This is a genomic window from Streptomyces sp. NPDC101132, assembly GCF_044759225.1.
Taxonomy (GTDB): domain Bacteria; phylum Actinomycetota; class Actinomycetes; order Streptomycetales; family Streptomycetaceae; genus Streptomyces.
Genome location: NZ_JBIVYX010000004.1, coordinates 371,345 through 419,952 on the forward strand (window position 1 = coordinate 371,345; position 48,608 = coordinate 419,952).

Annotated in this window: 39 protein-coding genes and 1 pseudogene (1 of these 40 cut by a window edge); 18 read left to right on the forward strand and 22 right to left on the reverse strand. The window is 74.6% G+C overall.

The genetic code is table 11. The annotated features are described in order from the left end of the window. The 8 genes from ACIQUR_RS12110 to ACIQUR_RS12145 all read right to left on the reverse strand — a co-directional run. Window positions 1-76: the 5' end (the start) of a thioesterase II family protein gene (locus tag ACIQUR_RS12110; RefSeq protein ID WP_403662267.1), read on the reverse strand. The gene continues 662 nt to the left of window position 1, outside the view; 76 of the gene's 738 nt are visible here — the first part of the coding sequence; it begins with the start codon at window positions 74-76; the stop codon falls past the left edge of the window. Window position 77: 1 nt separating this feature from the next. Then, the gene (locus ACIQUR_RS12115; RefSeq protein ID WP_403662270.1) at window positions 78-1,400 is read right to left on the reverse strand and encodes a cytochrome P450; all 1,323 of its coding nucleotides are present in this window, start codon (window positions 1,398-1,400) and stop codon (window positions 78-80) included. Next, window positions 1,397-2,893 (reverse strand): MFS transporter, encoded by a 1,497-nt coding sequence (locus tag ACIQUR_RS12120; protein ID WP_403662273.1) that lies wholly within the window; start codon window positions 2,891-2,893, stop codon window positions 1,397-1,399. Before ACIQUR_RS12120 ends, ACIQUR_RS12115 begins: the two co-directional genes overlap by 4 nt. Further along, entirely contained in the window at window positions 2,890-6,921 is a 4,032-nt protein-coding gene (locus ACIQUR_RS12125) for a type I polyketide synthase (protein WP_403662276.1), read from the reverse strand. The genes ACIQUR_RS12120 and ACIQUR_RS12125 overlap by 4 nt, the downstream gene beginning before the upstream one ends. Before the next feature lies 1 nt (window position 6,922). Continuing rightward, window positions 6,923-8,113, reverse strand: coding sequence for a cytochrome P450 (locus ACIQUR_RS12130; protein ID WP_403662279.1), 1,191 nt, complete (start codon window positions 8,111-8,113; stop codon window positions 6,923-6,925). Beyond that, on the reverse strand, window positions 8,113-11,601 hold the full coding sequence (locus ACIQUR_RS12135) for an amino acid adenylation domain-containing protein (protein ID WP_403662282.1): 3,489 nt from the start codon (window positions 11,599-11,601) through the stop codon (window positions 8,113-8,115). The genes ACIQUR_RS12130 and ACIQUR_RS12135 overlap by 1 nt, the downstream gene beginning before the upstream one ends. Then, entirely contained in the window at window positions 11,598-13,289 is a 1,692-nt protein-coding gene (locus ACIQUR_RS12140) for a condensation domain-containing protein (RefSeq protein ID WP_403662285.1), read from the reverse strand. Before ACIQUR_RS12140 ends, ACIQUR_RS12135 begins: the two co-directional genes overlap by 4 nt. 179 nt (window positions 13,290-13,468) lie before the next feature. After that, window positions 13,469-13,705: a hypothetical protein gene (locus tag ACIQUR_RS12145; RefSeq protein WP_403662288.1), complete on the reverse strand. Its 237-nt coding sequence runs from the start codon at window positions 13,703-13,705 to the stop codon at window positions 13,469-13,471. A gap of 169 nt (window positions 13,706-13,874) precedes the next feature. Here ACIQUR_RS12145 and ACIQUR_RS12150 point away from each other — a divergent pair, with 169 nt between their 5' ends. The 4 genes from ACIQUR_RS12150 to ACIQUR_RS12165 all read left to right on the forward strand — a co-directional run bounded on the left by ACIQUR_RS12150 (window position 13,875) and on the right by ACIQUR_RS12165 (window position 18,449). Continuing rightward, window positions 13,875-14,855 carry a LuxR C-terminal-related transcriptional regulator gene (locus ACIQUR_RS12150; protein WP_403662291.1) on the forward strand — a complete coding sequence of 327 codons (981 nt, stop codon included), beginning with the start codon at window positions 13,875-13,877 and terminating at the stop codon, window positions 14,853-14,855. A 386-nt stretch (window positions 14,856-15,241) separates the two neighbouring features. Next, a complete protein-coding gene (locus tag ACIQUR_RS12155) occupies window positions 15,242-16,558 on the forward strand; it encodes a cytochrome P450 (protein ID WP_403662294.1) in 1,317 nt (438 codons plus the stop codon). Further along, window positions 16,555-17,445 carry a thioesterase II family protein gene (locus ACIQUR_RS12160; protein WP_403662297.1) on the forward strand — a complete coding sequence of 297 codons (891 nt, stop codon included), beginning with the start codon at window positions 16,555-16,557 and terminating at the stop codon, window positions 17,443-17,445. The genes ACIQUR_RS12155 and ACIQUR_RS12160 overlap by 4 nt, the downstream gene beginning before the upstream one ends. Before the next feature lie 17 nt (window positions 17,446-17,462). Then, window positions 17,463-18,449 (forward strand): aldo/keto reductase, encoded by a 987-nt coding sequence (locus ACIQUR_RS12165; protein WP_403662300.1) that lies wholly within the window; start codon window positions 17,463-17,465, stop codon window positions 18,447-18,449. A gap of 70 nt (window positions 18,450-18,519) precedes the next feature. Here ACIQUR_RS12165 and ACIQUR_RS12170 read toward each other — a convergent pair whose 3' ends face one another. Continuing rightward, entirely contained in the window at window positions 18,520-18,594 is a 75-nt protein-coding gene (locus ACIQUR_RS12170) for a 50S ribosomal protein bL37 (protein WP_373297613.1), read from the reverse strand. A gap of 121 nt (window positions 18,595-18,715) precedes the next feature. Between ACIQUR_RS12170 and ACIQUR_RS12175 the strand changes: the two genes are divergently transcribed. Further along, on the forward strand, window positions 18,716-19,063 hold the full coding sequence (locus ACIQUR_RS12175; RefSeq protein WP_403662303.1) for a DUF6479 family protein: 348 nt from the start codon (window positions 18,716-18,718) through the stop codon (window positions 19,061-19,063). Window positions 19,064-19,105: 42 nt separating this feature from the next. Here the strand turns inward: ACIQUR_RS12175 and ACIQUR_RS12180 are convergent, their stop codons facing one another. Continuing rightward, entirely contained in the window at window positions 19,106-20,227 is a 1,122-nt protein-coding gene (locus ACIQUR_RS12180) for a Ku protein (RefSeq protein WP_403662306.1), read from the reverse strand. A gap of 50 nt (window positions 20,228-20,277) precedes the next feature. Between ACIQUR_RS12180 and ligD the strand changes: the two genes are divergently transcribed. Then, entirely contained in the window at window positions 20,278-21,183 is a 906-nt protein-coding gene (gene ligD, locus ACIQUR_RS12185; protein WP_403662309.1) for a non-homologous end-joining DNA ligase, read from the forward strand. After that, on the forward strand, window positions 21,183-22,064 hold the full coding sequence (locus ACIQUR_RS12190; RefSeq protein WP_403662700.1) for an ATP-dependent DNA ligase: 882 nt from the start codon (window positions 21,183-21,185) through the stop codon (window positions 22,062-22,064). The genes ligD and ACIQUR_RS12190 overlap by 1 nt, the downstream gene beginning before the upstream one ends. A 30-nt stretch (window positions 22,065-22,094) precedes the next feature. On the opposite strand, the gene ACIQUR_RS12195 is transcribed toward ACIQUR_RS12190, so the two are convergent. Next, window positions 22,095-22,895 (reverse strand): nuclease-related domain-containing protein, encoded by an 801-nt coding sequence (locus ACIQUR_RS12195; protein WP_403662312.1) that lies wholly within the window; start codon window positions 22,893-22,895, stop codon window positions 22,095-22,097. A 260-nt stretch (window positions 22,896-23,155) separates the two neighbouring features. On the opposite strand from ACIQUR_RS12195, the gene ACIQUR_RS12200 reads away from it, so the two are divergent. The 3 genes from ACIQUR_RS12200 to ACIQUR_RS12210 all read left to right on the forward strand — a co-directional run bounded on the left by ACIQUR_RS12200 (window position 23,156) and on the right by ACIQUR_RS12210 (window position 26,485). Next, window positions 23,156-23,506, forward strand: a complete 351-nt coding sequence (locus ACIQUR_RS12200) for a hypothetical protein (protein WP_403662315.1) — start codon at window positions 23,156-23,158, stop codon at window positions 23,504-23,506. Between the two features lie 718 nt (window positions 23,507-24,224). Next, window positions 24,225-25,097, forward strand: a complete 873-nt coding sequence (locus ACIQUR_RS12205) for a hypothetical protein (RefSeq protein ID WP_403662318.1) — start codon at window positions 24,225-24,227, stop codon at window positions 25,095-25,097. Between the two features lie 188 nt (window positions 25,098-25,285). After that, the gene (locus ACIQUR_RS12210; RefSeq protein ID WP_403662321.1) at window positions 25,286-26,485 is read left to right on the forward strand and encodes an ATP-binding protein; all 1,200 of its coding nucleotides are present in this window, start codon (window positions 25,286-25,288) and stop codon (window positions 26,483-26,485) included. Window positions 26,486-26,521: 36 nt separating this feature from the next. Here the strand turns inward: ACIQUR_RS12210 and ACIQUR_RS12215 are convergent, their stop codons facing one another. Then, complete coding sequence (locus ACIQUR_RS12215) at window positions 26,522-26,665, reverse strand: hypothetical protein (protein WP_403662324.1); 144 nt, start codon at window positions 26,663-26,665, stop codon at window positions 26,522-26,524. Window positions 26,666-26,930: 265 nt separating this feature from the next. After that, window positions 26,931-27,368 carry a DUF6325 family protein gene (locus tag ACIQUR_RS12220; RefSeq protein WP_403662327.1) on the reverse strand — a complete coding sequence of 146 codons (438 nt, stop codon included), beginning with the start codon at window positions 27,366-27,368 and terminating at the stop codon, window positions 26,931-26,933. A 96-nt stretch (window positions 27,369-27,464) separates the two neighbouring features. Between ACIQUR_RS12220 and ACIQUR_RS12225 the strand changes: the two genes are divergently transcribed. Genes ACIQUR_RS12225 through ACIQUR_RS12235 form a run of 3 tightly spaced genes read left to right on the forward strand, consistent with a single transcriptional unit; the run spans window position 27,465 to window position 30,831 of the window. Beyond that, entirely contained in the window at window positions 27,465-28,853 is a 1,389-nt protein-coding gene (locus ACIQUR_RS12225; RefSeq protein ID WP_403662330.1) for an FtsW/RodA/SpoVE family cell cycle protein, read from the forward strand. Further along, window positions 28,850-30,328, forward strand: coding sequence for a penicillin-binding transpeptidase domain-containing protein (locus ACIQUR_RS12230; RefSeq protein WP_403662333.1), 1,479 nt, complete (start codon window positions 28,850-28,852; stop codon window positions 30,326-30,328). Before ACIQUR_RS12225 ends, ACIQUR_RS12230 begins: the two co-directional genes overlap by 4 nt. 44 nt (window positions 30,329-30,372) lie before the next feature. Further along, entirely contained in the window at window positions 30,373-30,831 is a 459-nt protein-coding gene (locus ACIQUR_RS12235; protein WP_403662335.1) for a DUF3291 domain-containing protein, read from the forward strand. Window positions 30,832-30,905: 74 nt separating this feature from the next. Here the strand turns inward: ACIQUR_RS12235 and ACIQUR_RS12240 are convergent, their stop codons facing one another. After that, window positions 30,906-32,012: a ferritin-like domain-containing protein gene (locus ACIQUR_RS12240; protein WP_403662338.1), complete on the reverse strand. Its 1,107-nt coding sequence runs from the start codon at window positions 32,010-32,012 to the stop codon at window positions 30,906-30,908. Between the two features lie 180 nt (window positions 32,013-32,192). On the opposite strand from ACIQUR_RS12240, the gene ACIQUR_RS12245 reads away from it, so the two are divergent. From ACIQUR_RS12245 to ACIQUR_RS12260, 4 genes and pseudogenes are all read left to right on the forward strand, one after another. Beyond that, the gene (locus tag ACIQUR_RS12245) at window positions 32,193-33,122 is read left to right on the forward strand and encodes a diiron oxygenase (protein WP_403662341.1); all 930 of its coding nucleotides are present in this window, start codon (window positions 32,193-32,195) and stop codon (window positions 33,120-33,122) included. 49 nt (window positions 33,123-33,171) lie between these two features. Beyond that, window positions 33,172-33,888 carry a TetR/AcrR family transcriptional regulator gene (locus ACIQUR_RS12250; RefSeq protein ID WP_403662344.1) on the forward strand — a complete coding sequence of 239 codons (717 nt, stop codon included), beginning with the start codon at window positions 33,172-33,174 and terminating at the stop codon, window positions 33,886-33,888. A 184-nt stretch (window positions 33,889-34,072) separates the two neighbouring features. Continuing rightward, the gene (locus ACIQUR_RS12255) at window positions 34,073-34,354 is read left to right on the forward strand and encodes a hypothetical protein (RefSeq protein WP_403662347.1); all 282 of its coding nucleotides are present in this window, start codon (window positions 34,073-34,075) and stop codon (window positions 34,352-34,354) included. A gap of 85 nt (window positions 34,355-34,439) precedes the next feature. Then, window positions 34,440-35,825, forward strand: a pseudogene (locus ACIQUR_RS12260) (NlpC/P60 family protein); the annotation flags it as partial. Here ACIQUR_RS12260 and ACIQUR_RS12265 read toward each other — a convergent pair. The 5 genes from ACIQUR_RS12265 to ACIQUR_RS12285 form a co-directional block, all read right to left on the reverse strand. Next, window positions 35,804-37,141: a styrene monooxygenase/indole monooxygenase family protein gene (locus ACIQUR_RS12265; protein ID WP_403662350.1), complete on the reverse strand. Its 1,338-nt coding sequence runs from the start codon at window positions 37,139-37,141 to the stop codon at window positions 35,804-35,806. The pseudogene ACIQUR_RS12260 and the gene ACIQUR_RS12265 sit on opposite strands and share 22 nt — an antisense overlap. A gap of 95 nt (window positions 37,142-37,236) precedes the next feature. Next, window positions 37,237-37,869 carry a GTP-binding protein gene (locus tag ACIQUR_RS12270; RefSeq protein ID WP_403662353.1) on the reverse strand — a complete coding sequence of 211 codons (633 nt, stop codon included), beginning with the start codon at window positions 37,867-37,869 and terminating at the stop codon, window positions 37,237-37,239. Beyond that, window positions 37,850-38,221, reverse strand: coding sequence for a DUF742 domain-containing protein (locus tag ACIQUR_RS12275; protein WP_403662356.1), 372 nt, complete (start codon window positions 38,219-38,221; stop codon window positions 37,850-37,852). Before ACIQUR_RS12275 ends, ACIQUR_RS12270 begins: the two co-directional genes overlap by 20 nt. After that, the gene (locus tag ACIQUR_RS12280; protein ID WP_403662359.1) at window positions 38,218-38,694 is read right to left on the reverse strand and encodes a roadblock/LC7 domain-containing protein; all 477 of its coding nucleotides are present in this window, start codon (window positions 38,692-38,694) and stop codon (window positions 38,218-38,220) included. The genes ACIQUR_RS12275 and ACIQUR_RS12280 overlap by 4 nt, the downstream gene beginning before the upstream one ends. Continuing rightward, window positions 38,691-42,596: a nitrate- and nitrite sensing domain-containing protein gene (locus ACIQUR_RS12285; protein WP_403662362.1), complete on the reverse strand. Its 3,906-nt coding sequence runs from the start codon at window positions 42,594-42,596 to the stop codon at window positions 38,691-38,693. The genes ACIQUR_RS12280 and ACIQUR_RS12285 overlap by 4 nt, the downstream gene beginning before the upstream one ends. Before the next feature lie 416 nt (window positions 42,597-43,012). Here ACIQUR_RS12285 and ACIQUR_RS12290 point away from each other — a divergent pair, with 416 nt between their 5' ends. Beyond that, window positions 43,013-43,786: a hypothetical protein gene (locus ACIQUR_RS12290; RefSeq protein ID WP_403662365.1), complete on the forward strand. Its 774-nt coding sequence runs from the start codon at window positions 43,013-43,015 to the stop codon at window positions 43,784-43,786. Between the two features lie 69 nt (window positions 43,787-43,855). Here the strand turns inward: ACIQUR_RS12290 and ACIQUR_RS12295 are convergent, their stop codons facing one another. From ACIQUR_RS12295 to ACIQUR_RS12305, 3 genes are all read right to left on the reverse strand, one after another. Continuing rightward, the gene (locus ACIQUR_RS12295) at window positions 43,856-44,299 is read right to left on the reverse strand and encodes a MarR family winged helix-turn-helix transcriptional regulator (RefSeq protein WP_403662367.1); all 444 of its coding nucleotides are present in this window, start codon (window positions 44,297-44,299) and stop codon (window positions 43,856-43,858) included. Window positions 44,300-44,426: 127 nt separating this feature from the next. Then, window positions 44,427-46,823, reverse strand: coding sequence for an endopeptidase La (gene lon / locus ACIQUR_RS12300; protein ID WP_403662370.1), 2,397 nt, complete (start codon window positions 46,821-46,823; stop codon window positions 44,427-44,429). Between the two features lie 118 nt (window positions 46,824-46,941). Next, complete coding sequence (locus ACIQUR_RS12305; RefSeq protein WP_403662373.1) at window positions 46,942-48,396, reverse strand: hypothetical protein; 1,455 nt, start codon at window positions 48,394-48,396, stop codon at window positions 46,942-46,944. Between the last annotated feature and the right edge of the window lie 212 nt (window positions 48,397-48,608).

Genomic DNA, 48,608 nt, shown 5'->3' on the forward strand with positions numbered 1-48,608 from the left:
GGCGCTGCCAGGGGCGGTAGAAGGAGGCGCCCGCGCCGGCGAAGGGCAGGCAGACCAGGGTGGTGCGGTCGGTCACGTCAGTGCTCCTCGGAGGTGCCGGGAAGGGTGGCGGAGGTGCCGGGAAGCGGGGCGGAGGTGCCGGCCGGGGCCCCCGGGCCGCCCGGCAGTGCGGCGTCGGCCGGCAGCCGGCGGTCGTAGCGGACCGGCAGCGAGACCAGCCCGCGGCTGGTGGAGTTGTCGAAGAGCCACTCCAGCTCCTCGGCCGGCACGGCCAGGCGCAGGCCGGGCAGGCGGCGCAGCAGGGTGGTGAAGGCGATCTGGCCCTCCACCCGGGAGAGCGGGGCGCCCACGCAGAAGTGCGGGCCCTGGCCGAAGGCGAGGTGGCGGTTGTGGGTGCGGGTGATGTCCAGCTCGTCCGGGTTCTCGAAGGCCTCGGGGTCGCGGTTGGCGGAGCCCATGAGGAGGTGGACGAAGGCCTCCTTGGGGATGGGGCAGCCGGCCAGCTCCATGTCCTCGGCGGCGACGCGCAGGGTGCCGCGGTAGACCGGGGACTCGAAGCGGAGGAACTCCTCTACGGCCGACTCGGCCAGCTCGGGCCGGTTCAGCAGGAGTGCGAACTGGTCGGGGTGGGTGAGCAGGGCCTGGGTGCCGTTGCCGATCAGGTTGGCGGTGGTCTTGTGCCCGGCGATGATCAGCAGGACGAGGGTGGAGACCAGCTCGTCGTTGGTGAAGCGGCCCTCCTCGTCGGCGGCCCGGAGCAGGATGCTGACCAGGTCGTCGCCGAGGTTGGCGCGGCGGTCGGCGAGCAGGTCGAGGAGGTAGGCCTCGATGTTCTCGCTGGCCTCCTTGAGCTTCTGGTTGGACTCGGCGTCCGGGTAGGGGGCGCCGCTGAGCCAGTTGCCCCAGGAGTGCAGCTGCGGCCGGTCCTCGACCCGTACGCCGAGGAACTCGCAGATGACCCGCATCGGCAGCGAGAAGGCGAACTCCATCAGGTTGACCTCGCCCTCCTCCGGGAAGGCGTCGATCAGCTCGTCGGTGATCTCCTGGACGCGCGGCCGCAGCAGTTCCATCCGGCGCGGTACGAAGGCGCGGCTGACGAGCTTGCGCAGCCGCGTGTGCTCCGGCGGGTCGGCGGTGAGCATGTTGCGCACCAGGACCGGGCTGGCGTCCTTGACCAGGTCGCGGAACCAGGCGGGGGCGTTGTCGACCTGCTTGGAGAGCCGGGGGTCGCTGAAGGCCTTGAGGGTGGTCTCGTAGTCGGCGACCACGTAACCCTCGCCGCCCACCGGGTAGTTGATGGCGTGTACGGGGCATCCGGTGGCCCGCAGCTTCTCGTTGCCGGCGTGCAGGTCGTTGCCCTCGGGGGCGGTGAAGAACTCGGGCGGCAGCTGGGTCGTCATCGGGGGTCTCCTTGCTGGGGCTGGTCGTCGGAGGCGGGCGCGGCCGCGGCGGACCCGGGGGTCGCGGGCGCGGGGGCGGCGGTGTCCGCGACGGTCGCGGTGTCCGCGTACGCCTCCGGGGGTGCGAGCTTGCGGATGCGGGGGCTGAGCGTCGGCAGGGCGGCGAGGCCGGAGACGACGGCCATCACGGTGAACACCCAGACCGGGCCGGCCTGGTCGAAGACGGTGCCGATGGCGAAGACGCCGACCGGGGCGGCGATCATCGACATGAACATCACGGCACCGAGGACGCGGCCCTGCGCCTTGTCGGGCACCATCGCCGCGAGGTAGGCGAGGAAGAGCGCGCTGGTGATCGGGCCGCGCAGGAACACGCAGGCGACGATGATGCCGAGCGGGATCAGGCCGGAGACGTTGGCGAGCAGGACCGCCGCGACCGGGCCGATCCAGGCGGCGGCCAGGAAGAGGGTCGAGGGGGCGACCTTCTTGATCACCGGGCCGGCGATGAGGGAGCCGACCAGGCCGCCGATGCCGGCGATGGACAGCAGCATGCCGGTGAACCCCGCGGAGGCGCCCCGGCTCTCGGCGGTGGCGATGAGCGCGAGGAACACGCCGGAGTGGGTGAACGCCATGTTCGAGCCCATGATCCAGACGATCAGCAGGCGCAGGACGGGCTGGCGCCCGAGGATCCGGAAGCCCTCGGCGGTGTTCCGCTTCTCACCCGGGGCGGCCTGCTCCACCTTCATCGGCTTGCGGATGAAGAGGAGGAGCACGGTCGAGATCAGGAACCCGATCGCGGCGCTGAGGAAGGGGAAGGCGCGGGCCACGCCGAAGAGCGTGCCGCCGACCGGCGGGCCGCCCATGGTGGCCGCGAAGTAGCGGATCTGGTTCTGGGCGGTGGCCTGGGTGAGCTGCGAGGCCGGCACGAGCTGCTTGATGGCGGCGAGCCCGGTCGGGTTGGAGATGCCGAGGCAGACGGCCGAGCCGACGGCGACGGTGAAGATCAGCGCCGGGTGGGTGTGGTCCGTGAAGACCAGCAGGCTGAACAGGCCCAGCAGGACGACGCGCACCAGGTTGCAGACGATCATCAGCAGCCGGCGGTCCATCCGGTCGGCGAGGGTGCCGCCGGGGATGGACATGAGGCTGGCGGTGATCAGCTGTGCGGAGCCGACGGCGCCCGCGTAGAAGGCCGAGCCGGTGCTGGAGAGGATCAGCAGGGGGTACGCGACCTCGGCGGTCTCCTTGGCCAGCGCGGCGAACGCCTCGCTGGTCCACAGCGCCTGGAAGTCGAGGTTGCGCAGCAGCGGCTTCTCCGCCGCGTCCGCACCCCCGGCCCCGGCCCCGTCCTCGTCCTTCTTCTCCGTGGGTGCCGCTGCCGACGGGTCCGCGGCCGCCCGTGCGCCGGGCACCTCCGCCGTACCGTCCGGCAGTGCCGCGCCGTCCGCCGGTGCCGCGTCACCGGCTTCGGTGCCGGGTGACGTGTGCGAGACCGTCATGGGTCCTTCCTCTCCTTGTGGGTTGCGGCGCCGTCCGCCGGGTCGGCGGCTGCCAGCGCCTCGCGCACGCGCGCGGCCAGGTCATCGGCGTACGGGGGCCGGAGCATCGACCAGTGGTCGCCGCCCACCGGCACCACCCGCAGCCCCCCGGGGTGCAGCCCGGTCAGCCGCCGGGCCAGCCGGGCGGCCTCCGCGGGGCCCGCGCCGGCCTTGAAGAGCACCGCCGGGCAGCCCACGGGGCGCGCCCGGTGGCGCAGCACGGCCGCCTGTCCGGCGAGGAACCGGCGGCGCAGCTCCGGGCTGCGGCGGTGCGCGGCGGCGAGCGGTCCGACGCCGAGCAGGGCGTCGAGGCCGGCCCGTACCCCGCCGAGCAGGAACGCGGGGTCGGCGGCGACGGGCAGCGGACCGGTGTCCGGCACCCAGCCGTCGAGGGAGACCAGCAGGTCCACCTCCCGGCCGCGCAGCGCGAGCAGCCGGGCGGCCTCGTGGGCCACGACGGCGCCGAAGGACCAGCCGCCGAGGGTGTACGGGCCCTCGGGCTGGACCCGCAGCAGGGTGCGTACGTGGGCGGCGGCCAGCGCTCCGACCGTGCGGGCACCGGGGCCCGCGGGTGTCTCCAGGGCCAGCACCGGCCGGTCGCCCGGGAGGGCGAGCCGGGTGGCCAGGTCCCGGTAGGGCAGGGCGGTCCCGACCGCGTCGGCGACCAGGAAGAACGGCCTCCCGGTGCCCTCGGCCAGGGTGGCCACGCCCGCCGGGAGTGCCCGCGGGGTGCCCGTGCCCGCGGCGTCGGCCGGGTCCCCGTCGCCGGCCGGGAGCTGCGCCGCGGCCAGCTCCAGCAGTCCCCCGAAGGTGCCCTTCAGGGTGAAGTCGGTGACGGAGACACGGGCCCCGGCGCGCTCCCGTACGGCGGTGGTGAGGGCCAGGGCGAGCAGCGATTCGCCGCCGAGGGCGAAGAAGTCGTCCCCGTCGGAGACCGCGGCCACGCCGAGGGTCTGGCACCACACCTCCTCCAGCACGGAGCGCACGGACTGCACGGAACGCGCGGTGCGCGCCGGGGGCCCGGGCGGTGCGGCGGACCCGGCCGGCGCGGTCCCGCGCGCCGGGCCCGCCGGGCTGTCGGACCGCGCCCGCCCGCCGGCCGGGTTGTCCGGCCGGACGGGTGCGGGCGCGGCGGCGGCCGGTGCAGGGGCCGGCCGCCCCACCTGGTACGGGTCTTCGCCCAGGTAAGGGTGTGCGGGCAGGGAACAGCGCTCGGGCCGGTCCCCGGGGTCCGCGTACCGGGTCTCCAGCACGGTCTCCAGGGCCCGGTCCGCGCCGAGTTCCCACAGCGCGCCGATGGCGTCGAGCAGTCCGGCCTCCGCGCCGCCCCGGCCGCCGGGGGCGAGCCGTACGGTCCGGTGGCGGGGGTCCCAGCCGGGGGCGGCCCGCAGCGAGCCGGTCATGGACCCGCCGGGGCCCAGCTCCAGGAAGGTGGTGCAGCCGGAGGCGAGCAGTGTGGCGGTGCCGGCGTCGAGCAGGACCGGCTCGCGCAGGTGCGCGGCCCAGTGGTCCGGTGTGGCCGCGGCGTCCGGGTCGACGGGGGCGCCGGTGGTGTTGGAGACGTACGGCAGCCGTGGCGGGCGGGCGGGCATCGACGACAGATGGTCCCGCACCGCCTCGGCTGCCTGGTTCATGGCCGGCGAGTGGAAGGCGCGCCGGGTGTGGACGGGGGTGACGCGGAGTCCGTCGAACGCGTCGCCCGCGAGGAGCAGTTCCACGGCGGCCTCGTCGCCGGAGAGCACGGCCGAGCCGTTGCCGCGTACCGCGACGGTGACGCCGCAGCCCGCGGGCAGCCGGGCCTCGACCTCGTCGGCGGGCGCCTCGACCACGGCCATCCGGCCGGGGGCGGCGTCGCGCATCGCGCGGGCCCGCCGGTGGACCAGGCCGACGGCGTCGGGCAGGGTCCACACCTCGGCGAGGGCCGCGGCGGCGTACTCGCCGATGCTGTTGCCGAGCATGGCGTGCGGGGTGATGCCCCACTCGGCGAGCTGGCGGCCGAAGGCGAAGCCGAGGGCGAACAGGCCGAGTTGCTGGTGGACGGTGTCGGCGAACCAGTCGTCGGAGCCCTGGGCGGCGTCGGCGGCGGGGCCGGCGGCGGCCGGCGTCCCGTCCGCCGCGGCGGGACCGCCCTGCGCGTCGCGGCCGCCCGGTCCGCCGGGACCGGCCGGGACGACCACGGGGGTGAGGTCGACGCCGCAGTCGTCGTACGCGATCTTGCGGATCTCCTCGAAGGCCGCCCGGAAGCCGGGCAGCATCCGGTGCGCGGCCTCGCCCGCGGCGTGCTTGAGGGTGCCCTGCCCCGGGAAGAGGAAGGCGACCTTGCCGAGGCGGGCGGGGGTGCCGCGGCGCGCGGCCGCGGCGGCCGCCGCGCGGAGTGCGTCGGCCGCCTGCGCGGGGTCGCGGACGACCACGGCCTGGCGGTGCCGGTGGACGCGGCGGCCGGCCAGCGTCCAGGCGGCCGCGGCGAGGTCGGGTACGCCGTCCTGCGCGCCGGAACCGCCGGAACCACCGAAGTCACCGGAGTCGCCGGACCCGCCGCCGCCCCCCGCGCCGAAACGTTCCGCCAGCGCCAGGTCCAGCCGCTCCAGCGCCTCCGGCCCGTGTGCCGAGACCGGCAGCAGGTGCGGCCGGGCGGCGGCCGCCGGGCCGGTACGGGCCCGGGCGGGCCGGTGCGGCGGGGCCTCGGTCAGCACCGCGTGGGCGTTGGTGCCGCCCACCCCGAAGGAGCTGACCGCACCGGCCCGCAGCTCCTGGCCCTCGCGCAGCTCCCAGGGCCCCAGCTCCTCGGCCACCCGGAACGGCGAACGCTCCAGCTCCAGCAGCGGGTTGGGCCCGCCGTAGTGCGCGGTGGGCGGGATCTCTCGGTGCTCCAGCATCAGCGCCGTCTTGATCAGACCGGTCACCCCGGCCGCGGCGCCGGTGTGCCCGATGTTCCCCTTGACCGCGCCGAGCGCGCACCAGCCGGTGCCGGCGCCGGTCTCCCCGTACACCTCGGTCAGCGCCTGCACCTCGATGGGGTCGCCCAGCCTGGTGGCGGTGCCGTGCGCCTCGACGTGGCCGATGTCGGCGGGGGTGAGTCCGGCCGCGTCCAGCGCGGCGCGGATGACCTCGCTCTGTCCGGCGGCCGAGGGCGCGGTGTACGCCATCTTCTCGGCGCCGTCGTTGTTCACGGCCGTGCCGGCGATGACGGCGGCGATCCGGTCGCCGTCGCGCAGCGCGTCGGCGAGCCGCTTGAGGACGACGACGCCGACGCCCTCGCTGGGCACGGTCCCGGCGGCGTCCGCGTCGAACGGGCGGCAGTACCCGTCCGGCGCGAGGATCCCGCCGGGCTCGAACAGGTAGCCCCACTCGCCGTGCGGCATCACGGTGACCCCGCCCGCGAGGGCGGCGTCGCACTCACCGCCCAGCAGCGCGCGCACCGCGAGGTGCACGGCCGTCAGCGAGGTCGAGCAGGCGGTCTGCACGGTGATCGCCGGCCCGCGCAGGCCCAGCTTGTACGCCACGCGCGTGGCGACGAAGTCCTTCTCCCGCCCGATGTAGCGGGCCAGTTCGCCGAGGGCGGCGTCGTCCCGGCCGGGTCCCGACCGGTCGGCGCCCGCATAGACGCCGATCCGGCCGCGGAACCGGCCGGGGTCGATCCCGGCGTCGTCGACGGCCGTGGCCGCGCACTCCAGGAAGACCCGCTGCTGCGGGTCCATCGCCGCCGCCTCCGCCCGGCTGTACCGGAAGAAGGACCAGTCGAAGCGGCGGGAGTCCTCGATCACGCCCATGGCCGGCACGAAGTTCTCCCGGCCCGCGTAGGCGGGGTCCACGCCCCGGGCGAGCAGTTCCTCGCGGGCGGGGCGGCTGATGCCGTCGCGGCCCTCGCGGAGCAGCGCGTGGAAGGCGCGCAGGTCGGGCGCGCCGGGCAGCCGGCAGGCCATGCCGATGACGGCGACGCCCTGCGGTCCGGGAGGAACCGCGGTGGCGCCCACGGGAGAAGGAGACACGTCAGTTTTCTCCGCCCAGGTCGACGTACAGGTGGTCGAGTCCGACGTAGCTGAGGTTGGGACCCCACACCGCGGCCTCGTCGGTGAGCCGGGCGTGCGGGAAGCGGGCGGCCAGGCGGCGCAGCAGGAGGGCCGCCTCCAGCCGGGCCAGCGGCGCGCCCACGCAGTAGTGCGGGCCGTGGCCGAAGACCAGGTTCCGCTCGGGGCCGGCCGGTTCGGCCGCCGCGGCGGCGCCGGTGACCGGGCAGACCGCCGCGGCGGGGGCCGGAGCGTCCGCGGGGGCCGTCTCGTCGAGCGGGCCCTGGCCGGTGAGGCTGACGAGCACCAGGTCGCCCTCGCGCAGCCGCTCCCCCGCGATCTCCTGGTCGTACGCGACGACCCGCCCCAGGTGGCGCAGCGGCGGCCGGGTCACCAGCACCGACTCCACCAGGTCCGTCACCGCGCCGGGTTCGTCGGCGCGGATCCGCGCCCACAGCTCCCGGTCGCCGAGCGCGGTGAGCAGGGTGGAGCCGAGCAGCGAGGCCGTGGTCTCCAGTCCGCCGAAGAGGCACATGGCCCAGGTCGCGGTGGTCCGCGCCCGGTCCTCCGGGGTGCCGGTGGGGAAGCCCTCCAGGGCCTTCGCCCCGGTGAGCGCCTCGCCCATCTCGACCATGACCTCGTGGGCGGCCCGTGCGTGGTCGCGCCGGTACATGGCGCCGATGAACAGCGACAGGGTCCGGGACCAGCGGTGCAGGACGGGCGGGGGCACGTCGAGTCCGACCACGTGGGCCATCACCTTGCCCGAGATGCCGTCGGCGACGTGCGGCATCACGTCCTGGGGGGACGCGGCCGCGAGGTCGGTCAGGCACTCGTCGGTGATCTCCTCGATGCGGGGGGCGAGGGACCGTACGTACGAGGCGGAGAGCATCCGCTGGACGGGGCGGCGCAGCGCCGTGTGCTCGGGGGCGTCGGCCTGGACGAACCAGAGCCGCAGGAACTCGGTGAGTTCCCGGTACTCGGCGCGGGCTTCGTCCGTCATGTAGAGCTGGAAGGAGCGCTCGAAGGTTCCGGAGGCGAAGCCGGGGTGGTTCAGGACCTGCTGGGCCAGGCGCGGGTCGGCCACGACCCAGCAGTCGAGTCCGTCGTCCCACTCCGGGGCCCGCACGCCGTCCGCGAGGGACGGCGGCGGGACCGGTGCCGCGGTACGGGCCATCAGACCGCGGCCTTCTCGATGAGCGTGCGCAGCCCGGCGGGGGTGGGCGAGAGCAGGAAGTCCCGCAGCCGGACGGCGGCGCCGAGCTCCTGCTTGACCTTGCGCATCAGGCGTACGGCGCCGAGGGAGTTGCCGCCGATCATGAAGAAGTCGGTCTCCTCGGTGACGCCCCCGGCGGGCTCGGGGCCCTCGATGACGGCGGCGAACAGCCCGGCGATCCGCTCCAGCGGGAGGGATGCGGGCGCCTCGGCGGCCGGCGTCCCCGGAGCTCCCGGAGCGGCCTGCGTTGCGGCGGCCTGCGTTCCGGCGGCGGCCCCCGGTGTGCCGCCGCCGGGGGCGGACCTGCGGGCCGGGCCCGCGACGGCGGCCAGTGCGCGCCGGTCCACCTTGCCGTTGGCGGTGACCGGCAGCCGGTCCACGACGGCCCACAGGGTCGGCACCATGTACGACGGCAGCCGCTCCTTGAGGAGGTCTCGCAGCCCGACCGCGTCCACGCCCGCGCCCTCGGCCGGGACCACGGCCGCGACCAGGCGCTTCTCGGCGCTGTCGCCGTCGGTGACGAGCACCACCGCGTCCTGGACCTCGGGGTGTTCGGCCAGTACGTCGCTGATCGCGCTCAGCTCGACGCGGTAGCCGCGCAGCTTGACCTGGTCGTCGGCGCGGCCGAGGAACCTGACCCGGCCGCTGGTGTCGATGCGCACCAGGTCGCCGGTGCGGTAGAGCCGCTCGGGCACGTCCGGCGAGAGGTGTCCGAAGGACCGGTCGGTCTCGGCCCGGTCGCCGAGGTAGCCGTCGGCCAGGCCCTCGCCGCTGGTGTACAGCTCGCCGACGGCGCCGGGCGGTACCTGGCGGCGGCGCTGGTCGAGCACGTACACGCGGGTGCCGGGCACCGGGCGGCCGATGGGCAGGGGCCCGTCGACGTCCTCCGCCCGGGCCACCGAGTGGGTGGTGGTGAAGGTGGTGTTCTCGGTGGGCCCGTAGCCGTTGGTGATGACGATCCCGGGGTGCCGGGCGAGCACCCGGGCGGTGTGCTCGTGCGGTACGACGTCACCGCCGGTCAGCAGCTGGCGCAGGCCGCTGAGCGAGTCCGGCGCGAACTCCTCGACCAGCCGGAAGAGTCCGGCGGTCAGCCAGGCGACGGTGATCCCCCGCTCCTGGAGGAAGGCGCCCAGCTCGGTCGGCGAGGCCAGGCCGGCCGGGTGCACCTCCAGGGTCGCGCCGGTGAGCAGCGCGCCCCACAGCTCCAGGGTGGAGGCGTCGAAGGACAGCGGGGAGAGCCGCAGCATCCGCTCGCCGTCGCCGAGGCGTACGTAACCGGCCTCGTGGACCAGCCGGATGACCGCGCGGTGGGGCACGCAGACGCCCTTGGGCTGCCCGGTCGAGCCGGAGGTGAAGGCCACGTAGGCGAGGCGGGCCGGGTCCTCGGGCGGTACCGGGACGGTGTCGGCGGGCGCGGGCCGCCAGTCGGCGTCCCAGGTGGCGACGGCGGGTACGCCGAGGCCGGCGAAGCGCAGGGCGGCCGGGCCGTCGACCGGGCCGGTCAGCGCGGCGGCCGGCTCGGCGCGGGCGATGACCTTCTCCAGGTGGCTGTCGGGCTGCGCGGGGTCGATGCCGACGTACGCGGCGCCGGCCCACTGCACGCCGAGGACGGCGACGGCCTCGGCGGCCGACCGGTCGACGCCCACCAGGACGCGGTCCCCCGGCCGGACGCCGGCGGCCTGCAGCAGCCGGGCCTGCTCCGCGGCGGCGTCGGCGAGCTGGGCGTAGGTCAGGGTGTGCTCGGCGTCGCGGACGGCGACGGCACCGGGGCGGCGCCGGGCGGTCTCGCGGAACAGCGCGTCGAGGGAGGTGGCGGGGAAGTCCCGGCCGCTCTCGTTGATCTCGTCGAGCAGCGCGCGGCCCTCGGCGGAGATGCAGCGCACGTCCTCGAGCCGGGCTTCCGGGGCGGCGGCGAGCTGCTCGACGGCGGTGCGGAAGTCGGAGACGAAGGACTGGGCCTCCGCCTCGTTCCAGACGCCGGTCGCGTACTCGACGTGGCCCGCGAGGGACGGGTCGGCGTGGCCGATGAGCATGGTGAGGTCGAACTGCGAGCCGCCGCCGTGGCCTTCCTCGACGCGCACCCGCACCGGGCCGGCGGTCAGCTCGCTCGGCACCAGCTGGTCGTGCATGCCGAAGCAGACCTGGACCAGCGGGTGGCAGCCCAGGCTGCGCTCGACGCCGAGGCGGGCCACCAGCTCCTCGAAGGGCAGGTCGCCGTGGTCGATGGCGGCGGCGAGGGAGCGGTGCACGCCGCGCAGGTAGCCGGCGGCGTCGAGGTCGTCGTCCACGTCCACGCGTACGGGGACCAGGTTGCCGGCGACGGCGATCAGGCGGCGCAGCTCGGAGGAGCCGCGGCCCAGCAGCGGCACGCCGACCAGCAGCCGGCGGCTGCCGGTGCGCCGGGCGAGGGTGAGGCCGAAGGCGCCGAGCAGGAAGGAGTACGGGGTGATGCCGAGGGCGCGGGCCCGGCGGTTCACCTGCTCGGTGACGGCCGGTCCGAGGTCGAGGCCGAGGCGGTCGCCGGCGCCGTCCTGGACGGCCGGGCGCTGCCGGTCGGCGGGGAGTTCGAGGACGGAGGGGACGCCGTCGAGGTGCGTCCTCCAGAACTCGGTCTGCTCGTCCCAGGTGCCGCGGGCCTTCGCCTCCTCCTGGTGCCGGCGCAGGGCGGACAGCGGGGTGCCGAGGTCGCGGGGTGCGGCGGCCTGCTCGGCGGCCGCGCTGAGCTCGGCGTAGCCGTCGAAGACCTCGCGCAGCAGGTAGCCGACGGCGAACCCGTCGAGCACCATGTGGTGCGCGACGAGGACCAGCGCGCAGCGCTCGTCGCCGTCCGCGGCGGAGGTCCAGTACGCGAACCGGTAGGCGGGGGCGACGGCCAGGTCGAAGGGCTCGCGGCCCAGTTCGGCGGCGTGGCGGCGTACCCGCCCCTCGAAGGCCTCGGCCGTGCCGTCGTGGACGAACTCGGCCAGCTCCGGCACGTGGGCCGGCAGGATCTCCTGGACCACGTCGTCGGCGGCCTCGCGGAAGACGGTCCGCAGGCCCTCGTGGCGGGCGGCGGTGGCGGCGATCGCCTTGGCGAGCAGGTCGCGGTCGAGGCGCCGGCCCTCGGTGAAGCAGCGGAAGACCAGGTTGTACGGGGAGCCGCCGGCCACCCGCTCGATCAGCCACATGCCGCGCTGGGCGGGGGTGAGGGCCTGCTCGGCGCCGAGTACGGGGGCGGGTACGGGCTCGGCCTCGGCGACGGGCACGGCGGCGGCCAGCACCTCGGTCAGCGGGGCGCCGCCCAGCAGCTCCATGATCGGGACCTTGAGCCCGAGGCGCTCCTGGAGCACGGCGGCCAGCCGCATGGCGCGCAGCGAGTCGCCGCCGAGCGCGATGAAGCTCTCGTCGCCGAAGGCGTCGGGGCCGTCCGGGACCTCCAGGATCGCGGCGGCCAGCGCCCGGGCCGTCATCGGGCGGCCCCGGCACCCTGGGCGCGGGCGGCGTTCAGCAGCGCGGCGCGGTCGCCGCCGGCGGCGGGGGCCGCGGCGGGCTCGGCGGCTCCGGCGATCAGGTCGGCCTGGCCGATGACGGTGGGCTGGCGGAACAGGTCCATGGTGCGGACCTCGCGCCCGGAGACCTGGCCGAGGCGCTCGACGAGCAGGACCAGGAGCAGGGAGTCGCCGCCGGACTCGAAGAAGCTGACGTCGTCGGCGACGTCGTCGGTGTCGAGGACCTCGCGCCAGATGGAGCGCACGAGTTCGAGGCGGGCGGCCGGGTCGTCGAGGTCGGCGGAGGCGGTGGGGCGTACGGACTCTTCGAGCACGGGGTTCTCCGGGAAGGTGGCGAGGTCCGCGGCGCTGTGCCGCAGAGCGTTGAGGAAGCGCGAGAGGTCGTCGTGGCCGAAGACGTTGACCGGGTAGTCGAGGGAGAGCGCGAGGCTCCGTCCCCCGGGGGTGTCCTCCAGTCGGACGAACATGGCCAGGTCGTACTTGATGAACATCGGGTCGAGGGGTCGGAGCGTGCCCGTCAGGCCGGGTACGGGCTCCAGGGACCGCGGTGCCTCGTCGAGGTTGACCAGGACCGGCGACAGCGGCGGCCACAGGGCGTTGCGGTCGGGGTTGAGGGCGGCGGACACGGCGTCGAGCGGTACGTCGCTGTCGACGAACGCCTCCATGCCGCCGATCCGTACGCCGCCGAGCAGGTCGCGCCAGGTGTCCCCGGGTTCGAGGGTGACCCGGAGCACGACGGTGGTCATGAACATCCCGATCACGTCGGCGGTGGCCGGGTCGTCACGGCCGGGCCAGGCGAAGGCGATGAGGAAGTCGCGCTGGGGTCCGGTGCGGGCGAGGGTGCCGGCGAGCAGGGCCACGCCGAGCATGAAGGGCGTGCAGCCCTCCTGTGCGGCGACGGCCATCACCTTCGCGGTCGTCTCGTCGTCGAGCCGGGTCGCGAGGCTGGCGCCGAGCAGGGACTCCTCCCCGCCGTCGTGGGGGACGCGGGCGAAGGGCAGCAGCACCTCGGCGGGGGCGCCGCGGAGCCGGTCGACGACCTCGGCGACCTGTTCGGCGATCTCCTCGGGGGTGCGCTCGGCGACGACGGAGGCCGGGTGCGGCGGGTCGGTCAGCTCCGGTACGGCGCCTTCGACGGCGGCCCGGTAGAGGGCGCAGACGTCCTCCAGGAGCATGCCGCGGGAGACCCCGTCGAAGATGATGTGGTGCACGTTGATGACCAGCAGGGTGCGGTCCGCGCCGAGCCGGATGACCTCGGCGCGGGCGGGGGCGTCCCGGGCCAGGTCGAAGGGGGTCGCGCACAGGGCGCGGACCAGCCGGTCGACCTCCTCCTCGGTCCAGCCCTCCGCCTCGGCGTCGAGGAAGCCGGGCTCGGCCGGGGGGCCGTCGGTGTGGTACTCGACCCGGCGGCGCTTCACGTCGAGCCGGAAGCGGGCCCGCAGCGAGGGGTGCCGCGCCAGCGAGCGCCCGACCGCGCCGACCAGGGCCGCGTGGTCCACGCTGCCGGTGAACTCCACGACCGTGGGGACGAGTTGGGTGGGCCGCAGGAGTTCGTCCCGGTCCAGGACCCAGATGCCCTGCTGCACCCGGGTCGCCGGATACCAGGTGTGTCCGGCGGGTGACGTTCCGTACGGCGCTGCGGGCAGCACGAATGGACCTCCGAAATCTGCGGGTGGGTGGGAGGAGCCGGGTGACCCGGCCCGCCCCGCGACTCGGTGGCCCCGGGGGCGCGCGTCAGCGCACGTCAGGAGGCGTCAGGCTGGGGGCGGGCCGGCCGGCGGTGTGCGCCGGGGACCCGGGAGGAGCGGCCGGAGCGGCCGGGCGGGGCTCAGCCCCACTGCGAGTCGTCGGAGACGACGGGCTGGGTGGGGGCGATCGGGCCCCACTGGGAGTCGTCGGCGCCGGTGGGCAGCTGGGGGGTGGTGCGGCCCCACTGCGAGTCGGCGAGGAGGGTGCGGTGCACGGGGGCCCCGGAGCCGGTGGTCGAGGCGGTGGCGAGGCCGGCGACGGCCAGGCCGGCCAGGGCGAGCGTGCTGAGGATCTTGCCGAGAACGTTGGTGCTCATCTCTTACCTTGCTTTCTGCCTGTGACGGATCGGCATGGCTTAGACCTGTAGCGGTTCTGGTGCAGACCTTGAGTGGTTCCCCGACCGAAAGCATGCGGCCCCGGACAGTCCCGGTCACCGGAGATCGGGGAGGATGATCCTGCAATGCGGGAACCAGCAGGGTGGGGAAATGTGCACGAGAACGGATATAGGCGCTGAAGATCGCACCGTCGAGATCTGCGCAAACGGCCTCCAGTGGTACTCGGACGCCCTCCACGGGCGCCCCACGTCGGGCGACTGTCCCCGCTGCCTGCTTGACCTCGGCCTCGTCCAGCGCGTGCCCGACGGGAGCCTGGCCCCGATCCCGCCGCGGCTGGCCGCGGGAGCGCAGATGGACCGCCTGGAACGCGCCATCGAGGAGAAGAAGACCGCCCTCGCCGCCATGCGCACCTCGATCTCCCAGGCGCAGGAGATCTATTTGGACAGTTACGGGAAGGGCGATTCGCACCTGATCCGGGTGGTGCAGGGCGCGAACGCGATCAGTGCCACGCTCTCCGCCGCCGTGCACGCCTGCCAGGAGGAACTGCTCACCGCGCAGCCCGGCGGGGGGCGGCCGCAGGCGATGCTGGACAAGGCCCTCGCGAGCGACCTGGAGGCGATCGGCCGCGGTGTGCGCCAGCGCACCATCTACCAGCACACCATCCGCTCGCACCAGCCCACGCTCGCGTACGTGGAGCACATCTCCCAGGCCGGCGGCGAAGTGCGCACCCTGGACGAGGTGTTCGACCGGCTGATCGTGTGCGACCGGAAGATCGCGTTCATCCCGGACCCCGGCTCGGAGCGGAGCGAGGTCGCGCTGGCCGTCGAGCACCCGGGCGTGGTCCGATACCTGGTGGGCATCTTCGACCACGCCTGGCAGCGGGCGGCACCCCTGCGCAACTTCCCCAGCAGCAGGCTCCCCCCGCTGCTCACCGACGAGGTGCGGCGGGCGATCCTGCGGCACATGGTCAACGGCTACACGGACGAGGCGATCGCCGCCCGCCTGGGCATGAGCACCCGCAGCGTGGCCAACCACATGCGCTGGGCGGCCGAGTTGTTCGGCAGCCGCAGCCGGGCGCAGCTGGCGTACCTGATCGCGCGCAGCGGCTTCCTGGACGACGCCCCGGAGTGAGGGCCGCGCCCGGGCCGGACCGGCCGGGGCCGGCCGGGGCGGGGCACCGCCCGGCCGGTCCGTCCGGCAGTGGGCGGGTTCCGGCCGGGCGTGGGCGGGTACCGGCCGGGGCGGCCGGTGGGTGCTTCACGTACCCGGCGACGTCATGTACGTTGTGCGGGCAGCGCTCCACCCCTGCCCGGCCGTCCCCAGGCCGCGGCACCGCGCAGACCGGCTGGTTCCCCGTCGCGCCGCGACGGGCCGCGCACCCGATCATCACCGGATGCCCGCGTCCCGTCCTCCCCCGTGTGCCCCGCGCCCTCCTTCCCGTACGCCCGGAAGCACGCGGTACCGGCGCCGTCCCACGCCCGCCCCGGCTTCGAGCCCAGGCGAAAGGAAGACGGGCCTTGACCGTCCACGCCACATCCGCCCCCGCCGTACCGTCGCTCACACCCCCGCCGGGGTGCCCGATGCACGCGGCCGCCACCAGTCCCGCCGCCGCCCACGACCTCGTCGACCCGGGCCTCTACAGCGACGGCGACCCGCACCCCGTCTGGCGCCGCATGCGCGCGCTGGACACGCTGACGCGCCACCAGGTCGACGACGAGCGCTGGTTCTGGAACGTCGTGCGCTTCGAGGACTCCGACCGGGTGCTGCGCGACACCGCGACCTTCACCTCCGAACGCGGCACCATGCTGGACCTGCTGGGCCTGGACGATCCGGCCAGCGGCAAGCAGCTCGCGGCCACCGACCCGCCCCGGCACACCGAGATGCAGGGCCGCCTGAAGAAGGCCCTGGCCATCAAGTCGGTCGACCGGCAGCGGGAGATGATCCGCGACCTGGTGGTCCCGCTGATCGAACCGCTCGGCGACGGCGGCACCTTCGACTTCGCGCAGGCCATGCTCGCCATGCCGATGTCGGTCACCGGCACCATGATGGGCCTGCCGACGGCGGACTGGGCCTGGCTGAACCGCCTCACCACCGTGTGCATCGCGGCGGACGACCCCGAGTACCAGGACGCGGGCGGCCGGGACGCCACGCTGAAGGCGGCGCACCGCGACCTGTTCGCCTACTTCCAGGACCTGGTGCGGTTCCGCCGCAACAACCTCGGCGACGACCTGCTGAGCGTGCTGATCTCCACCGAGTTCGAGGGCCGCCACATGGCCCCCGACGAGATCGTCGCGAACTGCTACAGCCTGCTGCTGGGCGCCAACGTCACCACCCCGCACGCGCCGAACTTCGTGATGGCCGAGTTCATCGGGTCTGGCGTGCTCCAGGACTGGGCCGCGCACCCGGAGGCCGACGGCACGGGCCTGGAGGAGTCGCTGCGCTGGGCCTCGCCGGTCAACCACTTCCTGCGGTACGCGACCCGCGACGTGGAGATCCGGAACACCCGGATCCGGGCCGGGGACGCCGTGGTGGTCTGGCTGGGCTCCGCCAACCGCGACGACACCGTCTTCGCCCGGGGCGGCGAGTTCGACATCCGGCGCAAGCCCAACAAGCACCTGGCCTTCGGCATCGGGCCGCACTACTGCATCGGGCACAGCGTCGCCCGCGTCACCCTGAAGACGCTGTACCACGAGCTGTTCACCCGCTTCGAGGACTTCCGGCCGGCCGGCCGCCCCGAGCGGCTGCGGTCCAACTTCGTCTCCGGCTACAAGCACATCCCGATCACCGCCCGCCCGGCCCGCGGCGGCAACGGCCGTACGAGGAGGCCCGCATGACGGCCGCGAGCCCGGCGCCCCAGGCCCCGGCGGAGGCGGCGGAAGCACCGGCGGAGCGCCACCGGCCGGCGCCCGTGCCCGCGGGCCCGGCGCCGGCCGCCGCCGCGGCCGAGCCGACCGGGACGCCCTGGCTGCGCCGCTTCCACAGCGCGCCCGCCGGCGCGCCGCGGCTGCTCGTCTTCCCCCACGCGGGCGGCAACGCCTCGTACTTCTTCCCCTTCTCCGCCCGCCTGGCGCGGTACGCGGACGTGCTGGTCGTCCAGTACCCCGGCCGGCAGGAACGCTTCGGCGAGCCCTGCGTGGAGTCGCTGCACGAGCTGGCCGACCTGGTCGCCGCCGAGCTGACCGGCGGCGGCTTCACGGACCGCCCGTACAGCGTCTTCGGGCACAGCATGGGCTCCTCGCTCGCCTTCGAGGTCGCGTGCCGGCTGCGGGACGCGGGCTTCCCGCCCGCCGCCCTGGCCGTCTCGGGCCGCCGCGCGCCCTCGGTGCCGGCGCCCGGGTCCGTCCACCTCGCCGACGACGAGACCCTGATCGCCGACATGAAGCTGCTCGGCGGCACCGACGAGCGGATGCTGGACCACCCGGAGCTGCTCGCCGCGATCCTGCCGGCCGTCCGCAGTGACTACGTGGCCACCGAGACGTACCGCTTCCGCGGGGCGGAGCCGCTCGCCTGCCCGGTCACCGCACTCATCGGGGACGCCGACCCGCGGGTCGACGAGCCGATCGCGCTCGCCTGGCGGAACCACACCACCGGCCCCTTCCGGCTCCGCTCCTACGCGGGCGGCCACTTCTACCTCGTACCCCACCTGGACGCCGTCGTGACGGAGCTGCTGGCCGACCTGCCGCAGCCCGCCGGGCGCGCTCCGCTCCCGACCCACCCCTGAACCGAAAGGTCCCCACCGTGAAGTACCGCGTCATCGGCAGCTCCCCCGAGACCCGCCGCGAGGTGAGCGTCCTGTCCCTGGGCGCCATGACCTTCGGCACCACCGTCGACGAGGCCACCTCGTACGCCATCCTGGACCGCTTCGTGGAGGCGGGCGGCACCTTCATCGACACCTCCAACAACTACGCCTTCTGGGTGCACGGCACCCAGGGAGGCGAGAGCGAGGAGCTGGTCGGCCGCTGGATCAAGAGCCGCGGCATCGGCGACGAGATCACCATCGCCACCAAGCTGGGCGCCCGCCCCAACCAGCCCACCAGCGGCTTCAGCCTGGACGTCGAGGGCCTGTCCGCCAAGGTCATCCGGGAGTCCTCGGAGGCCAGCCGCGAGCGCCTCGGCATCGAGAAGATCCACCTGCTCTACGCGCACATCATGGACGAGAACACCCCGCTGGAGGAGACCGTCCAGGGGTTCGCCGACGTGGTCGCGGACGGCGTCGCCGGCCTGCTCGGCGCCAGCAACCACTGGGCCTGGCGGATCGAGCGCGCCCGCACCCTGGCCGCCGCGGCCGGCGTACCCGGCTACGAGGTGCTCCAGCACCACCACAGCTACCTCCGCCAGCGCACGGACGTCCCGAGCCTGCGCTCGCCCGACGGCAACCAGGGCCTGGTCAGCGGCGACCTGCTGAGCTACCTGCGCGCCAACCCCTCCCTCACCCAGGTCTCGTACTCGCCGCTGATCTCCGGCGCGTACGTACGGGACGACAAGCCGCTCGGCCCGGGCTTCGACCACGCCGGCACCGAGCCCCGGCTGCGCGCGGTGCGCGAGGTGGCGGCCGAGACGGGCGCCACCGTCAACCAGGTGGTGCTGTCCTGGCTGATGGGCGGGGACATCCCGGTGCTGCCGCTGGTCGGCGCGTCCTCCGTGGCCCAGCTGGAGGAGAACCTCGGCGCGGTCGAGCTCGACCTCACGCCGGAGCAGCGGGCGAAGCTCGACTCGGTGAACTGACCCCCCACATGACGGACCCCGCGCCCGGCTCGTGCCGGACGCGGGGTCCCTCGTACGCGGGTCCGACGGCTCAGGCGTTGGGCCGCTTGCCGTGGTTCGCGCCCTTCTTCTTGCGGGCGCGCCGCTTGTTGCCTCGCTTGGACATGCTCGTCATCTCCCTCGCGGGTGGGGGGCGGGCGTGCGCTGCCAGTCTTGCGCGCCCCGGGCGAAACCGCCATTGATGACCATGTGAGGTAGTAATCGGCTATCCGGGGTAATACTCAGATATGGACACATTCGGTGAGATTGTGCCGTTCCTGTTCGTGGGGATCGCGATCGCCGCATTCCTCCTGCTCGCCTTCTGGTTCGGGAGGAAGGTGCGCGACCGGGAGCCGGAGCCGCCGGAGCCGGAGACGCAGCCGCGCCTGCCGGAGGGCGGAGCCGTGTACGAGGTGCGCGAGGAGCGGGATCCCGTCGAGATCCCCCCGGAGGGGCTGCGGCCACACGAGATGCAGGGTTACGGGAACTTCGGCTCCCGCACGTCCGAGCACCCGGAAGAGGTGCGCAAGCGGAGGGAATCCAACGCGAGCGGAGGCGCCAACGGCAGTGGCGGCTTCGGCGCCACCGGAGTCTGACACCTCGATCGGGTCCGAACCCCGGCCCCACCGGCACCCCCCTCAGGCCGACGAGCGCCTGCGGGGGGTGCCTGCTGCGGTCTTCTTGGCGGCCGTCTTCTTCGCGGCCGTCTTCTTCGCGGTGGTCTTGGCGGCGGTGCTCTTTGTGGCCGCGGCCTTGCCGGCCGCGGTCTTCGAGGCCGGCTTGGCGGTGCTCTTCGCCGTCCTCGCCGTGCTCTTCGCGGTCTTGGCGGTCGTCTTCTTGGCCGCCGTGTCCTTCGCAGCGGCCCGCTTCGTCCCCGCCGCCGTCGACTTCTTGCCGCCCACCGCCTTCGGTGCGGCCGCCGTCCGCCGGATCGGGGTGACGGCGGCCGGCTCCGCCTCCGCGGGCTCCCCCTCGGCACCGGCCTCGCCGCGGGACTCCCGGGCCGCCCGTACGCTCTTCTCCAGCGCCGCCATCAGGTCGATCACCTGGCCGCGCGGCTCCGCCGCCGGGGATTCCGGCTCCTCGCCCGAGGACTTGGCGGCGATCAGCGCCTCCACGGCCGCCCGGTAGTCGTCGTGCATGCTCTCCAGGTCGACCTCGCCGAGGGTGGCCATCAGGGCGTCCGCGAGGTCCAGCTCGGCCTCCCGCACGGTCACCTGCGTCTCGGGGGCCACGCCCTCCGGCGCCCGGATCTCGTCCGGCCAGAGCAGCCCGTGCATCGCGATCACGTCGTCCACCACGCGCAGCATCCCGAGCCGCTCCCGCCCCCGCAGCGCGAACTTCGCGATGGCCACCCGCCGGCTCCGCTTCAGCGCCTCGCGCAGCAGGGTGTAGGGCTTGGCGGCCGAGACGCCGTTGGCCGCCAGGTAGTAGGCCGCGTCCATCTGGAGGGGGTCGATCTCCGTGGCGGGCACGAAGGCGACGATCTCGATGGTCTTGGCGGTGGGCAGCGGCAGGGCGGCCAGGTCCTGGTCGGTGATCGGGATGATCGAGCCGTCCGCCTCCTCGTACCCCTTGCCGATCTGGTCGGCGGTGAGCTCCTCGCCGTCGAGTTCACAGACCTTGCGGTAGCGGACCCGGCCGCCGTCGGCGGTGTGGATCTGCCGGAAGGAGATCGAGTGACTCTCGGTGGCGTTGACGAGCTTGATCGGAATGCTGACGAGCCCGAAGGAGATCGCCCCGTTCCAGATGGATCGCACGATGGATTCCCTTTCGTGCCTGTATGCCAGGTTCGTGGCAGTCTCATCGTATGACGCCGATCACAGAGGTGGAGGGGCGTCGCCTCGCACTCAGCAACCTGGACAAGGTCCTCTACCCCGAAAGCGGCTACACAAAGGCCGAGGTCGTCCACTACTACGCCGTGGTCGCGGACGCCATGCTCCCCCACCTGCGCGACCGGCCGGTCTCCTTCCTGCGCTACCCCGACGGGGTGGAGAGCCAGCGGTTCTTCAGCAAGAATCCGCCGCCGGGCACGCCCGCCTGGGTGAAGACGGCCCGGGTCCCCCGCTCCGAGGACGAGCGGGCCGAACAGGTGCTCGTACAGGACCTCCCCACCCTCGTCTGGGCGGCCAACCTCGTGGTCGAGTTCCACGTCCACCAGTGGCGCGCCGGGGCACCCGCCGTCGCCGACCGGCTGGTCCTGGACCTGGACCCCGGCCCGCCCGCCACCGTCGTGGAGTGCTGCGCCGCCGCCCTCTGGCTGCGCGAGCGGCTCACCGCCGAGGGCCTCCACGTCTACGCCAAGACCTCCGGCTCCAAGGGCCTGCACCTCTCGGTCCCGCTGGAGCCCACCCCCTCCGCCGAGGTCTCCGCGTACGCCAAGGCACTCGCCCGGGAGGCCGAGCGCGAGCTGCCCGCACTGGTCGTGCACAGGATGGCCAAGGCCCTGCGGCCGGGCAAGGTCTTCGTCGACCACAGCCAGAACGCCGCCGCCAAGACCACCGCGGCCCCCTACACCCTGCGCGCCCGGCCGCTGCCCACCGTCTCCGCACCGGTGGACTGGGCGGAGGTGGAGGCCTGCCGGGACCCCGCCGAGCTGGTCTTCCTGGCCGACGACGTGACCGCCCGGCTCTCGCGGGACGGGGACCTCTTCGCCCCCCTGTCCGACCCCGGCCTGGCCCGGCCGCTGCCCCGGCACCCGGACGCCGCACCGTGATCCGCGTCGCGCTCGCCGCCACCGTGCGCGCGCTGCCGCGCGGCGCCGGGCTGGCGTACGAGCCGAAGTTCGACGGGCACCGGGTGGTGGTCCTGCGCACCGCCGACGACGTCGTGCTCCAGGCCCGCTCGGGCCGGATCATCACGGCGGCGTTCCCCGACCTCGCCGCCGCGGCACGGCAGTTGCCGCCCGAGACCACCCTCGACGGCGAGGTGGTGGTCTGGCACGACGGACGCACCGACTTCGCGCTGGTGCAGCGCCGGGCGGCGGCCACGGCGGCACGGGCCGCCGCCCTCGCCCGGACGCTCCCGGCCTCGTACGCCGCCTTCGACCTGCTGGACCTGGCGGGCCTGGACCTGCGGCCCCGCGCCTACGAGCAGCGCCGGGCGCTCCTCGTCGACCTGCTGCTGCCGCTGGGACCGCCCCTCCAGCCGGTGCCCATGACCACCGACCCCGACCTGGCGGCCACCTGGTACGAGACCCTGCCCGCCAGCGGCATCGAGGGCCTGGTCGTCAAGCGCCTCGACCAGCCGTACCCGGCCGGGCGGCGGGCCTGGCGCAAGCTGCGCCACACCGACACGACGGACGCGGCCGCGGTCGGCTGGACCGGCACGGCGCACCGGCCCAGCGCCCTCGTGCTGGTCCTCCCCGACGACGACACCCCCGTCGTCTCCAGCCCGCTGACGGGCGCGCTGCGCACCGCGGCCGCCGAGGCCCTGGCCGGCCGGGACCACCCGCCCGAGGCCGCGGGCACGGTCACCGCGGTGGGCCTCGGCGAACTCCCGTACCGGCTCCTGGACCCCCCGCTGACGGTGGAGGTCCGCCACGCCACGACCCGCCACCCACCACCGGAGGTACTGCGGATCCGCGGGGACGGCTGAGGAGCACGGGCGGAGCCGCTCCTCCCGCCCTCAGGCGCGGAGCCAGGTGCGGCGGTCGCGGGCCAGCCCGTACAGCGCTTCGACGTCGGCCGGCTTCAGCACGCCGGCCAGCCGCCCCAGGCCGGCCGCGCCACCCTCCCGCACCACCACGACGTCCCGCAGCGAGGGGGCCACGTCCACCCGGGACGCGTCGACCACGGCCAGCACCGGGCGCACCGCGGCCGTCAGCACGTGCCCGGCACGGGCCGCCGCGCGGCGTACCCAGCGGGGGCCGGGGACGGGTTCGGCGCGGCCCACCGTGAGCAGCAGGTCCCCGACGGAAGCCCGCTGACGACGGCCGGCGGCGGTACGGACGACCAGTACGCCGCCGGGCCCGATCAGCAGGTGGTCGATCCCGGCGGGGCCGGCGTCGGGCAGCGGCACCGCGTGCAGCACCCGCCACCCCATCCCCTCCAGCCCGTCCAGCTCGGCCCCGAAACGCTGCTGCGCCAGCAGCTCGTACCGCAGGCCGCGGGCACGGCGGCCGGGGGTGCCGTACGCGAACTCGCCGAGCAGCGTCTCGCCCGGGCGGTTGGGCGCGAGGTCGTCGTCCGGCGGGAGGGCCAGCCGTAACAGCTCGGCGCGGCCGGGGACGGGCGGCGGGCCCACCGTGTACGACCGGGTGAGGTACGGGCCGAGCGCGGCCAGCACCGCCTCCTCGTGCTCCCGGCCGAGCAGGCTGACACGGCCGGTGTCCCGGTCGTACCAGGCCACGCTCCTGCCGTCGGGCAGGCTGACGTACAGGCGGTCCAGCCCGTTGCCGCGTGCCGGTGTGACCGTGAGTCCCCGCATCCCGCCCCCCTCCGCGTCCCGCTCCCGCCATGTCAGCACCCCCCTGCCCCCCGAGCAAGACCCCGGCCCATGCGCACGGCCGGCCCGGAGCCCACGGGGCCCAAGCCCTCCGAGGGCGGCCCGGCGGCCCGGAAGCGCGCGGTTGTGTAACGCCTTCGCGTGGTCGGTGACGGGTGGCCGTTACACGGCCGGGGCGGTCTCGCAACGCTCGGGGCCTAGCGTGGAGCCACCAGCACGAACACCTACCGCCGAGGACTCCCGTGAACAGCACCTCCCGCCGCACCACCGCCCGGGCCGCCGCCGTCGCCGCCGTGGCGTGCGGGCTGCTGACGCTGCCGGCCGCGGCCGCCCTCGCCGACACAAGCACTCCGGCGACCCCGGTCCAGAGCGTGGCCCTGGTGTCCACGACCACCACCGACCGCCACGAGATCACCACCGCGGCAGCCCCGCGGAGCGGGTTCCGGGCCGGTGTCGAGGCACTGCGCCCGACCGGCGCCGCGGACGGCTCGGGTGACGGCCTGCTGCTGATCGGCGCGGGCGCAGGCATGGCCGCGGCAGGCGCCGCAGGCCTCGGCTTCGCGATGCTCCGCCGAGGCCGAACGACCTCCTGACGGCCCCACGACCCCACCGCCTCCCGCCCCATCTCAATGCCGAGTCCCCGGTTCCGGGTCCCTGCCCGGGCTACGGGGCCCACGCCGCGCACCTCACCGCCCCCCTTCCCCCGCACTCCCCTTGGCCGCCCTGGTGGGTCGTGTGGTGTGTGGGGCAGGTGCTTGAGGCGTCGTGGCAGGCTGGTCCGGAGGCAGGCCCGGGCCGGGGGTGGCCGAAGGCCAGGGCGAAGCCCCAAAGCCCCAGGGGTGGGCCTGCCGCTGGGGGTACCTCCCAGCGGTAGCTGGGGGAGGCCTGCAGGCCACGACGGGTCAAGCACCGAGGGGACCCACACACCACACGACCCACCCCCCGAAGCAGGCTCCGCCGCGCAGCGGCCGTGCGTGACGGATCTCCTCGCTACCGGGCACCACGCACCCGCACGCGCCCTCCCCCTCCCCTCCCCTCCCCCAGCCCCCAGCCCCCACCACGGTCTCGGCGCCCCGGAATCCACCAGCTGGACAAAAAGGACTTCACGCCGAATAAGTTTTACGGTGCCACCGAGAGGCCGGACCCCCCGGCCGATCACCCGCGGCGGCTCGCCCACCAGCGACCACCGCCCGGACCAGGACCAGGACCAGCACCACCCCGCCCTCCACGCGGACGCGACCTGGCCGCCCGACCACGAGCCGTGGCGGCCACCGGCCCCGCACGGAGGCCCGAGCCGCACACAGGAGGCCCGTGAAGCCGCGTCGCACGCCGTCCGGGGCGACCCCACCCCCCGACCGCACCCCGACCGCGGCCCGTACCCCCGCAGCGGCCCGCACCTCGGCCGGGACCCTCCACACCCCCGCCACAGCCCGCACCCGCACCCGCACCCGCATCACCGCCTGCATGCTCGCCCTCCCCCTGGCCCTGCTCGTCACCGCCTGCGGCGGTTCCGGACGCCTGGAGAGTGCGGGACCCACCCCCATCGCCAGCGGCCCGGTCCACCTGTGGCCCCAACGGCAGGGCGCCTCGGTACTGCCCGCCGACCCGGCCGGCGCCCCACCCGAGTACGTCACCGGCATCCCGCCAGTCACCGGCCAGAACGTCCACCAGGTCGACCCCGTGGCGCTGGTCAAGGCAGAGATCAAGGAGGCCGCGAGCACCGTCACCGGTCCCGACGCGATGCCGCCCGAGACCATCGCCGCGATCGGCACGTGCACGCGGGCCGGCGCCCCGAAGTGCCCGGTGCTCGCCCCGTACTACCGCGACCTGACCGGCAACGGCCGCGACGAGCTGATCATCGGCATCGAGCTGCCCGACCGGCAGCTCGCGGTCCGCGCCTTCACCGCCGACCCGGACGGCCGGCTCAACCGCATCATGGGCACCGTCGAGTCCGTGATCGGCGTGGAACTGGCCGGCCGGGACGTCATCCTCAGGGTCCCGGGCGGCAACCCCGGCTACGAGTGGATCATCGCCTGGTCCTGGGACGAGAAGCAGCGCACGATGCTGCCGACCCGCGACCAGATCGTGCGCGTGACGCAGCCGCGCGGCCAGAAGCGCCCCGCCACCTCGCCGGTCGCCACTCCCTCCGACCCTCCCGTCACCACTCCCGGGACCGCATCGTGACCGCCGACGACACGACCGCCGACGACAAGACCTCCGCCCCACCCCCACCCCCACCCCCAACCCCAACCCCCACCCCACCCTCCCGCCGGAAACACGCCGGACGAACAGGACCCGGGCGCCCCCGTCGCCCCCGCCTGCCCGCCTGGACGGCCACGCTCACCTGGAAGTCCGCCTGCTTCATCGTCGTCATGTGCTGCGCGCTGGCGGCCGTCCTCGGCGTACTCGTGCACGTGGAGGTCACCCGCCAGACCGTGCAGACCGCCCGCGACAAGGCCCTCACCAAGCTCACCGACGCCGCCCGCGCCTACGAGGCCGGCGAGGCCCTGCCGCCCGGCTCCGGCATCGACCCCCCGGAGCTCCCGGCCTCCCTCCGCGCCCTGGCCGTGGCCGGGTCGCGCGGCACGATGGTGGCCGACTTCCGGGGCAGCCCCACCATGTGGGCGGCGGCTCCGGCCGACGGCCGGGCCCTGGCCACCACCATCGACTACACGCAGAGCGCCAGAACCATCAGCGGCCTCGACAACGCGATCATCGGCTCCTCCGTGCTGGCCATCGGCGGCACCCTGCTGATCGGCGCCTTCGCGGTCACCCGGGTCACGCGGCGGCTGCACCAGACCGCGACCGTCGCCCGGCGGATCAGCCAGGGCGACCTCGACGCACGGGTCGCGGACCCGCGTACCGAAGACCCCTCGCGGCACCAGGACGAGGTGGCGACCGTGGCCGGGGCACTGGACACCATGGCGTCCACGCTCCAGGCGAAGCTGACGAGCGAGCAGCGCTTCACCGCGGACGTGGCGCACGAGCTGCGCACGCCGCTGACCGGGCTCTCGGCGGCGGCCGAGCTGCTGCCGGACGGCCGGCCCACGCAGATGGTGCGGGAACGGGTACGGACGATGCGGCAGCTGACCGAGGACCTGCTGGAGATCTCACGGCTGGACTCGGGCAGCGAGCAGGTCGAGAACGACGTGCACCGGCTGGCGCCGCTGGCCGAGCGGGTCGTACGCGCCTCGGGCACGGACACCGAGGTCGTGATCGTCGAGGACCTGTGCGTCGAGACCGACCGGCGGCGGCTGGAGCGCGTCCTGGGCAACCTGGTCGCGAACGCCCACAAGCACGGACGCGCGCCGGTGGTCCTGACGGTCCACGGACCGGTCGTGACGGTACGGGACCACGGCGACGGCTACCCGGACTACCTGGTGGCGCACGGCCCGCAGCGCTTCCGTACGGAACCCCAGGCGGGCGGCAAGGGCCACGGACTGGGCCTCACCATCGCGGCCGGCCAGGCGGAGGTGATCGGCGCCCGCCTGGACTTCCGCAACGCCCCCGACGGCGGCGCCGAAGCTGTCCTCACCCTCCCGACGCCGCCCCAGGACACGCCGGAACCCTGACCCGGGCCGCACGCCCCGCGCCCCACCCGACCCGACCTATTCGCCGGCCAGCAGCCGGGACTTGGCGGCCGCGAACTCCTCCGGTGTCAGAAGCCCCTCACGGGACAGCGCGGCCAACTGCGCGAGCTGCCCGGCCAGCCCCCCACCCACCGCGGCACCAGCACCAGCGGCGTCACCCACACCAGCCCCAGCGGCGCCACCCGCACCAGACGCCCTGGCGACAACGTCGGCCGCCCCCACCCCAGGCCTCTCCCCCACCCCCACCCCAGGCCCCTCCTCCGCTCCCTCCTCCGGCACCACGTCCCAGACGTACGCACCGCGCGCGAGGCTCCCCCGCAGCAGTGGCGCTCCTGCCGGGCGCTGCGCGGGACGGACCGTGGCGCGTACAGGCCGGATGAACATCAGGACTCCCCTCGACGAGGCCGCCCACCGGCCGCCACCCCACTCACGACTCCCCGCCCCCAGCCAAGCCCCCACCCAAACTCAACGCCGCCCGCACCTCCGCAATGCGTTCCGGCGGAATGCGGACCGACCCCGCGATGCGGCCGCCCGCAGCCCGTACCGCGATCGCCGCGTCCTCGGCCCACACGTGCTCGACCAGCACCAGCAGCGCGCAGCTGCCGCGTTCCAGCAGGCCGGCGGCCTCCCTGACGTCCTCCGGGCCGATCAGCCGGGCGACCTCGCGGCCCGCCAGCACGCCCTGGAGCTCCTGGAACTCGTCGAGTTCGGCGGCCAGCACCTCACCCGCGGCCGTCTTCGTGGCGACCAGCGCGTCGATCAGCCGGACGTTCCCGGTCTTGCGCAGGCCCAGTACGGCGGCCACCGCCTGCACCCTCAGCTGTTCCTCGGGAAACGCGAGCACGATGAACTCCACAGGGCCCATGTCCACTCCGGCCTATCCGGCAACCACTCCTGACGTTTCTTCAGCACACTATGACATAAAGGGACATAAGCTTCGGCTGCTTGCTACCTTGCCGATATGACCGCATTGACGGCAAAGGTGGCCGCGGACAACCCCCCGCCGCCACCCCCGCCCGGGGTACGCCACCCCCAGCGCAGGGGCGTCGAACTCGCCCTGCTCGCGGGCGCCGTCCTGATCGTCTGGTTCGGCCACGCGAGCGTCGGCCTCACCCTCCGCGGCGCGGTCCCCGACGACGCCGGCCGCTTCGCCGCCGGGCTCGCCGCCGCGGCCCTGGTCGCCCATCTGGCCGTACGCCTCTTCGCGCCCTGCGCCGACCCGCTCCTCCTCCCCATCGCGCTGCTCCTCAACGGCCTCGGCCTGGTCCTGATCCAACGCCTGGATCTGGCCACGCCGGGCCGGGTCGCCGCCCCCGACCAGCTCGTCTGGTCGGGCCTCGGCCTCGCCCTGTTCGTCGCCGCGGTCTGCCTGCTGCGCGACCACCGGGTGCTCCAGCGGTACGCGTACCTCTCGGTGGCCGCCGCGCTGCTGCTGATGCTGGTGCCGGTGCTCTTCCCGCCGATCAACGGCGCCCACATCTGGATCCGGGTCGGCGGGCTTTCCTTCCAGCCGGGCGAGTTCGCCAAGGTCCTGCTGGCCGTCTTCTTCGCCTCGTACCTCGCCGCGAACCGCACCGCCCTCGCGCTCACCGGCCGCCGGATCTGGAAGTTCCGGCTGCTGCCGGGCCGGGTGCTCGCGCCGATCCTGACGATCTGGCTGCTCAGCGTGGGCGTGCTGGTCCTGGAGCGGGACCTGGGGACGTCACTCCTCTTCTTCGGCCTCTTCGTGATCATGCTGTTCGTGGCCACCGGCCGCATCGGCTGGATCGCCATCGGACTGGTGCTGGCCGGCGTCGGCGCCTTCGCGGTCGGCACCCTGGAACCGCACGTGAACAGCCGGGTGGACGACTGGCTGAATCCATTCGCCTCCATCGAGGCGGGCCAGGGACCCGGCCAGCTCGCCCAGTCGCTCTTCGCCTTCGCCGAGGGCGGCGCCCTCGGCACCGGCCTCGGCGAGGGCCACTCCACGCTGATCGGCTTCGCCGCGAAGTCCGACTTCATCCTGGCCACGGCCGGCGAGGAGCTGGGCCTGGTCGGGCTCACCGCGATCCTGCTGCTGTACGCGCTGCTGGTCGCCCGGGCCTTCCGGGCCGGGCTGGCGCTGCGGGACCCCTTCGGCCGGCTGCTCGCCACCGGCCTCGGCGCCATCGTGGCCCTCCAGGTGTTCGTGATCGCCGGCGGGGTCACCGGGCTGATCCCGCTGACGGGCATGGCGATGCCGTTCCTGGCCCAGGGCGGCTCGTCGGTGGTGACGAACTGGCTCATCGTGGCGGTGCTGGTCAGGATCAGCGACTGCGCCCGCCGCCCCGTCCCCTGGAACGAGGAGCCCACGGGAAAGGAGCCCGCGTGATCCGGTACATCCGCTGGTCGGCCGTCTTCTGTCTCGTCCTGCTGGCCGCGCTGCTGGTGAACGCGACCCGGCTGCAGATCTGGCGGGCCGGCTCCCTGACCGACAACCCGGCCAACAAGCGGGGCAGCATCGCCCGGTACGCCGAGCCGCGCGGCGACATCCTGGTCGACGGCCGCCCGGTCACCGGCTCCCGGGACAGCGGCCAGCAGCTGCGCTACGAGCGGACGTACGCGAACGGCCCGCTGTACGCGCCGGTCACCGGCTTCTCCTCGCAGACCTACGGCACCAGCTTCGTCGAGCGCGCCGAGGACCGGCTGCTGTCCGGCACCGACCCGGGCCTGACGGCCTTCCCGCTCTGGTACGAGTTCACCCGCGGCCGCCCGGCCGGCGGGGACGCCGTCACCACGATCCGGGCCCAGGCCCAGCTGGCGGCGTACACCGGGCTGGCCGGACGGCGCGGGGCCGTGGCGGCCCTGGAGCCCTCGACGGGCCGGATCCTCGCGCTGGTCAGCAGCCCCTCGTACGACCCCGCGGTGCTCTCCGGCACCGGGGCGTCCGTGCGCGAGGCATGGTCGCGGCTGAACGCCGACCCCACCCGGCCGATGCTCAACCGGGCGCTGCGCGAGACCTATCCCCCGGGCTCCACCTTCAAGGTCGTCACCGCGGCGGCGGCGCTGGACGCGGGCGTGGTCACGGACGTGGACGCGCCGACCAGCACCCCCGACCCGTACGTCCTGCCCGGGACCACCACCGTGCTGCCGAACGCCTCCACCGGGTGCGAGGACGCCTCGATGGGCGAGGCGATCCAGTGGTCCTGCAACACGGTGATGGCCAAGATCGGCGTCCAGGTGGGCCTGCGCGGGATGGTCGAGGCGGCGGAACGATTCGGCTTCAACGACGCCGGGCTGCGCGTGCCCTCCTGGGTGTCCCGCTCGAACTTCGACACCGATATGAGCCGGGACCAGCTGGCCCTGTCCTCGATCGGGCAGTTCAACACCAAGGCCACCCCGCTCCAGATGGCGATGGTCGCGGCGGCCGTGGCCAACGGGGGCGAGGTGAAGCAGCCGTACCTGGTGGACCGGACCACCCAGGACGACGGGGACGTCGTCCGCCAGGGCGGCCAGCGCACCCTGGGCCGCGCCATGAACCCGGCCACCGCGCTGCGGCTCCAGGAGCTGATGCGGCGGGTGGTCGAGGAGGGCACCGGGCGGAACGCGGCCATCGCGGGCGCGGAGGTCGGCGGCAAGACCGGCACCGCGCAGCACGGCGTGGGGAACACCGGCACCCCGTACGCCTGGTTCATCGCCTGGGCCAAGCCGGAGGGGTCCCCGCTGCCGGCGGTGGCGGTCGCCGTGGTGGTCGAGGACGCGGAGGCCGACCGGGGGGACATCAGCGGGAACAGCAGCGCGGCGCCGATCGCGCGGGCGGTGATGGAGGCGGCGCTCGCCACCGACCCGCGGCGTCCCACTCCTTGATCAGGCGCTGCCGGAACGGGCGGGTCCGTGCCTAGGGTGCGGACATGACTGCATCCGCCCGGTACGAACTGGCCCAGGTGAACATAGGACGACCCAAGTACCCGCTGGACTCGGCGGAGTTCAAGGAGTTCATGGACGGGCTCGACCCCGTCAACGCGGTGGCCGACGCGGCCGACGGCTTCGTGTGGCGGCTCCAGGACGACTCCGGCAACGCCACGGGCGTGTCCGTGCTCGGTGACGACTCGCTCATCGTGAACATGTCGGTCTGGCGGGACGCGGAGGCGCTGGGCGCCTTCATGTACCAGGGGCTGCACCGCGAGTTCCTGGCCCGCCGCCGCGAGTGGTTCGAGCACCTCACCGAGACGGTCACGGCCCTGTGGTGGGTCGAGGCCGGCGTACGCCCGACCGTGCGGGACGCGGAGGAGCGCCTGCGGCACCTCCGCGAGCACGGCCCGGGCCCGTACGCCTTCTCGCTCCGCCACCCCTTCCCGCCACCGGCCTAGCCCGGGCCAGCACCGCGCCCGCGGGCACCGCCAGGCACCACCACTCACGGCCGCGCGCCCGCGGGCACCACCGCCTACGGCCGGGCGCCCTCGTCGATGGTGTCCCGGACCTCCGCGACGCGGGCGGCCTCCTCGGCGGCGAAGCGCTCGCGGTCCAGGGCCTCGGCCAGCTCCTCGTCCTGGGCCATCAGCAGGTCCAGGTTGGAGTCACCCATCTCGAAGACGCCCATGTCGAGGTAGGCCTTCTGGAGCCGCTCGCCCCACAGGCCGATGTCCTTCACGCACGGCACGATCCGGCTGAACAGCAGCTTGCGGAAGAGGTGCAGGAACTCCGACTGCTCGGAGTACTCCTCGGCCTCCTTCCGGGGGATGCCGAAGTTCTCCAGCACCTCCACGCCACGCAGCCGGTCGCGCATCAGGTAACAGCCCTCGATGACGAACTCCTCGCGCTCGCGCAGTTCGGCGTCGGAGAGCTGCCGGTAGTAGTCGCGCAGGGCCATCCGGCCGAAGGCCACGTGCCGGGCCTCGTCCTGCATGACGTACGCGAGGATCTGCTTGGGCAGCGGTTTGTCCGTGGTGTCGCGGATCATCCCGAAGGCGGCCAGCGCGAGCCCTTCGATCAGCACCTGCATGCCGAGGTAGGGCATGTCCCAGCGGGAGTCGCGCAGGGTGTCGCCCAGCAGGCCCTGGAGGCTGTCGTTGACGGGGTAGAGCATGCCGACCTTCTCGTGCAGGAAGCGGGAGAAGATCTCGGCGTGCCGGGCCTCGTCCATGGTCTGGGTGGCGGAGTAGAACTTCGCGTCCAGGTCGGGCACGGACTCCACGATGCGGGCCGCGCAGACCATCGCGCCCTGCTCGCCGTGCAGGAACTGGCTGAAGTTCCAGGCCGCGTAGTGCCGGCGCAGCTCGCCCTTGTCCCGGTCGGTCAGCTTCGCCCAGTGCCGGGTGCCGTAGAGGGTCTGCACCTCGTCCGGGGTGCCGAGGGGGTCGTACGGGTCGACGTCGATGTCCCAGTCGATGCGCTTGGCCCCGTCCCACTGCTTGTCCTTGCCCTTCTGGTAGAGGGCGAGGAGGCGCTCGCGGCCGTCGGCGTACTCCCAGGTGAAGCGGGCGGAGCCGGAGGCCGGGATCTGCCAGATCCCCTCGTCCGGGCGGGTGGTGTAGAGCTCGTGCGTCGACACTGACGCCCCCTTGTCTCGCGTTGCGGTCGCGGACTGCCGTACAGGAGTGGATGGTTGGCAGGTTCACACGTTGGTAGACGCGGGGTCAACAACTCGTGCGCGAGGGATTGACGACCTTGCTGACAGGGAGTCTCATAAGTGGGTGACCGCTGGTAACCCACTCACGAGGTGTCCGACCCCATGACGACCGTGACCGACCGCACCGTCCTGCGCGACGCCCTCGGCCTGCTGAAGGACCGTGAGCAGATCGCCGAGCGGCTGCTGGAGTCCTCCGCCAAGCACTCCTTCGACCCCGACAGGGAACTCGACTGGGAGGCACCGCCCGTCGAAGGCAAGTGGTACTGGCCGCCGGAGCTCGTGTCGCTGTACGACACCCCGCTCTGGAAGAAGATGTCCGAGGAGCAGCGGATGGAGCTGGCCCGCCACGAGGCGGCCGCCCTCGCCTCCCTCGGCATCTGGTTCGAGATCATCCTGATGCAGCTGCTGGTCCGGCACATCTACGACAAGTCCCTGACCAGCAATCACGTCCGCTACGCGCTCACCGAGATAGCCGACGAGTGCCGCCACTCGATGATGTTCGCCCGCATGATCAAGGCCGGCGGGGCGCCCGCGTACCCGGTGTCGAAGGTCAACCACAACCTCGCCCGCGTGCTGAAGACGATCTCGACCACCCCCGGCTCCTTCGCCTGCACCCTGCTCGGCGAGGAGATCCTCGACTGGATGCAGCGGCTGACCTTCCCGGACGAGCGGATCCAGCCGCTGGTGCGCGGGGTCACCCGGATCCACGTGGTCGAGGAGGCCCGGCACGTCCGCTACGCCCGCGAGGAGCTGCGCCGGCAGATGCTCACCGCCCCGCGCTGGGAGCAGGAGCTGACCCGGATCAGCTGCGGCGAGGCGGCCCGCGTCTTCTCCATCGCCTTCGTCAACCCGGCCGTCTACGACAACGTCGGCCTGGACCGCCGGGAGGCCGTCGCGCAGGTCAAGGCCAGCGGCCACCGCCGGGAGGTGATGCAGACCGGCGCCAAGCGGCTGACCGACTTCCTGGACGACATCGGCGTGCTGCGCGGCGTCGGCCGGCGGCTGTGGAAGAGCTCGGGGCTGCTCGCCTGACCGCGGGACACCCCCCGCGCACCGGCCCCCGGCGGATACGCTGCCGGGCATGACGACCCGGACGACGTACCGCAGGCTGAGCGTGGAGGAGCGGCGGGGCCAGCTGCTGGAGGCGGCCCTGTCGCTCTTCGCCCACCGCGCGCCGGAGGACGTGTCGCTGGACGACGTGGCCGAGGCGGCCGGGGTCTCGCGGCCGCTGGTGTACCGGTACTTCCCGGGCGGGAAGCAGCAGTTGTACGAGGCCGCGCTGCGCACGGCGGCCGACGCGCTGGAGCACTGCTTCGCGCAGCCGCAGACCGGCCCGCTCAGCCTGCGTCTGGCCCAGGCGCTGGACCGCTACCTGGCCTTCGTCGACGAGCACGCCACCGGTTTCGCCGCCCTCCTCCAGGGCGGCAGCGTCGCCGAGACCTCCCGGACCACGGCCACCGTGGACGGGGTGCGGCGGGCGGCCGCCGAGCAGATACTCGTGCACCTCGCCGTGGAGCGCCCGGGGCCCCGGCTGCGGATGATGGTGCGCACCTGGATCACGGCCGTCGAGGCGGCCTCGCTGATCTGGCTGGACGAGGGCAAGCAGCCGCCGGTGGAGGAGCTGCGGGACTGGCTGGTGGACCAGTTCGTGGCCCTGCTGACGGTGACCGCCGCAACCGACCCGGAGACCGCCGAGGTGGCCCGGGTGGCCCTGGCTCTGGAGGAGGGCGACGGTCCGGTGGGCGTGCTGGCCCGGCGGGTGATCCCGGTGGTCTCGGAGGCCGCGCACCTGCTGTGAACCGGGCCGGCGCGTCCGGCCCGCGGGGGCCGGGGGGACCTCGGGGCCGGGGGACCTCGGGGCCGCCGGGCCGCGGGGCAGCCGAACCGCCGGGGCAGCCGGACCTGGGGGCAGCCATGCCGCCGGACCTCGGGCAGCCGGACCGCCGGGGCCGTACGACCGCCGGGGCTGTGAGACTGGTGGGGTGAAGAGCGAGAACACCCACTTCGAGGGCGGCCCGATGGACGGTCGGGTGCTTCCGGTGCTGGTCGGCCCCACCGGCCACCCCCCGAAGACGTACGAGATCCCCGTCCCGGACCCGGACGGCGGCCCCCCGACGGTCCTGGTCTACCGCCGGGTCCCGGCGGGCTACTCCAGGCGCCTGGGCCTGCAGACCGGCTGGAAGTACGAGTGGGACCCGACGGGCGAGCGGCGGCGCCTCAAGTGGCCCTGGTCCAAGCCCACCCCGCCTGCGCCGGAAGGGTGATGCCCCCGGCACCGCCGACCCGGTTGGCCGATTCGTACTACTTCGCGTGCCACGATCCCCTCCCCAGACACGGAGAGGTGATCACATGCCGGGACGGCTCCTGCGGCTCGCCTGCGCGGCCGCGACCACCAGCGTGGCGCTGGCCCTCGCCACCCCGGCCCCGGTGGCGGCCGGTACGGGAGCGCGGGCCGCGCTCCGGGCCCCGGGACCGGCCGGACCGGGCGCGGAGGACGCGTACGGGACCCCCGGCGAGCCGGGCCCGGGCGCCGCACCCTACGACGGCGGCACGGCCGGTGACGGCCCGGCAGCCGGCGGTTCCGGGGACGCGGACGGCACCGCCGCGGGCGACGCCCCGGCTGCCGACGCCCCGAGAGCCGGCGGAACCGCCCCGGCCGGCGCCCAGGGGGCCGGTGACGGCTCCGTGGCCGGGCTGCTGACGCGCCTCCAGGGGCTGTACCAGAAGGCGGAGGAGGCCAGCGAGGCGTACAACGCCACCGAGGTCACCCTGAAGGCGAGCCAGGCGGAGGAGCGCCGTCTGAGCGTCGAGCTGGGGAAGGCACGCAACGCCCTGGGCGCCACCCGGGCCGCCGCCGGGCAGCTGGCGCGCAGCCAGTACCAGGGGGCGGCGGCGTTCTCCCCGTACGTCCGCATGCTGCTCTCCGGCAGTCCCCAGCAGGCCGTGGACGAACGGCGGCTGGCCCGGCGCGAGGCGGCGCACCAGGCCCGCCTGCTGGCCCGGCTCACCGGTGCCGAGAAGCAGGCCGGGGCCCTCGCCACGCAGGCCCGCAAGGCGCTGGACGCGCAGCAGACGCTGGCCGCGCAGCGGAAGAAGCAGCGCGACGAGGTGAACCGGCAGCTCGCCGAGGTGCAGCGGCTGCTGGCCTCGCTCAGCGCCGAGCAGATCGCGGCGCTGACCGCCCTGGAGGAGGCGCGTGACGACAAGGCCCAGCAGGAGCTGGAGGATTCCGGCCGGCTGGGCCGGGGGAAGACGGCCCGCAACCCGACCGCCGAGGGTGGCCGGGCCCTGGCCTACGCGGTCGGGCAGATCGGCAAGCCGTACGTCTGGGGCGCCGAGGGCCCCGCGTCCTTCGACTGCTCCGGGCTCACCTCGCAGGCGTGGGCGCACGCCGGCCGCTCCATCCCCCGGACCAGCCAGGAGCAGTGGGCGCAGCTGCCGCGGGTGCCGCTGGACCGGCTGCGCCCCGGCGACCTGGTGCTGTACTTCCCCAAGGCCACGCACGTGGCCCTCTACATCGGCGGCGGGAAGGTGATCCAGGCCCCGCGGCCCGGCGCGAAGGTCAAGGTCTCCCCCATCGCGGCGAACCCGCTGCTGGGCGCGGTGCGTCCGGACCCGCTGGGCGAGCCGCTCGCCGAGTTCTCCCCGCCGCCGCTGCCCGCTCAGGGGGCGGCGGAGGCGGGGTCGGGCGGGGGTGCGGACGGCGACGCGGGCTACTCGTCGGAGGAGGCGCCCGCGGCGGAGGCGGCACCCTCGGCCGGGGAGGCCGCCGGGTCCGGGGAGGCCGTCCCGTCCGGGGAGGCGGCCGGGGCCACGGAGGCGGACACCTCGGCCAGGTAGTCGGCCGCGTCCTCCGGGTCGTAGAAGTAGTGGTCGAAGTCGGCCGGGTTGTCGAAGCCGTTGGCGAACCGGTCGGCCACCGGCTGGAGCTGCCCGGCCGCGCCGATGAGGCCCAGCACGTGCTCCGGCGGCACGCCCAGCATGGCGTTGGTCCACTGGGTGACCGGCTTGCCGGTGGTGAACCAGAACTTCTCGAAGGTGGCCTTCATCCAGGCCTCGTCGAACTCCTTGTCCCCGTGCATCAGGATCGAGGAGAGGTACGAGGCGGCGCACTTGGCGGCCGAGTTGGAGCCCTGGCCGGTTATCGGGTCGTTGGCGACGACGACGTCGGCGACGCCCAGCACCAGGCCGCCGCCGGGCAGCCGCCCGATCGGGTTGCGGACCACCGGGGCGTAGCGGCCGGCCAGCGTGCCGCCGGCGTCGGTCAGCTCGACCCGGGTGGCACGGGCGTACTCCCAGGGGACGAACTTCTCCATCAGCTCCAGGGTGAGCGCCAGGTGCTCGGCCGGGTCCTTGACGCCCTGGAAGGCGTCCACCGGGCCGCCCGGCAGGCCCTCCCAGAAGAGGATGTCCGCGCGGCCCGAGGTGGTCAGGGTCGGCATCACGAAGAGCTCGCCGACGCCGGGGACGAGGTTGCAGCGGACGGCCTCGGTCTCCGGGTGCTCGGGGCGGGGGGCCAGCCCGTGCACGTACGAGACGGCCAGCGCGCGCTGCGGGGCGTCGTACGGGGAGCGCGCCGCGTCGCGGCCGAACATCGAGACCAGCTCGCCCTTGCCGGCGGCGACCAGCACGAGGTCGTAGGTGCGCGCGAAGTAGTCCAGGTCGGAGACGGCGGCGCCGTGGATCACGAGCTGGCCGCCGCGCTGGGCGAAGGTGTCGAGCCAGCCGGCCATCTTGACCCGCTGGTCCACGGACTGCGCGTAGCCCTTGAGGCGGCCGAGCCAGTCGACCGGGCGGCTGCCGTCGGGGGCGGCGACCGAGACGCCGAGGCCCTCGATCTTCGGGGCCTGGGGCTCCCAGAAGTTGACCTGCAGGTCGCGCTCGTGCTGGAGGGCGGTGTCGAACATGCACTGGGTCGACATGACCCGGCCGGAGCGGATCTCGTCGGCCGTGCGGTTCGACATCAGGGTGACCTCGTACCCCTTGGACTGGAGGCCGAGGGCGAGCTGGAGGCCGGACTGTCCGGCTCCGACGATGAGGATCTTCCGCATGGCGATGTCTCTCCGGCTGTGGGGGCTGGGCAAGGGGCTGGGCGGGGCACGGGGCGGCGCGGGCCGGGCGGCTGGGGGCCCGGCGCGCCCGCGGGCTATTCGGGGGTGGTGTCGAGCGCGTGGGAGACGAGCGTGAGCAGCGACTCCAGTACGGTCACCCGGCTCCGCGCGTCCATGATCACCACCGGCACGTGGGGCGGGATGGTGAGCGCCTCGCGGACGTCCTCGGGCTCGAAGGACCGGCTGCCCTCGAAGTGGTTGACGGCCACCGCGTACGGCAGTCCGCAGCTCTCGAAGTAGTCGAGGGCGGGGAAGCAGTCGGGCAGCCGGCGGGTGTCGGCCATCACGATGCCGCCGAGGGCGCCCCGTACCAGGTCGTCCCACATGAACCAGAAGCGCTCCTGGCCCGGGGTGCCGTAGACGAAGAGCACGAGGTCGTCGTCGAGGGTGACCCGGCCGAAGTCCATCGCGACCGTGGTGGTGTTCTTCGCCGGGGTCGCGGTGAGGTCGTCGGTGGGGACGCTGGCCTCGGTCATCAGCGCTTCGGTGCGCAGCGGCGTGATCTCGGAGATCGAGCCGACGAAGGTCGTCTTGCCCACGCCGAAGCCGCCCGCGACCAGCACCTTGACGGCGATGGGCGCGCGCGAGCGGTCGTACTGCCAGGGCTGTACGCCCTCGTCGGCCTCGGCGGGGACGGTGAGCATCGGTTCAGAGACGGCGGAGCCCATCGAGCACCCTTTCCAGCAGTGCGCGTTCGGGGCGGCCGGTGCCGTGTCCGGTGCCGTAGACGCGGATCCTTCCCTGGTCGGCCAGGTCGCTCAGCAGCACGCGGACGACGCCGAGCGGCAGCTTGAGCAGCGCCGAGATCTCGGCGACCGTACGCATGCGGCGGCACACCTCGACGATGGCGCGCATCTCGGGTGTGCGGGCCGTGGGGCCCTCCTTGGCGTCCAGGGTCGCGACGAAGGTCTCGACGAGCAGGACGTGACCGAAGCGGGTGCGCCCGCCGGTCAGGGAGTACGGCCGGACGCGGGCGGGGCGGCGGTCCGCCCCGCGTATCGGCAGCCGGTCGGAGGTCACGGGTTTCTCTCCATGGACTGGCGCAGCTCGCTGCGGACTTCGGGGGTCAGGACGTGTCCGGCGCGGCCGACGAACAGGGCCATGTGGTACGCGACGACGCTCATGTCGCAGTCGGGCGTGGCGTGCACCCCGAGCAGCGAGCCGTCGCTGATCGCCATGACGAACACGCTGCCGTGCTCCATGGAGACCATGGTCTGCTTGACGCTGCCGCCGTCCATCAGGTGGGCGGCACCGACGGTCAGGCTGCCCAGCCCGGACACGATGGTGGCGAGATCCGCGGAGGCCCCCCGCGGCCCCTTGGTCTCGGGTCGTTCCGCGTCCGCCCGTCCTGGGTCGGAGGACAGCAGCAGCAGCCCGTCCGAGGAGACCACGGCCACCGAGAGCAGCCCTGGCACCTCCTCGACCAGGTCGGTCAGCAGCCACTGCAGGTTGCGGGCCTGGGTGCTCAGTCCGTACGTACTGGGCGCGGTCACGTGCGTGCCTCCTCGACGGTGTCCCCCTCGTCCTCGGCCCGCTGCCGGCGTTCTTCGGCGAGCTCCGCGTCCACGACGCGGCGCCCGTCACGGGCCCCCTGGTAAAACCCCCCGAGCCGGCGCCGGAGTTCCTCGGCGTCGACCCTCGCGGCAGGCTTCCGTACGTCCTGCGTGCCGTGCTCGACGACACGCGGGGTGCGCTTGGGCAGCCCCTTGTCGGTGACGAGCGGGCGTTCCAGCTCCTCGGTGTCCTCGTCGGACTCCGGCTCGGGCTGGGCGGTCCGGTCGTGCCGGTGCGGTTCGTCGTCACCGGCGGCGGCAGGGCGCGGCAGGGGCGCCGCGAGCACCCACGCCTCGGGCTCGTCGCCCGTACCGGCCGCGGACTGAACCCCCTCGACGGCATGCGCCCCGGCCCCGGGCTGGACCCCATCGGCGGCGTGCGCCCCGGCCCCTGCCGCGGACGCGCCCCCGCCGGCGGCGGGCTGGGCCAGCGGCCAGTCGTCGCCCTCAGCCCCGGCACGGTCCTCGGGCTCGGCGGCGGGCTCGGCAGCGCGCTCTGCATCGGCGGCGGGCTCGGCAACGGCCAACGGCCAGTCGTCCACCTCGCGCTCGGCAGGCGCCTCGGCCCCAGAGGACTCCGCACCGCCCAGCGGCCAGTCGTCACCACCGGCGCGACGCGAACGACGCCCACCCGCCACCGGCTCGGACCCCACGTGAGCGGTGGTCTCGCCCACGGGCCCGGGCTCGGGCCCGGCCAGCGGCCAGTCGTCGGCAGCCGGCCCGGCCTCGGTCTCGGCGTCGCCGAGGGGCCAGTCGTCACCACCGGCACGGCGCGAACGCCGACCACCGGCCACCGACTCCGACCCGGCCTGAGCCGAAGTCTCGGGCTCTGCAGGGTGCTCGGGCTCGGCAGCGCGCTCCGCGTCGACGGCGGGCTCGGCGTGCGCCTCGGCCGCGCCATCGGGCTGGGCCAGCGGCCAGTCGTCGGCCTCGGACTCGGAAACGGCCTCGGCCTCGCCGACCGGCCAGTCATCGGCAGCGGCACGGCGCGCACGACGGCCACCGGCCACCGACTCCGGCCCGGCGTGCGCCTCGGCCGCGCCATCGGGCTGGGCCAGCGGCCCGTCGTCGGCCTCGGACTCGGAGACGGCCTCGGCCTCGCCGACCGGCCAGTCATCGGCAGCGGCACGGCGCGCACGACGGCCACCGGCCACCGACTCGGTCACGGCGTGAGCCGAAGCCTCCGGCTCCGCGAGGTGCTCGGGCTCGGCAGCGCGCTCCGGGTCGGCGTGGGTCTCGGGCGCGCCATCGGGCTGGGCTGGCGGCCAGTCGTCGGCCACGGGCTCGGAGACCGCCTCGGCGTCGGCCGAAGCCTCGGGCTCGGTGGAGATGGGCGCCGCGTCGGGGGCGGGCACCGGCTCCGTGGCCGGCAGGGGCCAGTCGTCCGCCTGCGCCGCAGGCCCAGCGGTGCCCGGCACCACGAAGACGTCGGACGTGCCCGGGACGGGCTGCGGCTGCGGCTGCGGCTCCGGCTCCGGCGCCTCCGGGGCGGGGCGGGCCTCCCGTACCGGCTCGGGCACGGTACCGGCCTCCGGGGCCGCCGCGTGCTCGGCCTCCCGGGCGCCTGGGACGGTGCCCGCGGACCCGGACCCGGAGCCGGAGCCGGAACCGGTCGGCTCGGCCACCGGCCGGAACCTCGGCGGCAGGACGTTCGAGTTGGCCTCGGCCACGATCCCCGGCAGCTGGAGCTCCGGAGCCCCCGGCTCGCCCACGCGGTACTCCGGCTGGGCCGGCGGCGTCGTCGGCAGCAGCGCCTCCGGTACGACGACCAGCGCCTCCGTACCGCCGCCCCGCCGCGCCCGCAGCTCCGCGGTGACGCCGTGCCGCGCGGCCAGCCGGCCCGCGACGTACAGGCCCAGGCCCAGGCCGTGCTCCGCCTCGTCCTCCTGCTCGAAGGCCTCGGGGTCGGCCAGCCGGGCGTTCAGCAGCGCCAGCCGGTCCTCGGTGACGCCGATGCCGCCGTCCTGCACGGAGACGACGACCGAGCCGTCGTCCGTCGTCCAGCCCGACACCTTCACCTTGGCGTCCGGCGGCGAGAAGGTCGTGGCGTTCTCCAGCAGCTCGGCGACCACGTGCGAGACGTCGTCGGCGGCGTGGCCGGCGACCTGCGTGTAGGCGGGGAGGGCCTGGAGGTCCACCCGCTCGTACCGCTCGATCTCGCTGATCGCGGCCCGCATCACGTCCACCAGCGGCACCGGGCCCGACTGGCCGTGGCCGTGCTCCTGGCCGGCGAGGACCAGCAGGTTCTCGTTGTGGCGGCGCATCACCGTCGCCAGGTGGTCCAGCTTGAAGAGGGTGGCGAGCCGGTCCGGGTCCTGCTCCTTCGCCTCCAGCTGCTCGATGACCGTCAGCTGGCGCTCGACCAGGCCGAGGGTGCGCAGGGAGAGCGACACGGAGGTGGTGAGCAGGATCTTGCGGTGCTCCTCCAGGTTCGCCTTGAGTTCGGCGAGCTCCTTGTCGAGGGCGGTCTTGGCGGCGCTGAGCGCGTCGTTGCGGCCGATCAGGCGGCGGCGGTCGGCGTCGAGGCCGGCGATCCGGGTGTGCAGGGCGGTGGACTGCGCCTCGGCCCGCGCGTGGATCTCGTTGAGGGACCGGACCACGGCGGCGAACTCGTCGTTGCGGCCGGTGAAGCGGACCGGGTCGGAGCCGCCCTCGTGATCGGGCGACGCCAGCCGCTCCGCGCCGCGCCTGAGCACGGACAGGGGCTGGGTGAGCGTGCGGGCCACGGCGGTCGAAACGCCTACGGAGACCAGCACCAGCAGGCCGACCAGGCCGAGCAGCACCTCGCCGGAGGTCACGTCGTCGTCGCGGAGGGCCGCGAGGGCGGTGGCGCGCTCGGCGGTGAGGGTGGACTCGACGGACCGCATGCGGTCGATCCGGGCGCTCAGCGCGGCGGCGACCGCCTCCGCGTCCAGCTTGCGCTCGGCGGCGGACAGCCGCGGCTCGTCGGTGAGCTTGGCGAGGAAGGCCTCCGCGGCCTTGACCTCGGGGCCGCTGACGGTGGCGGCGAGGGTCTCGCGCACGTCGGGCCGGGCCGCCCGGTCGAAGTCCTCCAGCGCCGCCTGCTCCCGGACGCGGGCGCGCTGGGCGGCGGCGGTCAGCTCGTCGCGGGTCTTCTCCTCGCCGCTGGGGGGCGCGTCCTCGTACCGGCCGGTGACCGGGTCGTAGACGGTGCCCGGCTCCTCGCCCGCCGGCACGGCGAGGGCGGCGAGGAGCAGCCCGCGGGTGGCGGAGGCCTGCTCGACGGCCCGGCTGAGCGGGGCGAGGGCGCGGCTGGTGGCGAGCGCGGCCGCGGCGCGCGGCGGGGTGCGCTCGGCGAGTTCGCCGGCGGGGGCGAGGAGTTCCCCGAGGAGTTCGGAGTACGCGGTCTCCGCGGCGGTGGCGGTGCCCTTGCCGGAGACGGCGGCCTTGCGGACGGCGGCGATGCGGTCGAGGGCGCGGGCCAGGTCGGCGTCCGCGCCGTCGCGGGCCTCCTCGACCTGCCCGTCGACGCGCTCGGCGCGCTGCTTGACCTGTCCCTGGGCCTTGCCCGCGCGGCCGGCGGCGACGTAGGCGACGACCGCGTCGCGCTCGTCGGCGAGGGCGTGCGCGAGGGTGACCGTGGCGCGGGTGTGCTCGGCGAGGGTGACCAGGCGCTGGGAGTCGTTGAGTTCGGCCGAGGCCGCGATCAGGGCGGGGGTTCCCGCGCCGGCGACCGCGAGGGCGACTACGGCGACGCCGAGGACCAGCCGGCTGCGTACGCGCACGGGGCGGCCGGCGGTGCCGCCGGTGCCCGTCGCGTCTCCGGTGCGCTCCGCTCCAGCCGGGGCGCTGCCGTTCTTCCGAGACCGCTTCTTCTGCACCGGTGCTCGCAATCCTGTACGTGTGCTCGTCTACTCGCCCCCGGCTTCGTCCGGGGGGACCCGTGGCCGAGGTGACGGCCGGTCAACAAGTAAACGCCTCCGCCCCCTCGTACCGCTTCAGACCATTCCAAGTGTGTTTGGGAGAGGGGCACGCATCGCCTGCCCGGCCACTCGAACGAGTGAACATCAGGGAAGAGTTGGCGATCAACTCGGGGGGCCCGCCGCCGGGGGGTGGTGTCGGGCGGGTGGTTGAAACCGCATGGGGGCTTTGGCAGTATGCCCGCCCACATCACACCGGACCCGGTGCCTCCGTGAGGGGAGGGTCCGTGAAGGCTCACCCAGGGCTGGTACGGACCATTTCGCGGCCCTGGTGCGAAACTCCGACCCGGTGGGGACATCCCGGGCAGACTGTCCATATGCGCATCGACCTCGCCTCCGCCCCAGGGGATCCGCAACACCCCAATGAGGACTGGCTGTCGGCCGTCCTGCCCGCGTCGGGCGGGGGCGGGGTCGTGGTGGCGCTGGACGGGGTGACCCCGCCGCGCGGGGACGACGGGTGCGTGCACGGGGTCCCGTGGTTCACGGCGCGGCTGGGCGGACGACTGACCGAACTGTCCGGATCGCGGCGGGACATGACGCTTTCGCAGGTTCTGGCGGAGGCGATCGCGGCCACGGCCGGGGCCCACCGGGAGACCTGTGACCTTTCTCACGTCCGGACGCCGCAGGCGACGGTGGTGATGGCGCGCTGGGACGAGCGGTGCGTGGAACACCTGGTGCTGTCGGACTCGGTGCTGCTGCTGCGGGATCCCCTCGGGGAGGTCACCGCGGTACGGGACGACCGGCTGGACCGGGTGCCGCGGGAGGTGCTGCGCTCGGTGGCGGCCACGGATGCGCTGCGCAACGCGGAGGGCGGCTTCTTCACCGCCGCGGCGGATCCCGCGGTGGCGGCGCGGGCGGTCACCGGCACGACGCCGCGGTCGGACGTGTCGGCGCTGGCCGTCCTGACGGACGGGGTGACGCGGTGGGTGGACACCTTCGGGGAGGGGGACTGGGCGGACCTCTTCCGCCTGCTGGTGAAGGAGGGGGCGAGGTCCGTGATCGACCGGGTCCGCGCCCTGGAGGCCGGTCCTGCGGGGGCGGCCCGCGGCAAGCGCCACGACGACGCGTCGGCGGCCTACGCGGAACTCTGACCCGCGCGCGGGTCCCGCACCCGCACCCGCACCCGGCACGGGACCGGCATCCGACGCCGCCGCGGAGCGTCAGGCTTCGGCGCCCTCGTTCAGTTGGTTCAGCAGGCGCGCCAGTTCCGCGACCTCGCCCCGGTCCCAGTCGGCCAGCTTCCGGCGGTACTGCTCGCGGCGAGCGTCCCGTACCCGCAGGAAGCGCTCCCGGCCGGACGGGGTCAGGCCCACCAGGAAGGCCCGGCCGTCGGCCGGATCGGGCTCGCGGGCCACCAGTCCCAGGTCCTCCAGGGCCCGAAGCTGCCGGCTCATCGTGGCCTTGCCGACCCCGAAGTACGCCGCCAGGTCGGTGGCGCGCTGCCGGCCCGCGTCCTCCAGGCGGACGAGCAGTCCGTACGCGGCGGGCTCCAGCTCGGGATGCAGCTCCCGGGCCATCTCGCCCGACGACGCCCGGGCGCGCCGGAGGAAGACGGAAAGCTCCCGCTCCAGCGCGAGGAACTCCTGGTCTCCGCTGCCCTGCACGTCCCGCTCCCCTCACGTGGTGTCCCCGGCCGCCGGGGAACACCAGTATCGGGCAGGGGGGCGCGGGTGTCCGTACACCCGCGCCCCCCGGGCCCGGCATCAGTCACACGGAGGGCACACCGCCCCCTCAGGCCGCCGCCGCCACCGGCACCTCCGCCTCCGCCAGCGCCAGCTCCAGCACCTGCCGGACGTCGGTGACCGGGTGGACCTCCAGGGTGTCCAGCACCTCGGCCGGCACGTCGTCCAGGTCCGGCTCGTTCCGCTTCGGGATGATCACGGTGGTGAGCCCGGCCCGGTGCGCGGCCAGCAGCTTCTGCTTGACCCCGCCGATCGGCAGCACCCGGCCGGTCAGCGAGACCTCGCCGGTCATCGCCACGTCCGTGCGGACCTGCCGGCCGGAGAGCAGCGAGGCCAGCGCCGTGGTCATCGTGATGCCCGCGCTCGGCCCGTCCTTGGGGACCGCGCCCGCCGGGAAGTGGATGTGCACGCCCCGGTCCTTGAGGTCGGCCACCGGCAGCTCCAGCTCGGCACCGTGCGAGCGCAGGAAGCTCAGCGCGATCTGCGCCGACTCCTTCATGACGTCGCCCAGCTGGCCCGTGAGGGTCAGACCGGCCGCCCCGGTCTCCGGGTCGGCGAGCGAGGCCTCGACGAACAGCACGTCGCCGCCCGCACCGGTGACGGCCAGTCCGGTCGCGACGCCCGGCACCGCGGTGCGCCGCTCGGCGGGGTCCTGCGCGGACTCCGGCACGTGGTGCGGCCGCCCGATCAGCGCCCGCAGGTCGTCGGCGCCGATGTGGAACGGCAGCTCCCGCTCGCCCAGTTCGTGCTGCGCGGCCACCTTGCGGAGCAGCCGGGCGACGGACCGCTCCAGGGTGCGCACGCCCGCCTCGCGGGTGTACTCGCCGGCCAGCTTGCGCAGCGCGTCCTCGCCCAGGGTCACCTCGTCGGCGCCGAGCCCGGCCCGCTCCAGCTGGCGCGGGAGCAGGTGGTCGCGGGCGATGACGACCTTCTCGTCCTCGGTGTAGCCGTCGAGCCTGACCAGCTCCATGCGGTCGGCGAGGGCCTCGGGGATGGCCTCCAGCACGTTGGCCGTGGCCAGGAACACGACGTCGCTGAGGTCCAGTTCCACCTCCAGGTAGTGGTCCCGGAAGGTGTGGTTCTGCGCCGGGTCCAGGACCTCCAGCAGGGCGGCGGCCGGGTCCCCGCGGAAGTCGGAGCCCACCTTGTCGATCTCGTCCAGGAGCACCACCGGGTTCATCGACCCGGCCTCCTTGATCGCGCGGACGATCCGGCCGGGGAGCGCGCCGACGTAGGTGCGCCGGTGGCCGCGGACCTCGGCCTCGTCGCGTACGCCGCCCAGCGCGACCCGGACGAACTTGCGGCCCATCGCGTGGGCCACGGACTCGCCGAGGGAGGTCTTGCCGACGCCGGGCGGGCCGACCAGGGCGAGTACGGCGCCGCCGCGGCGGCCGCCGACCAGGCCCATCCCGCGGTCGCCGCGCCGCTTGCGGACGGCGAGGTACTCGGTGATGCGCTCCTTCACGTCGTCCAGGCCGGCGTGCTCGGCGTCGAGGACGGCGCGGGCGCCCTGGATGTCGTACGCGTCCTCGGTCCGCTCGTTCCACGGCAGTTCGAGGACGGTGTCGAGCCAGGTCCTGATCCAGGAGCCCTCGGGCGACTGGTCGCTGGACCGCTCCAGCTTGTCGACCTCCTTGAGGGCGGCCTCGCGGACCTTCTCCGGCAGGTCGGCGGCCTCCACGCGGGCGCGGTAGTCGTCGGACTCCTCGCCCTCGGCGTCGCCGTTCAGCTCGCGCAGCTCCTTGCGCACCGCCTCCAGCTGACGGCGGAGCAGGAACTCGCGCTGCTGCTTCTCCACGCCCTCCTGCACGTCCTTGGCGATGGACTCGGCCACGTCCTGCTCGGCGAGGTGCTCGCGCAGCCAGGTGATGGCGAGCCGGAGGCGTGCGACCGGGTCGGCGGTCTCCAGCAGCTCGACCTTCTGGGCGACCGTCAGGAAGGGCGAGTAACCGGAGTTGTCGGCGAGGGCGCCGACGCCCTCGATCTGCTGCACGCGGTCGACGACCTGCCAGGCGCCGCGCTTCTTGAGCCAGCTGGTGGCGAGGGCCTTGTACTCCTTGACCAGCTCGGCGACCGAGCCGGGCAGCGGATCGGGCACGTGCTCGGCGACGGTCTCGCCCTCGACCCAGAGCGCCGCCCCGGGCCCGGTGGTGCCGGCGCCGATGCGGACGCGCCCGCGGCCGCGGATGAGGGCGCCGGGGTCGCCGTCGGAGAGCCGGCCCACCTGCTCGACGGTGCCGAGCACGCCGGTCCCCGCGTACGTCCCGTCGACCCGCGGCACCAGCAGCACCCGGGGCTTCCCGCTCCCGGAGGCGGCCTGCGCCGCCTCGACCGCGGCCCGTACCTCACCGTCCGTCAGGTCGAGCGGCACGACCATGCCGGGCAGCACGACCTCGTCGTCGAGCGGCAGAACGGGCAGCGTGAGCGATGCGGACGTCGAAGCCATGATCTTCCCTCCGGCAGTGAAGTTGAGCTATGCCGACTCAATGCACGTGAGCCCCCGTATGTTCCCCACGCTGCGTTCGCCGACGGCGAACGCAGCGTGAAGGTGCCGTCCTCGCCGGTCAGCGGGTCTGCGGCGGGTGGGGGCAGGCGCCCGGGCGGGCGTACAGCGCGATGGCGGCGCCGTGGACGCGGCGGAGGGCGCAGAGGTCGAAGTGGGCGACCAGCGTCTGGCGTTTGACGGCTTCCTTCGGGAGGCGGTCGCGCGGCTGGTCCGGCGGGTCCGAGAGGGCGATCACGCGGGGGCTGTCCAGCAGGGCGGCGCGCAGCTCCGTCGCGGGGAGTTCGGTGCCCTGGAGGGTGCCCGAGGCGGCCGGGGAGCGGGCCAGCGCGAGGTCGCGCAGGCCTCCGTACACGGCGGGCGAGGAGAGCAGCCACTCGCGGCGGCGGGCCGGCAGGAAGAGGACGGCGTCCCCCGGCCGGGACAGCTCGCGGACGGCGGCGGCCACCGCCACCACGTCGTCCTTGCGGCTCTCCGGCGTCCGGAGCCACAGCGACCACGGCAGGCCGAGCACCGCCACCAGCAGCACCACCCGCCACCGCGACACCAGCAGGGCGAGTCCCGCGAGGGCGTAGAGGACGTACCGGTCGACGTACCAGGGATGGACCAGCGAGACCGTCAGCAGCACGCCCGGCGGCAGCAGCAGCAACGGCAGTGCCACGCGCACGCGTTCCCGCTCCGCGCCCCGGGCGAGGAGCAGGCCCGCGCCGGCCGCCGCCGCGTAGGCGAGCCAGTCCTGCCAGCCGGGCCGCCCCAGCCACCCCAGCTGCGCCCCGGCCTGGCCCGCGGCGACCAGGGCGAGCGGCAGCACGCCGGCGGCGACGGCGAGCGCGCACCACCGCCAGGCCCGGTCCCGCCACGCCACCACGGCGTGCGCGGCCAGGGCGAGCAGCGCGAACTGGTGCAGCCAGCAGGCGAGGAGGAGCAGGCCGGCGTACGCGACCCAGCGGCCGCGCAGCAGCGCGTACGTCGCCCACACCACGGCCGCGGCGACCAGCGCGTACGAGCGCCCCTCCTGGGCGTACTGCTGCACCGGCGGCAGCACCGCGTACGCGGTCCCCGCCGCCGCGGCGGCCCGCGGTCCGGTCCGGGTCCCGGCGACCGCCGCCACGCCGCACGCGGCCACGGCCGTGGCCAGCACGGAGGGCAGGCGCAGTGCCCACAGGCCTCCGTCCCAGACGCCGAAGACGGCGTGCATGAGGAAGTAGTGGAGGCCGTGCACGGCGTCGACGTTGCCGAGCAGCGCCCACAGCTCCCCGGCGGTGCGGTGGGCCACCTGATGGGTGACGGACTCGTCCCGCCACATGGCGGGCCCGCGCTCCAGGCCCCAGAGGCCCAGGCAGAGCGCGACGAGGCCGGGCAGCAGGGACCGGGCGCGGTGCCACGCGGTCCCGTGGCACCCGGTGCGGCGCGGGGCGGTGTCGCGCCGGGCGGACTCCCGCTCCGGGGCGGGGGCGCCTGCGGTCCGGCTGATGACGGCCTCCGGGAGGTTTCCGTACGCGGGCGGGGGCTCCATACTCGGTGGTCGGCCAGGATCCACGGTGCGGAGGTGGGGCGTGAGCGCGTTCCGGTCGGTGTCCCTCGCTTGGCGTTCGCTGGCGGTCGCGGCCCCCCGCCCCCCCGCGGGGGCGGGGGGGGGGGGGGGGGGGGCCCCGGGCCCCCGCCCCCCCCCCCCCACCTACCCCGCGGCCCGGTCGGGCGGCCACCCCCCCCCCGCCCCCCCCCCGC

What these genes read in the sequence shown, in the direction of transcription:
- ACIQUR_RS12115 (WP_403662270.1), bottom strand. Translation starts at nt 1,400, where the DNA reads ATGACGACCCAGCTGCCGCCCGAGTTCTTCACCGCCCCCGAGGGCAAC.
- ACIQUR_RS12120 (WP_403662273.1), bottom strand. Translation starts at nt 2,893, where the DNA reads ATGACGGTCTCGCACACGTCACCCGGCACCGAAGCCGGTGACGCGGCA.
- ACIQUR_RS12130 (WP_403662279.1), bottom strand. Translation starts at nt 8,113, where the DNA reads ATGGCCCGTACCGCGGCACCGGTCCCGCCGCCGTCCCTCGCGGACGGC.
- ACIQUR_RS12135 (WP_403662282.1), bottom strand. Translation starts at nt 11,601, where the DNA reads ATGACGGCCCGGGCGCTGGCCGCCGCGATCCTGGAGGTCCCGGACGGC.
- ACIQUR_RS12145 (WP_403662288.1), bottom strand. Translation starts at nt 13,705, where the DNA reads ATGAGCACCAACGTTCTCGGCAAGATCCTCAGCACGCTCGCCCTGGCC.
- ACIQUR_RS12150 (WP_403662291.1), top strand. Translation starts at nt 13,875, where the DNA reads ATGTGCACGAGAACGGATATAGGCGCTGAAGATCGCACCGTCGAGATC.
- ACIQUR_RS12160 (WP_403662297.1), top strand. Translation starts at nt 16,555, where the DNA reads ATGACGGCCGCGAGCCCGGCGCCCCAGGCCCCGGCGGAGGCGGCGGAA.
- ACIQUR_RS12175 (WP_403662303.1), top strand. Translation starts at nt 18,716, where the DNA reads ATGGACACATTCGGTGAGATTGTGCCGTTCCTGTTCGTGGGGATCGCG.
- ligD (WP_403662309.1), top strand. Translation starts at nt 20,278, where the DNA reads ATGACGCCGATCACAGAGGTGGAGGGGCGTCGCCTCGCACTCAGCAAC.
- ACIQUR_RS12195 (WP_403662312.1), bottom strand. Translation starts at nt 22,895, where the DNA reads ATGCGGGGACTCACGGTCACACCGGCACGCGGCAACGGGCTGGACCGC.
- ACIQUR_RS12210 (WP_403662321.1), top strand. Translation starts at nt 25,286, where the DNA reads ATGTGCTGCGCGCTGGCGGCCGTCCTCGGCGTACTCGTGCACGTGGAG.
- ACIQUR_RS12220 (WP_403662327.1), bottom strand. Translation starts at nt 27,368, where the DNA reads ATGGGCCCTGTGGAGTTCATCGTGCTCGCGTTTCCCGAGGAACAGCTG.
- ACIQUR_RS12225 (WP_403662330.1), top strand. Translation starts at nt 27,465, where the DNA reads ATGACCGCATTGACGGCAAAGGTGGCCGCGGACAACCCCCCGCCGCCA.
- ACIQUR_RS12235 (WP_403662335.1), top strand. Translation starts at nt 30,373, where the DNA reads ATGACTGCATCCGCCCGGTACGAACTGGCCCAGGTGAACATAGGACGA.
- ACIQUR_RS12245 (WP_403662341.1), top strand. Translation starts at nt 32,193, where the DNA reads ATGACGACCGTGACCGACCGCACCGTCCTGCGCGACGCCCTCGGCCTG.
- ACIQUR_RS12250 (WP_403662344.1), top strand. Translation starts at nt 33,172, where the DNA reads ATGACGACCCGGACGACGTACCGCAGGCTGAGCGTGGAGGAGCGGCGG.
- ACIQUR_RS12265 (WP_403662350.1), bottom strand. Translation starts at nt 37,141, where the DNA reads ATGCGGAAGATCCTCATCGTCGGAGCCGGACAGTCCGGCCTCCAGCTC.
- ACIQUR_RS12270 (WP_403662353.1), bottom strand. Translation starts at nt 37,869, where the DNA reads ATGGGCTCCGCCGTCTCTGAACCGATGCTCACCGTCCCCGCCGAGGCC.
- ACIQUR_RS12290 (WP_403662365.1), top strand. Translation starts at nt 43,013, where the DNA reads ATGCGCATCGACCTCGCCTCCGCCCCAGGGGATCCGCAACACCCCAAT.
- lon (WP_403662370.1), bottom strand. Translation starts at nt 46,823, where the DNA reads ATGGCTTCGACGTCCGCATCGCTCACGCTGCCCGTTCTGCCGCTCGAC.
- ACIQUR_RS12305 (WP_403662373.1), bottom strand. Translation starts at nt 48,396, where the DNA reads ATGGAGCCCCCGCCCGCGTACGGAAACCTCCCGGAGGCCGTCATCAGC.